The organism is Rhodococcus sp. BH5 (assembly GCF_027583855.1).
In the GTDB taxonomy this organism is placed as follows: Bacteria; Actinomycetota; Actinomycetes; order Mycobacteriales; family Mycobacteriaceae; genus Rhodococcus_F; species Rhodococcus_F qingshengii.
Window position 1 is genome coordinate 1 of the sequence record NZ_JAJHVW010000020.1, and the last position, 53628, is coordinate 53628.

A 53628-nucleotide genomic window follows, 5' to 3' on the forward strand; every position below is an offset into this window, starting at 1 on the left:
GCCCGCATCGCCCTGCACCTCGCCCTCGAACTGCAACGCCGCGGCGGCGGCATCGGCGCAGCCGCACTCTGCGGCGGCGGCGGACAAGGCGACGCACTCATCGTCCGCGTCCCCAAGGCCTGAGTGTCTAAATACACCTGAACGAGCGCTCTCGCTCGGCGACGCCCCGTGGTTTTGCTCACACAACTACGGGGCGTCGTAGTTGTTCGGGCACAATGGCCTCATGGCGAACATCTTTGACGTATCCACTCCCGCGAAACGCTTCCGTCTGGTGGCGTGGTGGGAAGCTGTGACCTGGGCGGCCTTGCTGGTTGCCATGTTCTTCAAGTGGGTCCTCGGACACGAAGAAGCGATTCGCATCCCCGGAATGGTCCACGGAACCGCCGGCTTCCTGGTGTTCATCGTTGTTGCACTCCTGACCGCGTGGTCGCTCAAGTGGGACGTCAAGACCACGATCCTTGCGCTGATCTCGAGCGTTCCGCCCTTCGGCACCGTCATCTTCGAACGCTGGGCAGTGCGAAACGGCAAGCTCGGTGAGCTGTCCACGGAGTTCGAGGCGTCCAAGGGCAACGCGGCGCTCGTCTGAGTGCTGCATCCCTCTACGTAGCTTCTCGCAACTCGTGACAAACTGGGAGCCGTGACTCGACCAGGTTCCAGGCCCCCCGCGCGTTCGTCCGCAGTTGCTGCCGCCATGAGCGGCGCAGTCGACTTGTCCGCCTTCAAAGAGCGGGCCACGGCCCCACCACCGCCGCGTAACACCAGCGGCGACGGGGCCGTTTCTGCTGTCTCCGGGGCAGTGATCGAGGTGACCGAGGAGAACTTCGAAAGCGAAGTCCTGCTGAAGTCGAGCCAGGTGCCGGTGATCGTCAACATCGGTGGCCGCGCATACGAGCCCTCGGTCGTATTCACCGAAGTTCTCGAATCATTTGCGGCGCGAGCCGGAGGCAAGTGGATTCTTGCCAACGTCGACGTCGACGTGAGCCCTCGTATCGCGCAGGCATTCGGCGTCCAGTCGGTTCCGACGGTTGTTGCTGTCGCGGCTGGTCAGCCGTTGGCCGATTTTCAGGGCGCTCAGCCAGAGGCGCAGCTCAGCCAGTGGTTCGACGCAGTCCTCCAAGCTGTCGAGGGCAAGTTGAGTGGGCCGGTCTCCGACGCGGACGAACCGGTGGAGGAGGTCGAGGATCCTCGCTTCGTGGCCGCTGAAACCGCGCTGGACGAGGGCGATCTCGACGCCGCCATCGCTGCGTACCAGGTGATTCTCGACGCCGAACCCAACAATGCGGAGGCCAAGAGCGCTGTCCGCCAGGTGAAGTTCATGGCTCGGGTTCAGGGCGTCGATCCCGAGTCGATTGCGGCCGCGGATGCTGATCCGTCCGATCTCGAACTGCAGTTCGCTGCGGCCGACCTGGAAATGTTCGCCCAGCAGCCCGAGGCGTCGTTCGCCCGATTGATCTCGGTGGTCTCGCGAACTGCCGGCGACGACAAGGCTGCCGCTCGGACGCGCCTGCTCGAACTGTTCGAACTGTTCGACCCGGCAGAACCGATCGTCATCGCGGCCCGTCGTAAGTTGGCTTCCGCTCTCTACTGACGTGTGGACCGGCAGTCGCTACTCCGTGTAGCGGCTGTCGCACACTTCCCGGCCACCGAGAACGCCGGTCCGGAACGCGTCGACACGTGCGAACCCGCTCGGAACCGTCTCACCGTTGACGTCACTGGCAGCCAGGCCGTCGGTCAGCAGCCCCGATACGGCTTCGTCGAGGTCGCCGGGGGAGAGTGTGACCTGTGCTCCGGACGCCGCGGCGTTGGTGGGACTGAGCGCTGCGGTGATGACGCCGGACAGGCAGGCGGCGCGCAGGGCAGTCTGCGGAGTGTCGAGCGATTGGCCGTTCTCCTTCTGCATCGCGAGGGTGTACCTCGACGCGAGCAGGACATAGGCGTTGTAGTCACCGGTGATGTTGGTCTGGATCAACTCGCGTCGCCCGACGCGACCCGGCGTGCCGCGCTCGGCAAGGTCGTCGACGCTGATTCCGATGGTGTTCGTCGACGGGCAGTACGATACGGGTTCGGTCGCAACGGCATCGCTGCACCCGGTGTCTGCGCCGGTGAACACGACCTTCGGTGGCTGCGGTAGATCGAAGATCGCTTGGAAGGTCTTCACGAACTCGTCGAGAGTTGCCTCGGTGACGGGCAGTTCTCCGGAATCGTTGCCCTCGGCGAACTGCTGCGGGAGGTCTGCACGTCGTGACTCGATTTCGTCGGCGTCCATCTTCGCGCACGCACCGGCGCCGTCGGTGAAGCCGATCTGAGTGGCGGTGACGCGCTCGAACGCCGAACCATGGTGGCTCTCAGGATCATTAGGGTCTTCGTCGCGGATGGCGACCGCCGACGCCAACACCTTGTTGAGTCCGTCGGAGGTGTTCATCGTGAAGTGCGCGGCCTTGTCCTCGGCGACGTGCCGCAAGAAGGCGCCACCGAAACAGTCGGCTTGCTGTTCGCGCACCAGGGCTGCGTCTCGTTTACCGCCGACGATCCCGGCCTTGCGTTGAACGGCATGGCCGTACTCGTGCGCAAAGATGAACGCGACGGCCACGTCACCGAACTTCTCCCGCACCTCGGGCAGCAGCAATTCACGATCCCAACCGATGGTGTGATCGATGCTGCAGTACCCGGCGTTGATGAGTTCTTCGGTGGTCTCCTCACAGAAGTCCGGGCCGTTCGATTCGGTGGGGTCCCACGAGATCAGCTCGTCGACCGGTTCGAAGGGCTTGTCGAACAGAGCCGGGTACTCGGCGGCCCAGTAGGTTTCGATGTCTGTGATGGCGTTGGCTGCCAGCGCGTCGATGTCCCCGCCGTCGGTGCCGGTGATTGCTCGGTCGGCGTTGGGGGCTCCCGGACGCAACCCACTTGGTCCTGCCGTTGCGTCGAGTCCGGCGACGCGGAAGGGATCGTGATAAATCGAGACGGCGTGGCCACTCGTTCCCTGGGCACAACCGGCGAGCAGTGCTGCCACTGCCAACAGTGACGACGTGACAATGACTACTCGCCGGCCGACCATCAACGCTCCAGACTTATCCAAATCGCTCCAGCAGCTGGCAGCGCCACCTGTGCGGAGGCTGGCCGACCGTGCCACGAATGCGACGTTGCTGTGACCGCTCCGAGGTTCCCGACTCCGGAGCCGCCGTACACCTCGGCATCGGTGTTGAGAATTTCCACCCATCGGCCGGGCTCTGGTAGCCCGACGCGGTAGCTCGAGTGCTCACTGCCCGAGAAGTTGAACAGGCAGGCGACAATCGAACCGTCAGTACCGTAACGCAGAAAACTGAGGACGTTGTTCTCGGTGTCGTTGGCGTCGATCCAGGAGTATCCACCGGGCGAGGTGTCGAGGGTCCACATGGCCGGATGACGTCGGTACGCGGAGTTGAGATCGCCGACCAGTCGCTGGACGCCGCGATGGAGAGTGCCGGTGTACTGATCGTCGAGTTGCCACCAGTCGAGGCCGCGTTCTTCCGACCATTCCGCACTCTGACCGAATTCCTGTCCCATGAACAGCAGTTGCTTGCCTGGATGCGCCCACATGTATGCAAGCAGTGAGCGCAGGCCGGACGCCTTGGCGAAGTCGTTCCCGGGCATCCGGGTCCACAGAGTTCCTTTGCCGTGCACCACTTCGTCATGGCTGATCGGTAGCAGGTAGTTCTCACTCCACGCGTACATCAGTGAGAACGTGATCTCGTGATGGTGGTAGGTCCGGTGTACCGGGTCGTGACCGAGGAACCCGAGGGTGTCGTGCATCCACCCCATGTTCCACTTCATGTTGAATCCGAGGCCGCCGACATTGGTCGCCCGAGTGACTCCGGGCCACGCCGTCGACTCCTCGGCGACGGTGACGACTCCTCGATGGTTCTTGTGGACGGTGGCGTTCATCTCCTGCAGGAACGCAACGGCTTCGAGATTCTCGCGGCCGCCGTGAATGTTGGGAGTCCATCCACCTTCCGGGCGTGAGTAATCCAGGTACAGCATCGATGCGACGGCGTCGACGCGCAGTCCGTCGATGTGGAACTCCTCGAGCCAGAAGAGCGCGTTGGCGACGAGGAAGTTTCGGACCTCGCGGCGACCGAAGTCGAATACGTATGTGCCCCAGTCCAACTGCTCGCCGCGACGCGGATCGGCGTGCTCGTACAGGGGAGTTCCGTCGAAACGAGCCAGGGCCCACTCGTCTTTGGGGAAGTGTGCAGGCACCCAGTCGACGATGACACCTATCCCTGCGGCGTGCAGGTGGTCGACGAACCAGCGGAAGTCGTCCGGGGTGCCGAAGCGGGAGGTCGGTGCGTAGTACGAGGTGACCTGGTATCCCCACGATCCACCGAACGGATGCTCGGAGACGGGCAGCAGTTCGACGTGGGTGAATCCGGTTTCGGTGACGTAGACGGCGAGTTGCTCGGCCATCTGCCGGTAGTCGAGCCCGGGACGCCACGATCCGAGGTGCACCTCGTACACGCTCATCGGGGACTGCGAAGGATCGACACCGGCGCGGGTTTCGAGCCAGGCCGCGTCGTTCCACTCATGCGAACTGGTGGTCACTCGCGATGCAGTCGCCGGCGGGACCTCGGTACCGAATGCCATGGGATCGGCCTTGTCGCGAACGGAGCCGTCGTGGCCGTGGACCCGGAACTTGTACAGCGAACCGACTGCGATGTCGGGCAGGAAGAGTTCCCAGACCCCAGTGGATCCGAGGACTCGCATGGGGGCGAATTGCCCACTCCACCCGTCGAAGTCGCCGACGACGGTCACGCCGCGGGCGGCCGGAGCCCAGACGGCGAACGAGGTGCCGTCGACGGGTCCGTCCGGTGTCTCGTAAGAACGCGGATGTGCACCGAGGATGTCCCACAGTCGTTCGTGCCGACCTTCGCCGAACAGGTGTAGGTCGAGTTCACCGAGAGTAGGTAGGAACCGGTAAGGGTCGGCTGCGAGAACCGTGTGTCCACCCGGGTACGTCACGGAATAGCGATAGTCGATCAGGTCGGGGTAGGGGACCAGAGCCGCGAAGATTCCGTTCGAAACATGTTCGAGAGGAAAGTTTTTGCCGCCGATGACGGCACTGACGGACTCGGCGTTGGGACGCAACGCACGCAGAACGGTGCCGTCGGCGTGGGGATGGGCGCCGAGGACACTGTGCGGATCGTGATGTTCACCGCGCGCCAACAGCTCCAGATCGTGATTGTCCGGTGCGATACCCGAAGGGAACTTCTCGGTTGACATCACTTGCCTCCACCTGCGCGGTGCGCATTGCGTGCTTGGTAGGCCAGAGAGATCCGGGCCGGATACGGAACGGGTGGGAGCGCGAGGATGTGCGCCACCGAACGCCAGGGCTCGAGGCGGACGAAATTGGCTTGGCCCCAATTGAACTGCTCACCGGTTACCTCGTCGAGCACGGTCATGTGGTCGTGCCATTCGCGTCCGAGCGCCGGCATGTCCAACCAGACGGTGCCCTCTTCTGCAGCGAACGGGTTGAGGTTGATCACCGTCAGGACGGCGTCACCGGTCGAGGCGTCGAACTTCGAGTAGGCGATCAACGCGTCGTTGTCGATGTGGTGAAAGTGCAGGTTCCGCAACTGCTGCAGGGCCGGGTGTGCACGCCGGATGCGATTGAGTGCGGTGATCCACGGCTCGAGAGATTCGCCTCGCGCTGCTGCTTCGGCGAAACGGCGCGGCCGAAGTTCGTACTTCTCGGAGTCGAGGTATTCCTCGCTGCCGGGGCGAACGGCTTGGTGTTCGTAGAGTTCGTAACCGGAGTAGACGCCCCACGTCGGCGCCAGGGTGGCGGCGAGAGCTGCTCGTAGAGCGAACATTCCGGGCCCACCGTGCTGGAGGGACTCGTGCAGGATGTCCGGCGTGTTCACGAAGAGGTTCGGTCGGGCTTCGTCGGCCTTCGCCGCCAGCTCGTTACCGAATTCGGTGAGTTCCCACTTCGCAACTCGCCAGGTGAAGTACGTGTACGACTGCGTGAACCCGCGCCGGGCAAGGCCGTACATGCGCGCCGGACGAGTGAATGCCTCGGCGAGGAACAGGACGTCGGGGTCGGTCTTCTTGACCTCAGAGATGAGCGTCTCCCAGAAGTTCGGCGGCTTGGTGTGTGGGTTGTCGACCCGGAAGATCTTGACTCCGGCACTGATCCAGTGTCGGACGACTCGCAGGATTTCCTTGTCCAGACCGCGAGGATCGGTGTCGAAGTTGATCGGGTAGATGTCCTGATACTTCTTGGGCGGGTTCTCGGCGTAGGCGATGGTGCCGTCGGGAAGGACGTTGAACCACTCCGGATGCTTCTTGGCCCATGGATGATCCGGGGCGCACTGCAGCGCGAGATCCAGTGCCACTTCGAGATCGAGCTTGCGGGCCGCCGCGACGAAGGCCTTGAAGTCCTTGAGCGTGCCGAGTTGCGGGTGAACAGCGTCGTGCCCGCCGTCGACCGAGCCGATGGCCCACGGCGAGCCGACGTCACCGGGTTCGGGAGTGAGAGTGTTGTTGCGTCCCTTGCGGTTGATCTCGCCGATGGGATGGATCGGCGGAAGGTAGACGACGTCGAAACCCATTGCGGCGATGCGGGGTAGGTCTTCGGTCGAGGTTCGGAAAGTACCGTGTTGCGGCACCCCGTTCTCGTCCCAACCGCCCGTCGAGCGGGGGAAGAACTCGTACCACGATCCGAACAGTGCACGGTTGCGATCGACGACGACGGGGTGGGACTCGCCCTTGGTGACCAGTTCACGGAGCGGAGTGGCGCGGAGCAGTTCGGCGACGTCGGAGGCGAAGGCCGGCGCGACGCGAGCAGTCAGTGCCTGATCGCTGCGCAGCGACGCCGTGACGGCCTCGAGCCTGGACCTGTTGCCCCGCGGTACCTCGTGCGCGGCCTGTTCGAACAGGCGCGCACCGATTTCCAGGTCGTTGGCCAACTCGGCCGCCCCCTGCCCGACGGCGAGCTTCGCTTCCACGGCGTGCTTCCAGGTGGCGATGGGATCGCTCCACGCCTCGATCCGGAACGACCACATGCCTTCGGCGGACGGCGTGAACACCGCGTCGACGGTGTCCGGTTCGGTCCCGGGATCCATCGGAATGCGCAGCGGCTTGGTACCGCGCGGACCACGCACGACAAGAGTGGCGGAAATGGCGTCGTGGCCTTCTCGCCACACGGTGGCGTGCACTGGGAAGACTTCACCGACCACGGCCTTTGCCGGATAGTTACCCGAGATCTCGGGTACCACGTCGTCGATACCGAGGCGTCCTGACACGGGAAGCTCCATTTCTGGTGATGGATCGCGGTAAAACTTTCTTTCGCCGGGTTCAACCGTAGTGGGTGCGGCGCTGGAGTGCTGATAACGACGAATTCGGGTCTGTCGGTGGTCAGGTCGGCTCGGGCGTTCGGTTCCACCGGACAGAGTGCGAGGAACTCGACTAGGGTTCGCGGGGTGAAAGCCTTGCGTCGGTTCACTGTCCGAGCCCACCTTCCGGAGCGCCTCGCCGCGCTCGGCCCCCTGTCCACCAACCTTCGGTGGTCGTGGCATCCCGAGACACAGGATCTGTTCTCGCGACTCGACCCCGAACTCTGGCAAGCAGTCCAGTTCGATCCGGTCCGCATGCTCGGGGAAGTCGACCCCACCCGTCTCGACGAACTCAGCAGTGACGAGGCATTTCTCGGTGACCTCGACACTGCAGCAGCCGATCTCGATGCTTATCTGAGCACCCCGCGCTGGTACCAATCCCAGCAGGCCAAGGGCACATCGTTAGCCGGCGGAATTGCGTACTTCTCCATGGAGTTCGGAGTCAGCGAAGTTCTGCCCAACTACTCCGGTGGATTGGGCATCCTGGCGGGCGATCACCTCAAGGCCGCGTCCGACCTCGGGCTGCCGCTCATCGGCGTCGGACTGCTCTACCGATCCGGCTACTTTCGCCAGTCGCTGACCGCCGACGGTTGGCAGGCCGAGCACTACCCGCCGCACGACCCTCAAGGGTTGCCTCTTCGTTTGCTGACGGACGCAGGCCCGGCTTCCGAAGACGGATCGCCGGTCGTCATTCACGTCGCAATGCCCGGTGGCCGGGTGCTGCGTGCGCGAGTGTGGATCGCTCAGGTCGGACGAGTGCCGTTGCTGCTGCTCGATTCCGACATCGCCGAGAACGACGCGGATCTGCGCGGCGTCACGGACCGTCTCTACGGCGGGGACCAGGATCACCGCATCAAGCAGGAGATCCTCGCGGGTATCGGCGGCGTCCGCGCGGTGCGCGCCTACACCGCGGCGTACGGATTGCCCGATCCCGAGGTGTTCCACATGAACGAGGGGCATGCCGGATTCCTCGGCATCGAACGGATTCGGGAACTTGTCACCACCAGCGGTCTGGACTTCGATTCGGCTCTGGCCGCGGTCCGTGCCGGAACGGTCTTCACGACGCACACTCCGGTTCCCGCGGGAATCGACCGCTTCCCGGCGGATCTGGTCCGTCACTACTTCGGCGGAGCGAACGGCGAGAACGAATCGAGTTTGCTTCCCGGCCTGACCGTCGACCGCATCGTCGGGATGGGGCGTGAAGCCGATCCGTCGATCTTCAACATGGCGCACATGGGTCTTCGCCTGGGCCAGCGAGCCAACGGCGTCTCGAAGTTGCACGGCATCGTCAGCCGCGACATGTTCAATGGTCTCTGGCCGGGCTTCGACGCCGACGAGGTGCCGATCGGTTCGGTCACCAACGGTGTTCACGCGCCGACGTGGGCGGCGCCGGAGTGGATGGACGTGGCCAGGCGGATCGTCGGTCAGGAGCAACTCGAAGAAGCACGCGGGTGGGAGCGCCTGCACGAGTTGTCGGCCACCGAACTGTGGGAAACACGTAATGCGTTGCGCGGCAAGTTGGTCGACGAAGTTCGTCGTCGCGTCCGAGCGTCCTGGCTCGAACGCGGCGCGACCGAGGCCGAACTCGGCTGGACCACTGGAGTATTCGATCCCAACGTCTTGACAGTCGGATTCGCGAGGCGCGTTCCGACGTACAAGCGGTTGACGCTGATGCTGCGTGATCCCGAGCGTCTGCGTGCGATGTTGCTCGACGAGAAACGTCCGGTGCAGTTGGTGGTGGCCGGCAAGTCGCACCCCGCCGACGACGGCGGTAAGGCACTCATCCAGCAGGTCGTGCGGTTCGCCGACGAAGCGGATGTGCGTCACCGCATCGTCTTCCTGCCTGATTACGACATGTCGATGGCCCGCTACTTGTACTGGGGCTGCGACGTGTGGCTCAACAACCCGCTTCGCCCCCTCGAGGCGTGCGGTACTTCCGGCATGAAATCCGCGCTCAACGGCGGCCTCAACCTCTCCATTCGCGACGGATGGTGGGACGAGATGTACGACGGCGAGAACGGGTGGGCCATTCCGACGGCCGACGGTGTTCTCGACGACGTGCGGCGTGACGATCTGGAAGCCAGCGCCCTCTACGAACTTCTCGAGCATGCGGTACTGCCGACGTTCTACGACCGTGATGCAGCCGATCTGCCGACGCGCTGGGTCGAGAGGGTTCGCCACACCCTCGAGAATCTGGGCCCGAAGGTGTTGGCATCACGCATGGTTCGTGACTACGCCGTCGACTACTACGCCCCTTCGGCGGAATCAGCTCGAGCGGTAGTGGCGGATGATTTTGCCGGCGCGCGTGAGGTGGCCGAGTTCCGTCGCCGTATCGAGTCGCAGTGGCCGTCGGTCGCCGTCGAGCAGGTGGACGGTTCCGGCTTGCCGGACACCCCGGAGATCGGTGCGACCATCTCTTTGAAGGCCAAGGTCCGCCTCGGCGGCTTGTCGGTCTCGGATGTGGAGGTTCAGGCAGTCCTGGGACGCGTCAGCCCAGGCGAGGAACTCACCGACGTGGTGACGTTCCCGATGACGCACTTCGGCGCCGAGGACGGAACCGAGATCTTCGAAGCCGAGGTTGCGCTTCCGGTCTCCGGCTCCGTGGGTTACACCGTGCGGGTGTTGCCGCATCACCGGTTGTTGGTCGATGCGTCCGAACTCGGGTTGGTGACCACTCCGAGCGTCTGACGTATTGCATTCTGCCCCGGTCCGTTCGGTCGGTACCGGGGCAGAATTGTGCCCGCGTGAGAACCGGCTCAGGGACGTGAGTCGCGGATGCGGGTGAGTGCCTTGCGGACGACTTCGGGGTTGGTCGTCTCCCAGAACGGAGGCAGTGATGCGCGAAGGTAACCCGCGTATCTCGCCGTGGCCAGACGCGGATCGAGCACGGCCACCACACCTTTGTCGTCGGTGCTACGAAGCAGGCGACCCACGCCCTGTGCCAGGAGCAGCGCCGCGTGATTGGCCGAGACGCTGAGAAAGCCGTTACCGCCATGGGATTCGATAGCCTGCTGGCGAGCCATCAACAGTGGATCGTCCGGGCGCGGGAACGGAATCCGGTCCAATATGACGAGGCTCAGTGACGGACCCGGAACATCGACGCCCTGCCACAGGGACAACGTGCCGAACAGTGACGTGGGTTCGTCCTTGGCGAAGGCCTTGACGAGGGTGCCGGTGGCGTCGTCGCCCTGGCACAGGATGGGGGTGTCGAGGCGTTCACGCATCGCCTCCGAGGCGGCTTTGGCGGCGCGCATCGACGAGAACAGGCCGAGGGTGCGTCCGCCCGCAGCCTCGACGAGTTCGGCGATCTCGTCGAGATAGACCGGGGAGAGGCCGTCGCGGCCGGGCGTGGGCAGGTGGCGGGCAATGTAGATGATGCCGGTCTTTGCATGGTCGAAGGGCGACCCGACGTCGAGTGAGTTCCAGCGGAAAGCCGAAGCGTCAGAAGGTGCTTCGGTGCCGATGGCGGTACCCGAGTCGGGGCGCGCGGACGATTCCGCAGGAAGACCCCAGTTGACGGCGAGACCGTCGAACGATCCGCCGACGGTCAGTGTCGCGGAAGTGAGAACGACGGTGGATTCGGCGAACAGTCGCGAGCGCAGCAATCCGCCGACCGAGAGCGGAGCCATCCGGACGGAGCGCCGCACCGATCCGCGGAACTCGTCCGAGGACAGCCAGACGACGTCCTTGCGCTTGGCCGGGTCGGGTTCGTCGAAAGCGGTGAGAATACGCACGGCACTGTCGTGGACGTCGTCGACGGACGAGAGTGCGGCGTTGCGGGCCGCAGCGGCTTCGGGATCTGCGGCAGCCATACCCGGTTTGGCCGGACCGATAGCGGTGCGCAGCGACCAGGCCGCGTCGCGGATCGCAGCCAGTGCGGGTGCCGCCCCGTCCGGGAGGCCTTCCCAGCGACCTGGGCGCAATTCCTCGAGGAGTCCAGCCCACCCCTCGCCGGCAGCTTCGAGGCGATCGGCATCCTGCTCTTCGGCGATCTTGCCGCAACGCCGGGCCGCGGCACTGATCGACGCGGCAGTGAGATCGGCCGTGGCGACGCCGGTGACGCGGTCGACCAACTCGTGGGCCTCGTCGATCACCACGACGTCGTGGTCAGGCAGGATCTGGATGCCGGTGATGGCGTCGATCGCGAGCAGTGCGTGGTTGGTGACCACTACGTCGGCCTTCGACGCCTCGACTCGGGCGCGCTCGGCGAAGCAGTCCTCACCGACCGGGCACTGGTTCTTACCGATGCATTCGCGGGAGGTGACACTGACCTGCCGCCACGCCTGATCGGATACGCCCGGCACCAATTCGTCCCGATCACCGGTTTCGGTGTCGGAGGACCATTCGGTGAGGCGGACGACCTCCCGGCCGAGACGCGAGACCGTGAACGGATCGAACAACTCGTCCTCGGGTGGCTGCTCGGACGCGCCGGTATGGATCTTGTTCATGCACAGATAGTTGTTGCGGCCCTTGAGGATTGCGAACTCTGCGCGTCGGCCGAGTGGCTTCTTCAGGGCATCGGCGAGTCGAGGCAGATCTCGGTCGACGAGCTGACGCTGCAGCGCGATGGTGGCGGTGGACACGACCACGGTGCGTCCCGATTCGACCGCGTGGCGCAGGCTCGGAACGAGGTAGGCGAGCGACTTACCGGTACCGGTGCCGGCCTGGACGGCCAGATGCTCGCCGGTGTCGATCGAGTGCGCCACGGCGGACGCCATCGTCAGCTGACTGGTTCGTTCGGCACCGCCGAGCGACCGCACCGCTGTCTGGAGCAGTTCGGGAACGTTCGGGAGTTGATCGGCCACCCACGAAGGTTAATGGATCCCTACGTCAGAAACGTCCACGGATGATTCCCGGGGTGGTTCCCCGGCATTCGAGTCTTCTTGCGACGAGGCCTCGTCTCGCCCGATCAGCTGCACTCCCGCCTCCCGCATCTGCACCAATGCCGACTCGATCGTGGCGGTCGACACACCAGCGGTGAAGGGGAGAAGGACAGTCGTGGCGAACCCCGCGCGCGCGGCATCGACGGCCGTGGCCTTGACACAGTGATCCGTGGCAATTCCGATCACGTCGACGTCGGTGATCTCGTGGGCGCGGAGCCAGTCCTCGAGCGTCGTGCCGTCCTCGGCTGCTCCTTCGAAACCGGAGTAGGCCGCGCTGTAGGCGCCCTTGGAGAAGATCGCCGACCCGGCGACGGAAGCGTCGAACGCCGGATGGAACTCGGCGCCGGCTGTCCCGACGACGCAGTGAACCGGCCAGCTGTCGATGAAGTCGGGATTCTCGGAGAAGTGCGCCCCAGGGTCGATGTGGAAATCGCGAGTCGCGACTACGGCGTCGTACTCGTGGGAGTTGACGAAATCGTTGACGGCTCCCGCAACCGCAGCACCGCCGTCGACTGCAAGAGCTCCACCTTCACAGAAATCGTTCTGAACGTCGACAATTATCAGTGCTTTTGCACTCACTGGTGCTCACCTCCGGTGAATCGAACGGGCACAGCCGAGTCTCCGCGCGAGAGCTTGAGGCCTTCCCACGGCAGGCTCACGAGCCCTGCCTTCAGAACTGCTCTGCTCTCTTCGAGCGTCGGCGCGCTGTCGACGACCTTGCCTTCGCGAACCAGCGGGATCAGCAGTTCGGTCGCGCCGTCCGCCTCGGAGACAGGTGACGGTGATCCGGCGGGGTAGATGACTTCTTCGACGATCGTTCCGGTCGGACGCACTACGCGCAGTGCCTTCTTTGCGCCGCCGCGAGATGCCTTGTTGGTGCTTCTCTTCTCGACCGCGATTCCGTCGACCTCGACAAGTTTGTAGACCATGCCGGCGGTGGGGGCGCCTGATCCGGTGACCAGGGAAGTGCCGACGCCGTACGAGTCGACGGGTTCGGCGCGCAGAGCCGCGATCGCGTACTCGTCCAGGTCGCCGGAGACGACGATGCGTGTTTTGGTAGCACCGAGATCGTCGAGTTGTTGGCGTACCTGACGAGCAAGAACGCCGAGATCACCGGAGTCGATGCGAACTCCACCCAGTTCGGGACCGGCAACGGCGACAGCCGTTTTCACGCCCTCGGTGATGTCGTAGGTGTCGACCAACAAGGTGGTGGATACGCCCAGAGCGGCGACCTGACCGCGGAATGCCGCGGCTTCGTCCGGACCGTCATCGGTGGTGTGCAGGAGCGTGAAGGCGTGCGCGCTGGTACCTGCGCTGGGTACGTCGTGACGCCGCGCGGCTTCGAGGTTGGAGGTGGCGTCGAAGCCGGCGAGATACGCGGCACGTGAAGCGGCGACGGCGGCCTGTTCGTGTGTACGACGCGAGCCCATCTCGATCATCCGTCGACCGCCCGCTGCGCTCACCATGCGGGCTGCGGCCGAAGCGATCGCGCTGTCGTGGTTGAGGATCGAGAGAATCAAGGTTTCGAGGATGACGCACTCGGCGAAAGTTCCGCGGACCGAAAGGATCGGTGATCCGGGGAAGTAGAAATCGCCCTCGCGGTAGCCGTCGATGTCACCGGAGAATCGATAGTTGCGCAGCCACTCGACGGTCGTGTCGTCGAGAAATTTTGCAACGATCGCCAGTTCCGGTTCACCGAACCGGAACTGCTCGAGTGCGTCGAGAAGGCGCTCGGTACCGGCGACGACGCCGTAGCGACGACCGTCTGGCAGCCGCCGTGCAAATACCTCGAAACTGCAGTTGCGGAAGGCAGATCCGTCGGCGAGAGCCGCCGAGAGCATGGTCAGTTCGTACTGATCGGTGAGCAGTGCGGTGCTGGCACCGGCGTCGCGGATGTCGGAAATTTGCGTAGGCACGCACACAACTCTATGCGCGAGACGACGTGGGTGGGTGTTGTCGCCTCTCGTCGCGCCGTACCCTGGATACATGGTTTTCGGCGGCGCGACCGTGTCCGGCACTTACTCGGCGAACGTAACGATGAGAGGCGCTACGGCTTCTTCTCCTCAAGCCACGCCCGAGCAGTCGGAGGCTGTTGCGACCATCGAAGCCGCAGATCGGCCCTGGGTGACCATCGTCTGGGACGACCCGGTCAATCTCATGCACTACGTGACTTACGTGTTCCAGAAGTTGTTCGGCTACAGCAAAGCCAAGGCCACCGACCTGATGATGCAGGTCCATTCGGAGGGCAAGGCCGTGGTCTCGAGCGGTTCGCGCGACAAGATGGAGGCCGATGTTCGTCGCCTCCACGCTGCCGGTCTCTGGGCCACGATGCAACGCGACGACACCTGAGAAGAGCACTTTTTCGACCGATTTGTTCGCCTAACTCGTAGACGGGAGTCCGACGCGTGCGGACGTGGAGTAGGAAGAGTTCACTCGGCGGAGTGAAGTTCAAGTCCGAGATGGACGGCCACGAGGCGGCGGTTCTGCGCTCGCTCGTGGAGTCGGTGACCGGGCTTCTCGACGAGCGCGCGTCTTCGGCGCCGCAAGACGAGCTCGCCGCCCTGACGGGCCTTCGTACCGGAAATTCGGAGACACCCGACAATCCGGTATTGGCGCGTTTGCTGCCCGACTTCCAGCGCACCGATCCGGACAAGGTCGCTCCGGACAGTGACGATCTCGACGACGCCGGCGCCAATGTCAACGGCGCGCTGCGCAGTTTGCACGAACCCGAGATCATCGACGCCAAGCGTGAGTCCGCTCGCATGTTGTTGGCTTCGCTTCCGGAGGCCGGCGGCAAGGTCGTTCTCACGCAGGAACAGGCCGACGCCTGGCTGTCCTCGCTCAACGACGTCCGTCTCGCGCTCGGAACCAATCTCGGCATCGACGCCGACACACCGGAGAGCCTCGAACCCGACGACCCGCGAGCCCCGCATCTCGACGTCTATCACTGGTTGACGTGGATGCAGGACTCCCTCGTCCAGGCGCTCATGCCATGACCACAACGCGGACCGGGCCCACTGATTCACTGACAGATGTCGCCGGCCTCGCCGTCGGTCATCACCACAAGCTCGACGAGGGAGCCACTCTCGGAAGCGGCGCAGCCACCGGCTGCACGGTCGTGCTCGCGTCGGCCGGTGTGGTCGCCGGAGTCGACGTCCGGGGCGGCGGTCCGGGTACCCGCGAGACAGACCTGCTCGACCCGAGCCATTCGGTTCAGCAGGTCAATGCCGTGCTGTTGACCGGTGGTAGTGCCTACGGACTTGCCGCGGCCGACGGAGTGATGCGCTGGCTCGAGGAACACGATCACGGGATCGCGATGGGCGCTCCCGGCCAGGTGGTACCGATCGTGCCCGGCGCCGTGATCTTCGATCTGCCGGTGGGGGACTGGACCGTTCGTCCGACCGGCGATTTCGGATTCCTCGCTGCCGACACTGCTTCGCGCGAATTCGCCACCGGCACGGTCGGCGCGGGGGTAGGTGCCAGAGCCGGGGCGCTCAAGGGTGGGGTGGGAACGGCCAGCGTCGTGATCGTCGACGGCCCCGCCGAGGGGGCGACGGTCTCCGCCTTGATCGTGGCGAATCCGGTGGGTTCGGTCTTCGACCCCAGAACAGGCCTGCCGTGGGGCGTCGGCTCGGACGGCGCGGAGTCGTTCGGCCTCAGGCTCCCCGACGCGTCCGAACTCGCGGCGGCCAACGCCGTTGCAGCCAAGGGAACCGTCCTCAACACCACGATCGGTGTGGTCGCCACTGACGCCGCCTTGACGAAAGCCGGGTGCCGACGCGTCGCCGTCGCAGGTCATGACGGCCTGGCCCGAGCGATTCGGCCCGCACATTCGCCGCTCGACGGCGACACGATCTTTGCGCTCGCCACCGGTGATCACACTCCGAATTCGGAGATCACGGTTCCGGACGCTTTCCCGAACGATCTGCCGATACTCGACGCGGTGTGCGCGGCTTCGGCCCAGGTGGTCGAACGTGCGATCGTCACAGCGATTCTCGACGCCACGTCGGTAGCCGGAATCCCGAGCTACCGCGAACTCTTCCCGTCCGCATTTCTCTAGGCAGCACTCCTGGAATCGGCGGTAATCTCGAATTGAGCCTGGTCGCGAGTGACCGGATCAGAAGACCGGATCGACGGTGGAGGACGCACACGATGACGATGGATTTCAACAGTCCGGACTTCGGCACCCGGACGCCGGCACCGAAATCCGGTCCGCCCTCGGTGTGGAAGCAGTCGGCCGTGTTGGTGGGCGGCTTCGCGATCCTGCTCTACGTGATCGAGATCGTGGATGTCATCTCCGGTCAGAATGTCCAGAACGCCGGCGTCACCCCGCGCACGCTCGACGGCCTGTGGGGAATCCTGTTCGCCCCGGTGCTGCACGACGACTGGGGTCATCTGATCGCCAACACCATTCCGGTGCTGATCCTCGGATACCTCGTGCTGGTGTCGGGAATTGCGCGGGGACTCGCGGCGACCGGCATCATCTGGGTGATCGGCGGCGTCGGGACCTGGTTGTTCGCCGGCTCGAACTCGAATCACGTCGGTGCGTCCGTGCTGATCTTCGGCTGGGTCACCTACCTGCTGGTGCGCGGGTTCTTCACGCGGAGCTTCACACAGATCCTGATCGGCGTTGCCGTCTTCGTCGTGTACGGCGGAGTGCTGTGGGGCGTTCTGCCGAGCGATCCACGGGTTTCCTGGCAAGGGCATCTGTTCGGAGCGATCGGCGGCGTGGTTGCCGCCTGGGCGTTGACGTCGGGGGAGAGGGCCAAGCGCGCCGGGTCGGCGCCGGCCGTTCGACCACCGAGTTTCTGAACGGACGTGGGTCACACCCTCACTGCGGTGTGACTTCGACGCGCCAAAACCACCAAGAGCTTTTTCCCAGACGGGTAGACGTGGCAGCATGACCGGTATGCGCATGACCGTCCTGGGGTGTTCCGGCAGCGTCACGGGTCCGGATTCACCGGCTTCGGGATACCTGCTCACGGCACCGGGAACTCCGCCGCTCGTGATCGATTTCGGCCCGGGAGTTCTTGGGGCGTTGCAGCGATACGCCGATCCGGGCGAGGTGACGATCCTGCTTTCGCACCTTCATGCGGACCACTGTCTCGACATGCCCGGCCTGCTCGTCTGGCGTCGCTATCACCCCAACCCGCCGGTCGGCCGTGCTCTGGTTTACGGCCCCACCGACACCGCGTGCCGCATCGGAGTGTCCTCCGCCGAGTGCGCCGGCGAGATGGACGACATCTCCGACACCATCGACGTCCGGCTCTGGGCCGAGAACGAGCCGGTGACGTTCGGTGAACTGAGCGTCGTCGCCCGCCGTATGAATCATCCACCCGAGGCTTACGGTTTCCGGATCACCGGCGCCGACGGCCGCGTCCTCGTCTATACAGGCGACACCGGAATGTGCGACAACGTCGTCGAACTCGCGCGTGGTGCAGACGTGTTGCTCTCCGAAGCGTCGTGGACCGACAGCCCCGATCGACCTGAGGGAGTCCATCTCTCCGGCAAGGAAGCCGGCCGTGTGGCTGCGCTCGCCGGCGTCAAGGAACTTCTCCTCACCCACATTCCGCCGTGGACATCGCGTGAAGACGTGATCGCCGAAGCGAAATCCGAATTCTCCGGACCGGTCCATGCCGTCTCCGCCGGAAGTGTCTACGACATCTGATTCCCCTCACATTCGGTGCAGCGCTCACCGGGCGACCGCTAGGCTCACGAAGGTGACTACACGAGAAGACGGTAGGGCGGACGACGAGCTCCGCACGGTCAAGATCACCCGCGGGTTCACCAGTCACCCGGCCGGATCCGTTCTGGTCGAGTTCGGGAACACTCGCGTCATGTGCACCGCCAGCGTCGAAGAGGGTGTACCCCGCTGGCGCAAGGGCTCCGGCTTGGGTTGGCTGACAGCCGAATACGCGATGCTTCCCGCCGCCACGCACACGCGCAGTGGCCGCGAATCGGTCAAGGGCAAGGTCGGCGGCCGCACGCAGGAGATCAGTCGACTCATCGGCCGATCACTTCGAGCGTGCATCGATCTCGCGGCAATCGGTGAGAACACCATCGCCCTCGACTGTGATGTCCTCCAAGCCGACGGCGGCACCCGCACCGCGGCAGTGACGGGGGCATACGTGGCCCTGGTCGACGCCGTGACGTACCTGCGCGCCGCCGACCTGCTCTCCGACCCGCAGCCCATCTCGTGTGGCATAGCGGCCGTCAGCGTCGGCGTCGTGGACGGACGAGTGCGCCTCGATCTTCCGTACGAAGAGGATTCGCGCGCCGAGGTCGACATGAATGTCGTGGCCACCGATACCGGCACGCTGGTGGAAATCCAGGGAACCGGTGAGGGCGCCACGTTCCCACGCTCGACGCTGGACAAGCTGCTCGACTCCGCTCTGGCTGGTTGTGAGCAACTTTTCGAGATCCAGCGTCAAGCGTTGGCCGAGCCTTATCCCGGGGTGCTACCCGAACCGAAGAATCCGGAACCCAAGAAGAAGTTCGGTGCCTGAGCTGTGAGCGTACGAGTATTGGTTGCCAGCCGAAATGCCAAGAAGCTGAAGGAACTTCACCGGGTGCTCGACGCCGCTGGAGTGAACGGAATCGAACTGGTCGGGCTCGACGAGGTCCCGCCGTTCCCCGAAGCCCCCGAGACCGGAGCGACGTTCGAGGAGAATGCGCTCGCCAAAGCGCGTGACGGAGCAGCTGCAACCGGAATGCCTTGCATCGCAGACGATTCCGGTGTCGAGATCGACGCACTCAACGGTATGCCGGGTGTGCTGTCCGCGCGGTGGTCGGGTACTCACGGAAACGACGGCGCCAACACGGCTCTAGTCCTGGCTCAGCTGGGAGACGTGCCGGACGAGCGTCGAGGCGCGGCGTTCGTCTCCGCCTGTGCACTGGTGATCCCCGGCGGCGACGAGACCGTCGTGCGCGGCGAATGGCGCGGGGTGATCGGCCGCGAACCAGCCGGCGACGGCGGCTTCGGATACGACCCCATCTTCCGTCCGGACGGCGACACCCGCTCGGCCGCAGAACTCACCCCGGCCGAGAAGGATGCGGCGTCACATCGAGGGCGCGCGCTCGTACAGCTCGTTCCGGCTCTGGCTGCGCTGGCCGACTGAACCGAATCCGAAAAGTGGAGCCCTGAACGCGTCTGCGTTCAGGGCTCCACTTTTTGAAACTCTCAGAGCTGGTAAGCCTGCTTCACCTGGGCAGTTCGCTTGTGCTCGAACACGAACGACAGGAACGGGATCGTGCCGGCGAGCGCGGTGGCAACCGTCGTACCGGGCTTCCACCGGGCCTTGATCGCCAAGTCGATCGTGAACACGAGGTAGAGCATGTAGAACAGGCCGTGGATCTGGCCGATGTAGAACAACCACGACGGTGCGTCCGCCGAATTGTCGAGAATCAGGTACTTGTAGACCATCTCACCGGTCAGGAACAGCAGCCAGAGGCCGGTGATCCAGGCGAGAACGCGGTATCGGACCAGCGCCGACGCAACCTTCTTCTGCTTTTCTGCGTTGACTGCGGGGGTAGCGATGCTCGCTTCCGAACCGGTACTCACGTCGTGCTCCTATCGGACTCGCGAGCGGCGAGCTGCGCAAGGTAGTCGTTGTATTCCAGCATTTGGCGGGCTTCAGGGTCGTCGACGTCGAGGTTCACATCGTCGAACTCGGCCCGCGGGCGTTGCGGCAAGAGGTCGGCGGGAATCTCACGCGGCTCCGCGGCGGCTTCCTCGGCTTCGGCCTCTTCGGGGTCCACGTCTTCGAGCTGAACGAACTTGCGATACGCGTACACGACAAACGCCGCGAACAGCGGCCACTGGAACGCGTACCCGAGATTCTGTCCCGAGCCTCCGACGGCTTCGAAGCGCTCCCACTGCCACCAGCCGAGCGCGAGGCAGCCGGCAGCTGACACGATGACCAGCAGAATCAGCGCAGGTCGGCGTTTAGTAGCGTTCTTGGACACACTAAGACGGTACCTGAGAGCTATAGTGCCTCGCCCTGCGATCTCCGACACGGTGTCGTAGAAGCCGTGCCACGGCGTGTCGTAGGAGCCGTGCCACGGCGTGTCGTAGAGGCCGTGCCACGGCGTGTCGTAGAAGCCGCTCCACAGCACCTGTGCGCTATGCCCATCCTCACCCGCAACGCCAGGGCACTGAACACATTCTCCCGGCTGTGCTGCATCGATAACCTCGGCGCGTATCCGAAAGCAGGGGAGTGTTTCATGCACATCAGAGTGATTCGCCCGGTCATCGACACCACACTGACTCCGGCGGTGACAGCCGAGGTGGAGCACTGGGCGGCGCCCGGCACGACGGTCGACGTCGTTTCGCTGCCTACCGGTACGGCGAGCATCGAGTCCGAGTACGACGAGGCACTTGCCGGCCCCGGGATAGTGCAGAGGGTCGAGGAAGCGGCAGCCGACGGCGTGGACGGTGTGTTCATCACATGCTTCGCCGATCCCGGAGTGCATGCCGCCCGAGAGGTCATCGACGCTCCGGTGGTCGGCGGCTTCGAGCCGTCATTTCTGACAGCGATGAGTCTGGGCGATCGCGTCGGTGTCGTGACCATCCTGCCGAATGTCGTGCCGATGCTCCGATCGCTCACTCGGCGGTATGGACTCGATAGTCGGCTGGGCAGTATTCGAGTCGTGGACATGCCGGTGCTGGGCCTCACCGATCGGGAGGAACTGATCGATCGACTGGCCGCACAGGCGTCTACGGCAGTGGAGAACGGTGACGCCGACTCCGTCGTTCTCGGTTGCACCGGCATGCTCGGTGTGACCGCCGCAGTCCGAGACAGGCTGCATGGCAAAGGGATTCATGTTCCGGTTGTGGACCCGACGGCAGCGGCGATCACATGGTTGGAGAGCTCGGTCCGTCTGGGGCTGACACCGAGTCGGACGACGTACATGACTCCACCGGTCAAGGATCGAAAGCGCTGACCTTGCTCACGAGAACCGAAAAAGCCCCGCCGGATCAGATCCGGCGGGGCTCTTCGTTGTGCGCGAGGGGGGACTTGAACCCCCACGTCCTGAGACACTGGAACCTAAATCCAGCGCGTCTGCCAATTCCGCCACTCGCGCGCGGAATTCAAAGGATACGCGAGTGGAATCGCTCGCGGGCACACCACCCTGGTCGGGATGCGCCCGCCCGCTCTCAGGCCGTTTCGGCGAGTGGATCCGCTGCGGGCGGCATGGTGGATTTCTTCGACCGGCGAGGTTGCTCGGCCGTGCGTTGATACCGCCACGCAGCGTGGGTGAGTGTCCGAACATCGACATCGAGATGTTCGGCAACCGCAACGAGCAACTCGGCTGCGTCGGTGCTCGACAACAATTTCTCGCTACTGCTTGCTTCGGTGGCGAACCGTGCAAGCAGGTCGATCGAAGTTACCGTCAACCTCCCGGACAGGAACATCAGTGTCTCGAAGGTCCTGGGGCCGAGGCCTGGAACGGAGACGACTGCCGAACGGAGGCCTTCGGTGTCCTCGACGTCGGCACCGCACCGGCAACCGGCGTCGGCGAGCGCTTTGGCCGCACGAGCCGCGCCTTCGGCTTTGGTGAAGTAGTTGCCCGGCACGCGCTGGCGATTGCCGAGAATCGTTGCGAGCTCGTCGCCACGGTCGGTGAAGGCGGCGAGAGCGGGCAAGCTGTCGAGGCGATCGTCGGCGGCTACCGAGCGGTGTGTGCGCCAACGGTCGACGACGGCGCGGACTCCGGTCTTCGGTGTTCCATAGGCGGCGCGCGACGAGAAGATCGCATCGAGAAGGGCGGCTTCGGACTCGCGCGGCCATCCCTGATTCCAATGCGGCCACGCCTCGCGCGGAAGCTCGGCGCCGATGAATTCGGCCGCTCTGACTACGTCTGTGTCTTTCATGATTTCTCCCCCCGAGAAGTTGTCCGGTGTGGACGCGCTGAACGTAGCGAGGGGGTCCGACAGATTGTGGCCCGGAACGCACGGGATCGACCGTCCGTCAAGGAGGTCACGAATTGGTAACAATAAATATGAGGGGTTCCTCAGGTTTCTGAAAATCCCGGTAACAGTCCCAGGCAGGGCGTTCGCGACCTACTCGCGAGTCACTTTCTCGAAGTCTCGTGAGGAAGATCACGGCCCCGAAAGTCCAGATTTCCAGGGTGCCGACAAACGTGAGGAAATCCTCATGATTCTGTGTAAACCTTGTCTTGCACGAACGCCCTGACTCCGTCGATTCTCTCGACGAATTCGCGAGCACTTCAGCCGGGCAGCACACCGCAAATCCCACCTCGCCGCAGAGGTGACCAGGAGAGGACGTACGCGTGACGATCGATGACACGACACCTACAGGAAACGGACGCGACTCGAAGGGTGGACGCCGTTTCGGCGTCGATGGGGGACAGTCCCGCACGACCAGCAAAGGTGCCCTCGTCGATTCGCTGAACAACGGCGTTTCCTACGCAATCGCTTTCGGTGGACAGGGCGCTCCCTGGCTCACCTCGCTCGAGGAGCTCAGCCGTGACAACGGCCTGGAGCCCGTTCTGACCGATCTGGTCAACGACGCAGCAGCACGCCTCGCGCCCGTCGCGCAGGATCTCCTCGTGGTTCGCCCGGTCGGATTCGATCCGATCGCGTGGATGCTCGAAGCCGAGATCGTCGACGAAGAAGAAGGTGAGAAGTCGGCCGGGCCTTCCGCTGCCGCGCTCACCGCAGCTCCGGTGTCACTCCCCGGCGTCTTCCTCACGCAGCTTGCGGCGTTGCGTGCACTCTCCGCTCAGGGTCTGGATGTAGCCGGTAACCCGCCGGCTGCCGTCATCGGCCACTCGCAGGGCCTTCTGGCCACGGCTGCCGTAGCCGCGCAGGGCAACGACGACGGTGAACTCCTCGCCGTCGCACAGCTCGTCGGTGCTGCTGCCAGCTTGGTCGGCCGTCGCCGCGGCGTCATCGCCGGCGCCTCCGCGAAGCCGATGGTTGCGGTCTCGGGCGTCGATCCCGAGCGTCTCGCCGCCATCGTCGCCGAGCTTGCCGAGGGTGTGGCGCCTGAGCGCGCGGCTGTCCTCGCCATCCGCAACGGCCGTCGCCGCGTCGTTCTCGCCGGGCCGCCCGCTCAGCTGGCACGCGTGCAAGAGCGTTGCGAGCAGATCGAAGCCGAGGAAGCCCGCGAGCGTGAGGGTAAGAAGCGTGGCGGTTCCGTCTTCGCGCCGTCCTTCGATCCGCTCGACACCGAAATCGGCTTCCATCACCCCGCATTGACCGAGGCCGTCGAACTCGTCGGCAGCTGGGCGACCCGTTGCGGTCTCGACGCGGACCGTGCGCGCGAACTTGCGCAGGGTGTCCTCGTCGATCCGGTTGACTGGGTCGAGGCTGTCGACGGCGCAATCTCCGCCGGCGCCAAGTGGATTCTCGATCTCGGACCCAGCGATCAGCTGACCCGTATGACGTCCTCTTCGCTGCGTGGACAGGGCATCGGCATCATTGCCGCAGCCACCCGCGGCGGACACCGCAATCTGCTCACCCCCGGTGCAGCACCTGAGGTCTCACGTTCGTGGTCCGAGTTCGCTCCGAAGCCCGTTGCGCTTCCCGGCGGCCGTATCGGCGTCGAGACCGCGTTCACGAAGCTGACCGGTCGTTCACCCATCCTGCTCGCAGGTATGACGCCGACGACGGTCGACGCCAAGATCGTTGCCGCGGCAGCCAATGCCGGTCACTGGGCCGAGCTTGCCGGTGGCGGGCAGGTCACCGAAGAAATCTTCGAAGACCGTGTCGCAGAGCTGAAGATGCTGCTCGAGCCGGGCCGCGCGGTCCAGTTCAACTCCCTGTTCCTCGACCCGTACCTGTGGAAGCTGCAACTCGGTGGCAAGCGCCTCGTGCAGCGTGCCCGTACCGCCGGTGCTCCCATCGACGGCGTCATCGTCACCGCCGGTATCCCGGAACTCGAAGAGGCTGTTGCTCTCATCGACGAGTTGTCCGAGATCGGCATCACCAACATTGCATTCAAGCCCGGCACCGTGGCGCAGATCCGCTCCGTGATCCGCATCGCCAACGAGGTTCCGAATTTCCCGGTCATCGTCCACATCGAAGGCGGCCGCGCCGGCGGACACCACTCGTGGGAAGACCTCGACGACCTGCTCCTCGACACGTACGCCGAGCTGCGTACACGTCCGAACCTGGTCATCTGCGTCGGTGGCGGCATCGGAACACCCGAGCGCGCAGCCGATTACCTGACCGGTCGCTGGTCCGCCGCAGCCGGTTTCCCGGCCATGCCCGTCGACGGCATCCTTGTCGGCACCGCAGCCATGGCGACTCTCGAGGCCACCACCTCTCCCGAGGTCAAGCAGCTCCTCGTCGACACACCCGGTACGCCGGACTGGGTCGGTGCAGGTACCGCTGAAGGCGGAATGGCCTCCGGCCGTAGCCAGCTCGGTGCCGACATCCACGAGATCGACAACGCGGCTTCGCGTACCGGGCGCCTCCTCGACGAGGTTGCCGGCGATTCCGAGGCAGTGGCCGAGCGCCGCGACGAGATCATCGCCGCCCTCGACGTCACCGCCAAGCCGTACTTCGGCGACGTCGAGACCATGACGTACGCACAGTGGCTGCGCCGCTACCTCGAGCTGACCGTCGGCATCGACGCGGCGAAGGAATTCGACTGCGGCGCCGATCTTCAGGACGCCATCGTCGAGGCGACGTCTAGCCCGTGGCTCGACATCACCTGGCGTGCTCGCTTCGGCGAGATGCTCCAGCGCACCGAGGCGCGTCTGCACCCGGTCGACCGCGGCCCGATCCCCACGCTGTTCGCTGACGCCGAGACCCTCGAGCGCCCCGAGGCTGCAATCTGCGCACTGCAGGCGTCGTACCCGGACTACTCGACCACCGTTCTGCATCCCGCAGACGTCTCGTTCTTCATCTCGTTGTGCAAGACGCCGGGCAAGCCGGTCAACTTCGTTCCCGTCGTCGACGGTGACGTGCGTCGTTGGTGGCGCAGCGACTCCCTGTGGCAGGCACACGACCCCCGCTACACCGCCGATCAGGTTTGCGTCATCCCCGGCACCGTTGCCGTCGCCGGCATCACCCGTGTCGACGAGCCGGTCGGTGACCTGCTCGATCGCTTCGAGAAGGTGACCTACGACGAATTGGTTGCTGCCGGAACCACTCCGGTTGCACTCGCGAGCCGTCGCCACCAGGATTCCGCACCCGGACTTCTCGACGCCGTTCTCTCGGCTCCTGACCTCCAGTGGGCCGGCCGCCTGACCCAGAACCCCGTCCGTCGTCTCGGCGACCTCGACGAGTGGAGTGCAGAGTCTGCCGACAAGGCAGTTCACGGCACCACCGGTTCCAGTCTGACCGTCGTCGATTCCTCGCACGTGCTGCTTTCGGTTCCGTTGGTGGCAGGCAAGTCCGTCGACATCACGATCACGATCCCCGAGTCCGTCGTCGACGGCGGCGCTCCGGTTGTCACCGAAGCCGATGCCGAAGGTGCGATGTCCGCGCTCCTGGCAGTTGCTGCCGGACAGGAACTTCCGACAGTCAAGAACGGCAAGGCTCGCCTCAACGTCGCGTGGGTTCCCGATCGCATCGCCGATCACGCCGGTGTCACCGGTTCCGGTCTGCCCGCCACGCTCAGTGTCAGCGGCAAAGCTGTTCCGGACGTCGTCGTCGGAGCATGCTGGCCTGCAGTGTTCGCAGTCCTCGGCGCAGCCAAGCTCGACAGTCTTTCCGTTATCGAAGGCATGCTCGACCTGGTCCACCTCGACCACACCGTCGACTTCGTCGGTGAACTTCCCTCCGAGACAAGCATTCTCGTGGTCAATGCCGAGGTCGCCTCGGTTCTCGACACCGACCTCGGTCGTGTCGTCGAGGTCAAGGTCGAGGTCGGTGCCATGCTCGGCGAGGGCCTCGACGCCCCCGCAGTCGTCACCATGACCGAGCGTTTCGCGATCCGCGGACGCACCGGTGCAGGCGAACTCGCCGACCCGGCTCGCGCCGGTGGATCGATCAGCGATGCGGCTGTCGACACCTCGCGTCGTCGTCGCCGTGACGCGAAGATCCTCGCTCCGGTCAGCATGGGCGCGTTCGCTCAGGTTTCCGGTGACCACAACCCGATTCACACCTCCGACAACGCCGCTCTGCTGGCCGGCCTCGGAACCCCGATCGTGCACGGCATGTGGCTCTCCGCCGCAGCGCAGCAGGTAGTCACCGCAGTCGACCCGGCCGAGACCCGCGTCCCGCCGCGCCGCCTGACCGTCTGGACCGCCCGCTTCCTCGGGATGGTTCGCCCCGGCGCCGAGATCGACGTCCGCGTCGACCGTGTCGGCATCGACCAGGGCGCAGAAATCGTCGAGGTCGGCTGCCGCATCGACGGCGAACTGGTCATGGTCGCCACCGGCCGCACTGCCGCACCGAAGACCGTCTACGCCTTCCCCGGCCAGGGCATTCAGCGCCCGGGCATGGGCCTCGACGCTCGCGCACGCTCCAAGGCCGCCCGCGACGTCTGGGAGCGCGCGGACAAGCACACTCGTAAGGCACTCGGATTCTCGATTCTCGCTGTCGTGCGCGACAACCCGGTGACCGTCAAGGCCCGTGGTGTCGAGCACAGGCATCCCGACGGTGTCCTGCACCTGACTCAGTTCACCCAGGTGGCCATGGCCGTTCTCGGTGTTGCCCAGGTTGCCGAGCTGCGCGAATCCGGAACCTTCATCGAGGATTCCCTTCTGGCCGGTCACTCGGTCGGTGAGTACAACGCACTCGCCGCTGTCGCCGAGGTTTTCCCGCTCGAAGCACTTCTCGAGGTCGTCTTCCAGCGTGGCTCCGCCATGCACCAGCTCGTTCCCCGTGACGAAGCCGGACGCTCCGACTACCGCATGGCCGCTATTCGCCCGTCGCAGATCGGTGTTTCCGACGACGACGTGCAGGGCTTCGTCGCCGGTGTCGCCGAGACCTCCGGTGAGTTCCTCGAAATCGTCAACCTGAACCTGCGCGGCAGCCAGTACGCCATCGCCGGTTCGGTAGCCGGTCTCGACGCACTCGAGGTCGAAATCGACCGTCGCCGAGCAGAATTCGGTGGCAAGCGGGCATACATCCAGGTTCCCGGCATCGACGTGCCGTTCCACTCCACCGTCCTTCGCGGTGGCGTGGCGGACTTCCGCGTGTGCCTGCAGGACTTGCTCCCGCACGACATCGACCCGGACATCCTGATCGGCCGCTACATCCCGAACCTGGTTCCGAAGCCGTTCTCGCTGCGTCGTGACTTCGTTCAGGAAATCGCCGACTTGGTGCCGTCCGAGCCGCTGCAGGAAGTCCTCGCAGACTTCGACAGCTACGCAACGCGCACTCACGAGTTGTCCCGCATCATCCTGATCGAGCTGCTGGCTTGGCAGTTCGCCAGCCCGGTCCGTTGGATCGAGACGCAGGACCTGCTCTTCGGTGACGAGTCCGAAGGAGGGCTCGGGGTCGAACGCTTCGTCGAGATCGGTCTCGGCGCTGCCCCGACCGTCGCGAACCTCGCGTCGCAGACCCTCAAGCTGCCGGGCCGCTTCGGCTACCCGGTCGAGGTTCTCAACGTCGAGCGCGAAGCTGCGATCGTCTACGGCACCGACGTCGACCCCGCTGTCGATGACGACGACGAGATCGAAGCGCCTGCCGCGCAGGCTGCTCCGGTCGCCGCGGCCGCTGCTCCGGTTGCCGCTGCCGCGCCGGCTGCACCTTCGGGTGGACCGCGTCCGGACGACCTCACCTTCAAGGCGCCCGACGCCACGAAGGTCCTGATCAGCCTGTGGACCAAGCTCCGTCCCGATCAGGTCGGCCCCGCGGACACGATCGAGGCACTGTGCGACGGCGTTTCCTCGCGTCGCAACCAGCTTCTGGTCGACCTCGGCTCCGAGCTCTCCCTCGGTGCCATCGACGGGGCCGCAGACGCCGACATGGGCTCCCTGGGGGCAACCGTCGACAAGCTCGCCCGTACGTACAAGCCGTTCGGACCGGTGCTCTCCGATTCGATCAACGATCACCTACGCAAGGTCTTCGGCCCCTCGGGCAAGCGTCCCGGCTACATCGCCGACCGCGTCAAGAAGGTCTGGGAGCTGGGCGACGGCTGGGCACATCACGTCACCGCAGCAGTGGCTCTCGGTACCCGTGAGGGCGCCAGCATCCGCGGCGGCGACCTCGGTGGCCTGAGCTCCGGCGCACTGGCCGACGCTGCAGCAGTGGACGCAGTCATCGACAGCGCAGTTGCCTCGGTCGGGTCTGCTCGCGGAGTCAGCGTCTCGTTGCCGGCTACCGGCGGCGGAAGCGGCGGAACCGTCGACGCAGCCGCTCTGGGTGAGTTCACCGAGAACATCACCGGTCGCAACGGCGTTCTGGCCTCGGCCGCACGCCTGGTACTCGAGCAGCTCGGACTGAACGAAGAAACGGCAGTCGCGACGGTCGAGGACACCGAACTGGTCGACCTGGTCTCGGCTGAACTCGGCTCCGACTGGCCGCGTCTGGTTGCTCCGGCATTCGACGCGCAGAAGGCCGTGCTGCTCGACGACCGCTGGGCAAGTGCGCGTGAGGATCTCGCTCGCATTTGGCTCGGTGACACCGCGTTGTCGGTCGAGAACTTCATCGGTGCCGGCTCCACCGTCGCCGCACAGGCGAAGTGGTGGGCCACCCGTGCAACCGACGAAGGCCGCACCCCACTCGCCGAGGTCTACACCCGCATCGCTGATGCGGCTGCTGCGGCAGAATCCGACGCACCCGAGTGGGCAGGCGAGGTCGCAGTAGTGACGGGCGCCAGCAAGGGTTCCATCGCGGCAGCGGTCACGGGCAAGCTCCTTGCCGGTGGCGCAACGGTATTCGTGACCACCTCGCGACTCGACGGTCAGCGTCTGGGCTTCTACCGCGACCTGTACCGCGAGAATGCTCGCGCCGGTGCCGCCCTCTGGGTGGTTCCCGCGAACATGGCGTCGTACACCGACGTCGACGCACTGATCGACTGGATCGGCAACGAGGCCACCGAGAACGCAGGCGGCGCAAAGAAGCTCATCAAGCCGGCCATGACGCCGACGATGCTCTTCCCCTTCGCAGCTCCCCGTGTCGGCGGCGAACTCTCCGACGCCGGCGCTCGCGCCGAAATGGAAATGCGCGTGCTGCTCTGGTCGGTGGAGCGCCTCATCGGCGGTCTGTCGAAGATCGGTTACGACAGCGATGTCGACACGCACCTGCACGTAGTGCTGCCCGGTTCGCCGAACCGCGGAACGTTCGGCGGCGACGGTGCATACGGTGAGGCCAAGGCTTCGCTGATCGCCGTGGTCAATCGCTGGAAGGCCGAGCGCAACTGGGCCGAGCGGGTCACGTTGGCACATGCGGTCATCGGTTGGGTTCGCGGAACCGGACTCATGGGTCACAACGATCCCATCGTCGACGCAGTCGAAGCTGCGGGCGTCCGCACCTGGTCCACCCAGGAGATGGCGACCGAACTGCTGAAGACGGCAACCCGCGAGTCGCGGCGCGCTGCTGCCGAAGCTCCGCTCGAGGTCGACCTGACCGGTGGGCTCGCCGAGGCGAACCTCGACCTCGCCGCACTGGCCAAGGAAGCTGCCGAGGTGGCCGAGATCGCCGAGGCTGTCGACGAAGCAGTGGACGAGTCCAGCATCCTGGCGCTGCCCGCGCCGGCTCGCATCGACGACTCGGTCAAGGCTCCGAGCTGGCCCGAACTGGACGTCACCCCCGCGGACCTCGTGGTCATCGTGGGTGCCGGAGAGCTCGGACCCTACGGTTCCTCGCGTACCCGCTTCGAGATGGAGGTCGACGAGCAGCTGTCTGCCGCAGGCGTTCTCGAATTGGCGTGGAACACCGGACTCATCGTCTGGGAGAACGACCCCAAGCCGGGCTGGTACGACGTCGAATCCGGTGACCTGGTACCCGAGGCGGAAATCGCCGACAAGTACCACGACGCAGTCGTCGAGCGTTGCGGCATCCGTCGCTACGTCGACGAGGGCGCGATGATCGACAACACCGCTCCGCTGCTCACCTCCGTGTTCCTGGACAGGGATCTGAGCTTCGTGGTCGGCAGTGAGGCAGAGGCTCAGGCCTTCGTCGAATCCGATCCGGAGAACACGACGGCGACGGTTTCCGCCGAGTCCGGAGACTGGACGGTCACCCGCCGCGCAGGCACCGAGATCCGCGTTCCGCGCAAGATGAAGCTGACTCGTAGTGTGGGCGGTCAGATTCCGACCAACTTCGACGTCACCAAGTGGGGCATCCCCGCCGACATGGCAGATTCGGTCGACCGCGTCGGACTCTGGAACATCGTCGCAACGGTGGACGCCTTCCTGACGGGCGGCTTCACTCCGAGCGAACTGCTCCGCTGGGTACACCCGAGCCTGGTCGCCAACACGCAGGGCACCGGCATGGGCGGCATGACCTCCATGAGGAGCCTGTACATCGACACGCTGCTCGGCGAGAACCGTCCGAACGACATCCTGCAGGAAGCGCTGCCGAACGTCATTGCAGCGCACGTCGTTCAGTCGTACGTCGGCGGTTACGGCGCGATGGTTCACCCCGTCGCCGCCTGCGCCACGGCAGCGGTATCCGTCGAAGAAGGCGTCGACAAGATCCGACTCGGCAAGGCGCAGTTGGTTGTTGCCGGCGGGTTCGACGATCTGAGCACGGAAGGCATCATCGGCTTCGGCGACATGTCGGCCACTGCCAAGACCGAGGACATGCATGCCAAGGGCATCGAGGATCGCCGCTTCTCGCGGGCCAACGATCGTCGCCGCGGCGGATTCGTCGAGTCGGCCGGCGGCGGAACGATTCTCCTCGCTCGCGGTGACCTGGCACTCGAGATGGGTCTTCCCGTCCTCGGTGTGGTCGCCTGGGCCGGATCGTTCGCCGACGGTGTCCACACCTCGATCCCGGCACCGGGACTCGGAGCACTGGGCGCCGGACGTGGGGGAGCGGATTCACAGCTTGCACTCTCGCTCAACGCTCTCGGCGTGAGCGCCGACGATATCGCCGTGATCTCCAAGCACGACACCTCCACTGCCGCCAACGATCCCAACGAGGCAGAGCTGCACGAGCGCCTCGCCGGGGCATTGGGACGCAGTGAAGGCGCGCCGATGTTCGTGGTCTCGCAGAAGAGCCTGACCGGTCACGCCAAGGGTGGTGCCGCAGCCTTCCAGCTGATCGGGCTCTGCCAGGTACTGAGCCAGGGCATCGTCCCGCCGAACCGCAGCCTCGACTGCGTCGACGACAAGATGGCCGAATTCGAGCACCTCGTGTGGGCACGTCAGCCGCTCAAGTTCGGTGAGCATCTTCCGCTGCGCGCGGGCCTGCTGACCAGCCTCGGCTTCGGTCACGTCTCCGGACTGATCGCAGTCGTGCACCCGCAGGCATTCGTCGAGTCGGTTCCGGCCGACAAGCGTGACGCCTATGTTGCTGCGGCCCAGCAGCGGACGATCGACGGTCAGCGTCGCCTCGCGAAGGCGATGTGCGGTGGCGACAGCCTCTACGAGCGCCCGGCGGATCGTCGCCTCGGTGCCGACGGAACGCCGGCCAAGGCGTCGCGTCAGCTCGAAGCGGACATGCTGCTGAGCGAGGACGCACGACTCGGCGCAGACCAGGTGTACCGCTCGAATCTGCCCGGCTGCAAGTAGTAGTCACGGTATGGGAGTTCTGGGTATCGGTTTCGACCTCGTGACGGTGTCGGAGTTCGCCGAGCAATTGAACAGGCCGGGAACGGCAATGCTCGACAACTTCACACCGGGCGAGCGTCGAGACGCCGTTACCCGGAGCTCCGAACCGGCACGACATTTCGCCGCCCGGTGGGCTGCGAAGGAAGCAGTGATCAAGGCATGGTCAACTGCTCTCTTCGCCGGCCCACCGGTGCTGGGGGAAATGATCCACAATCAGATCGAGGTCGTCTCGGACGCCTGGGGGCGCCCCGGCATCCGGCTTCGCGGTGACGTGGCCAAACACCTGACCGGAGTGAAGATTCATATTTCGCTCACGCACGACGGGGACATGGCGGGCGCTTTCGCGGTCATCGAATCCGACCCGGAGTAGCACTGCCGGACACGAAAGAGCCGGTCTCCCAAGGGGAGACCGGCTCTTTGTCGTTCGACTAGTCCTTCGTGCGGGATTCCTTCTCGGCGACGAGGAGATACGCGATCATCAACCTTTTCAGTTCGGCGACGGCGTCGGCATGCGACTGACCGTCCTGAACCGAGAAATTGAGCATCGAATACACCACGTGGACAAGAACTTCCGCCATCATCAGGCGACGATCTCGCCGCGTACGAGGCGTCAACGGGCCGAGCATTTTCGCTACGGTCTCGGCGAACTGCTTTTCGTGAATGACTCCGGTTGCCCGCGTGGACGGCGTCGACTGCATCGCCAGCCAGACCTCGCGGCGCGACGGATCAGACGTCCACAGCCCGGCCATGTGATCGACGAAACTGTTCAGGAACCGCAACCAGTCGAGCGAGGGTACTTCGCCGCCGAACTGAGCAAGCTCGTGCTGGACCCCGACGAGGTCCTGGCGGTTCAATTCGCACACGATGACGTACTTGTTCGCGAAGAACTGGTAAAGCGTCCCAATCGGGACGTCAGCACGTGCCGCGACTTCTTCACAGGTGAACGATTCGAAACCGACATCGGTGAGGAGTTCCCGTGACGCAGCCAGGAGTGCGTCGAATTTACGCTGGCTGCGCTCTTGCGTCGGACGCTTGCGCGGCAGCAGTTCCTGCGGTTCTTCGAGGCTCTGGGGATTCTCCAGTGCTGGGTCGACTCGTCGCCGCGCGCGGTGACGAGTCGTGGGCTGCACGTCTTCCAGGCTATCGGTGTTTTCTGTCGAATTTGGGACTTGTGCATTATCCGGTGTCATCGGCCACCTACTTCGGCGGTCGTGATCGGTCGAAACGCACCGCGCAGGTGCGCGCACACGAGTCCCGATGCTGTTGCCACACCTCGATACTAGGTGACCAACTGTCCAGTAGCCGAAGAGGTTGCTGCGCGGTGTGGCGCAACGGCGATCCTGGCGCCTGCCTACGTCCGATTCGGGCAGACTGAGATTCTTCGGGCACACCGAGATTCGATGCCGAGGAGAGGGAGACGATGACGGAAGAACTGCGAACCGCGGTAGGTGAACTCATGCCGCGTGCCCGTGAGGATCTGAGTGCACTTGTGGCGATGAAGTCCGTTGCCGATGCACGGCAGTACCCGCCGGAAGAATGCGCGGCCGCTGCGCATTGGGTCCTGGAGGCATTCCGGGCTCAGGGTTTCGCCGATATCGAGGCGATCGAGACCTCCGACGGTTCGGCCGCGGTTGTCGGGCGTCGACCAGGCCCGGGCGGTGCTCCGACCGTTCTGCTGTACTGCCACTACGACGTTCAGCCGCCCGGAAACGAAGAGCTCTGGGGCTCCCCGCCTTTCACGCTCACCGAGCGCGACGGACGGTGGTTCGGACGGGGCGCTTCCGACTGCAAGGGCAACGTCGTCATGCATCTGACAGCTCTGCGAGCGCTCGCCGCAGCCGGTGTGGATCCGAGCGTCCACCTGACGCTCGTCGCCGAAGGATCCGAGGAGATGGGCACTGGCGGTCTCGAGGATCTGGTGCGAGAGCGGCCCGAACTTTTTGCAGCCGACATGATCCTGATCGCCGATACCGGCAACACCGAAGTCGGGGAGCCGACGATCACGACGTCATTGCGCGGGATCGCGAACGTTGTGGTCCACGTGTCGACGCTCGAGGGTGAGATTCACTCCGGTGTCTTCGGTGGACCGGCGCCCGATGCGATCACCGCGCTGGTGCACATACTCTCGACGCTGCACGACAGCGCCGGAAACACCACTGTCGAAGGCTTGACCAACGACCAGGAATGGGCGGGTGTCAGTTATGACGGCGATCAGTTCCGCTCCGACGCCGGGGTGCTCGAAGGGGTGCAGCTGACTGGTTCCGGTTCGGTCGCCGAGCAGGTGTGGGCTCGTCCGGCGCTGACCATCCTGGGTATCGACTGCCCGCCGGTCGTGGGTTCGGCGGCGGCGATCACGCCCCGCGCGTCGGCGCGCCTGAATCTTCGTGTCCCGCCTGGCACGGATCCGGCGCAGGCACAGAAGTTGTTGACGGACCACCTCCGCGCGGCGGCGCCGTGGGGCGTCCACATCGAGGTCGTTCCGGAATCGACGGGATCGCCGTTCTCGTCCTCGACGGAGGGTGCAGGTTTCGCGCAGCTGAAGTCCGCGCTCACCGATGCCTACGGCCGCGAAGTCGGATTTGCCGGCCAAGGGGGATCGATACCGCTGTGCAGTGCACTGGCCGAGCAGTTCCCCGACGCGGAGATCGCGTTGATCGGCGTCGAGGAACCGCAATGCCGCATTCATGCGCCCGACGAAAGCGTCGACCCGTCGGAGATCGAGAATCTCGCTTTCGCGGAGGCTCTGTTCTTGAGCCGGTACGGGAGTTAGACCGACAGATCGCGTCGTAGCTTGGCGACGTGGCCGGTGGCCCGGACGTTGTACTGGGCCACCTCGATCTTGCCTTCCTCGTCGACGAGGAACGTCGAGCGGATGACGCCCTGGACGGTCTTGCCGTACATCTTCTTCTCACCGAACGCGCCCCAGGCTTCGAGCGTCGCCTTCTCGGGATCGGAGAGCAGCGGGAAGGTCAACTCTTCGGTATCGCGGAACTTCGCGAGTTTTGCGGGCTTGTCCGGCGAGATTCCGATGACTTCGAGGCCGGCGCCGTTCAGCTCGGCGAGGCTGTCACGGAAGTCGCAGGCCTGCTTGGTGCACCCCGGGGTGCTGGCCGCCGGGTAGAAGTACACGATGACCTTGCGGCCGCGGTAATCGTGAAGGGAAACCTCGTTGCCATCGGCGTCTGGGAGCGTGAAATCCGGCGCGACGTCGCCGGCGGACAATCTACTGTTCTCGGTCACGGGAATCGAGGTTAGTCGAGAAATTGCGCGGCAGGTGGGCGCGAGGGCATTCTGCTCCTCTACGGTAGAGCGAAGTGTCGGCGCGCTGCGTCCGCACAGCAGACCCGCACACAGAGCAGCAGAACACAGACAAGTTGGAGGACACGTGCCCAGGGACACCGAGAGCATCGAACGCGAGATCGAGAAGGCGCGTAACCAGCTCGCGAGCACACTCGACGAACTGACGGTCCGCACCAACCCGAAGCGGCTGGTCGAGAACACCAAGAAGACGGTGCTCGCCAAGCTCAACGAGCCGGCAGTGAAGTACGCGCTGATCGCAGTCGGTTCAGTGGTGGGAATACTCGTGGTCCGGAAGATCATTCGCTGACCCGAGTTGTCGAAGACAGAACATGAAGAAGGCCCCCACCTGGTGAGGTGGGGGCCTTCTTGCAAGTGCGCCCACAGGGACTCGAACCCCGGACCCAGTGATTAAGAGTCACTTGCTCTACCAACTGAGCTATAGGCGCTCGCTCTTGCGAGACAGAACATTAGCCGACAGGCTCAGGAGTTTGCAAAACGCGTGTTCATCGTGGTGACGATGGTTACATCGCTTCCGGAATTCACGAGTGTGGAGGGTGCGAATCCGGCCAGCGGACGGTGCTTTCCAACTGCTGTGCGACGGCGAGAATCGTCGGTTCACCACCGCTGCGCCCGACCAGTTGGACGCTCAGGGGGAGTCCGCGTTCGGAGAACCCGGCGGGCACAGCGGCCGCCGGGTTGCCGCAGACATTCCAGATCGAACAGTAGGCGGCGATCGGCAACGCCTTGCGGACTGCTGACAGAAGGCCGGTTCCTTCGAGTTGTCCGATCGGGCGTGGCAGCGCGGGCGTGGTCGGCATCAGGACCAGGTCGAAGGTGTCGAAGACCTGGTTGACCGTCGCTGCGATTCGCTCACCTTTGCGGTAAGCGAATTTCCCGACGCGCGCGGGAGCGGCTATCCGGCCGATCGACGCGAGTGCTCGTGTGCGCTTCTCGAGTAACGCTGGATGATCGACGCGCAGTGCTTCGTCGCGGACGCCGCCGAGCACCTGGGGGAGAAATGCTGCAGTTGCGTCCGGGTACTCGGGATCGTGCTCTTCGACGTGATGTCCCAACGCGCTCAACATCTCTGCGATCGAATGCACCGCGGCAACGACCTCCGGGGACGGGCGGACGCCCCGGACCGGACTCCGGGTGGACACTGCAATGCGAAGCGGCCCGGGCGCCGACGCGGCTGACTCGGCAAAGCTGGCGCGGAGCGTTTCGGCTGTGTAGTCGTCGATCCCGGTGGTACCGGTTATCACGTCGTACACGAGCGCGCTGTCCTCGACGGAACGAGTGAGAGGGCCTAGCGTGCCGAGTCCGCGCCAGAGGTTGCGGTTCGGCGCGGTGCTCACCCGACCGCGCTGCGATTTGAGTCCGAACAACCCGCAGAACGCCGAAGGCAGTCGGATGGAACCGCCGCCGTCGCCGCCGATTGCCGCTGCGACCATGCCCGACGCGACGGCCGACGCAGATCCTCCGCTCGATCCGCCCGTGGATACGCCGGTGTCCCAAGGGTTTCTGGTGTAGCCGTTTGCAGCAGTCTCCGTGAAGGGCCAGATGCCGAACTCGGGCATCGTCGTCTTGCCGACGATCACCGCGCCGGCTTCGCGCAACCGCCGGACGACCTCTGAATCGGCCGATGCGATGCGAGTTGCTGCCGCACCGCCGTACGTCGTCGGCGTTCCGGCGACGTCGTTCTCGTCTTTGATCGCGATCGGGACTCCGTGCAGTGGGCCCAGGCTGTGGCCGTCGGCCTGGCGCTGATCGAGACGTGTCGCTTCGTCGAGCGCTTCGTCTGCGAGAACCCGCACAAAAGCATTGAGCGTCGAATCGAGGCGTTCGATACGGCGAAGTGTGTTCTCGGTGAGCTCGCGGGCCGATAATTCTCCGGACCGGATCAGAGCGGCCTGACCCGCAACCCCGGCAAATGCCAGCTCGCTGCCCGGTGTGGTTTCGCGCTCGGTCATCAATCCTCCAGGCCGTGGTTCCGATAACTGTGAAGTCTATTCACCACAACCTGTCCACCACGACACAAAGAAAAATCCCCACCTTCCGAAGAAGGTGGGGACCTTTGCAAGTGCGCCCACAGGGACTCGAACCCCGGACCCAGTGATTAAGAGTCACTTGCTCTACCAACTGAGCTATAGGCGCTCGCTCTTGCGAGACAGAACATTAGCCGAATCGCCGGTTCGGGAGCAAATCGCCAGGTGGAGGCGTCACCGCTGTAGTCCGATCGGAGGAAATCCGCTGAAAGCGGTAACAAAACGGACGGTTCGGAGCGATTGATACTTGAACGTTACTGACGGCGTGGGCTTTCATGACCGTTGGTAACGAGCGCGCCTGGCATCATTGGTGCAGCGCAGTCATACCGCAAGTCCCACTTGCCTTCCGGTAAGTGGGATTCGCATGTGACGCGGAAGTTAGTCGGAGAAATTGTGAAGCGGAGTCGAACGATGAGTCGTCAAAGGTGGGGTCTGTCCGTGCGCGGGGGGAACGGTCGAGCGTCGAAGGGCGCGGCGATGATCGCGGCGTCTCTCGGTGCTCTCGTTCTGATGACCGCGTGTACGTCGGGCGGCAAGGACGTCAGCACTGAAGGGTCGGCGCCGATCGATTCCAATCCGCTCACCGAACTCATCAAGCCGAAGCTCACCTCGACCGCTGCCGACGGCGCTGTCGGCTTTTCGCCGGGCGACCCGGTCAAGATCAACGTCGCTGACGGCGCTCTGTCCGACGTGACGATGGTCAATCAGGACGGCAAGGCAGTTGCCGGCGCGATTGCTGCCGACGGTGCGTCGTGGACGACCACCGAACCGCTCGGCTACAACCGCAAGTACAAAATCGAGGCCCGCGCATTCGGATTGGGTGGCGCCAGTACGACGGTCACGTCCTTCACCACCAGCGCGCCCGGCAACGTCACCAAGCCGTATGTCTTGCCCAACGAGGGTGACGTGGTCGGCATCGGTCAGCCCATCGCGGTGCAGTTCGACGAGAACATCCCCGATCGCAAGGCTGCCGAAGCTGCGATCACCGTCACCACGACTCCGGCCGTCGAAGGTGCGTTCTACTGGGTCAACAATCGTGAGGTCCGTTGGCGTCCGGAGAACTACTGGGCACCGGGCACCAAGGTCGACGTGAGCGTCAACGTGTACGGGCGCAATCTCGGCAAGGGAGTCTTCGGGCAGGAAGACGCGAAGAGTTCCTTCACCATCGGTGATGCCGTCATCGCCACGGCGGACGACAACACCAAGCAGGTCACTTTCCAGGTCAACGGTGAGACTGTCATGACCATGCCCACCTCTATGGGCAAGGACAGCACTCCTACCGACAACGGCGTCTACATCATCGGTGACCGCTTCGCGAACATGATCATGGACTCGTCTACGTACGGCGTCCCGGTCACCTCGGCGCAGGGTTACAAGACCCCCGTCGACTGGGCGACCCGAATGTCCTACAGCGGTATCTTCTTCCACTCGGCGCCGTGGTCGGTCGGGCAGCAGGGCTACTCCAACACCAGTCACGGCTGCCTCAACCTGAGCCCGTCCAACGCCAAGTGGGTCTACGACAACACCAAGCGTGGGGACATCGTCGTCGTCAAGAACACCGTCGGCGGCACTCTCTCCGGCACCGACGGCCTCGGTGACTGGAACATCCCCTGGAGCGTCTGGAAGACCGGCAACGCGGACGTCTGAGTTCGTCCCTGAAGCCTTGAACGGCAGAATGCCCCCGACCGTCCGGTTGGGGGCATTTCTGCATCTGCACACCTTTTGTGAGCGAAAGTGCCTCTCGGTCTATCTGAGGCGACGGGAGGTACGTTCGCTCGGTGTCAGCGTCGACCGAACGCGTCCACTCCGGTCATCTCAGCGGACAGTGCCCACAATCTGCGTGCGTCGGCGGGATCGGTAGCCCAAGGCTTCACGCCGCCGACGCTCATGTCATCAGTCTGCGCGACGTCCGCGATGTTGCAGTCCTGGAGATACGCGCCGGAGTGATCGGCGAGTATCGGTGCCGTCGCTGCCCACACCGTTGTAGCGGCGCCCTGGGAGGGAGTCTTGAACCCCGGCACGGCGTCGCCATTCGACGTCGTCCATCCGAGATCGTGTTTCTCCGATGCCGAGAAGTGACGTTGAAGGGGAGTGAGGATGCTCCCGGGATGGACGGAGAACGCACTGATACCGCGTGAAGCACCGGAGTTCGCCAGCTGTACAGCGAATAGAGCATTTGCAGTCTTGGCTTGACCGTACGCAAGCCAGCGGTCGTAACCGTTGCGGAAATGTATGTCATTCCAACGCACTCCCGACAGAAAATGTCCCGCCGACGAGACAGCGACTACGCGAGAACCGTTTGCGGGCATGGCTGGCACAAGCAGGTTCACCAGTACAAAGTGCCCGAGGTGATTGATCGCGAATTGTGATTCCCATCCGGAGCCGACACGGAGTTCCGGGCAGGCCATGACCCCCGCATTGCAGATGATGATGTCCGGAGTGATCCGGGATTCGAGAATTTCTCGCGCACACGATCTGACACTGCTCGGGTCCGACAGGTCGCACGCTCGCACTTCGATACCCGGAAGGTCGGCCACCGCCCTCCGTGCCTGTTCTGGTCGGCGGGCAAGAACTACAACTCGCGCGCCGACCGAAGAAAGTGACTGCGAAATCTCATATCCGAGTCCGGAGTACCCGCCGGTGACCAAAGCCGTAGTGCCTGTTAAATCTTGTCCGGCAAGTACGTCGTCGGCAGTGGAGACTCGGGAGTATCCGGTGCTGATTTTGCGCTGGATGGAATTCATGACTGCGACCGTAAAATCTGGAGTGCACTCCAGGTCAAGGAAAGGTCGCCAGGTAATGCGCGAACTGTCAATCGGTGACGTCGCTGTCCAGACCGGAATCAGTATCGATTCCCTTCGATACTTCGAACGTGAGGAATTGCTCGTTCACGAGGTGGCGCGCTCGGCAGGTGGGCGTCGGGTGTACTCCGAAAGCGATGTCTCTTGGTTGAAGCTGTGCAATCGATTCCGAGACTCGGGTATGCCGATCGCAACGATCCGCGAATTCGCCGCACTCGTCAGGTCAGGGCCGGGAAACGAGAAGGAACGGCTTTCACTTTTACAGTCGCATGAGGAGTTGATTCGATCCAGGATCGCTGCGATGCAGGAAAACCTGAACGTCATCCACGACAAGGTTTCGGCGTACGAGCGACATGTTCGCGAGGGGACCGTCGTAGGTGTCTGGGAGCCGCAACCGTCGCCCGAGTGATCGACGGCTGGGCCATTTGCGGCGAATTCCAGCTACCCCGATGCGAGCGAAAGTGGCTTTCGGTCTTTCTGAGGCGACCAGAGGTACGTTCGCTCAGCTCGGGCACGGGTTGCTCGGGAGCGCGCGATTTGTCGCGGTCGCCACCCCACCCACTTCGGGTGAACGTATCGCTGCCCCCGTCAGAGAAGGGGAGCGATACGTTCACCCGGCTGTGGAAGGGGAGATTGGGGCTGGCGCACAAACCAAAAGAACCCCCGAAAATGTCTTTCGACATCTTCGGGGGTTCCGCTTGGGTGAGCGACGGGACTCGAACCCGCGACAGCCAGGATCACAACCTGGTGCTCTACCAACTGAACTACGCCCACCATTGCCTCGGCCACCGGTTTGACCCGGCTGCTTTGACGAAAGAGATACTAGCGCGAAAGTCGGTCAGGAAGCCAATCGGCAGGTCAGGCGGGACCCAAGCCCTCTACGACGGCTGCAATCTCCGCGCTCGACGGTCCGGGCGCCGCGACGAATGCAGTGCCGCGGTAGTACTTGAGTTCGCGGATGGATTCCTTGATGTCGGCGAGTGCCCGGTGGGCGAGACCTTTTTCGGGCTGGCCGAAGTAGATTCGCGGGTACCAGCGGCGGGAGAGTTCTTTGATGGAGCTGACGTCGATCATCCGGTAGTGCAGGTATGTGTCCAGCGCCGTCATGTCCCGCGAGATGAATCCGCGGTCGGTGGCGATTGAATTACCCGCCAAGGGAGCCGTACCGGCGACGGGAACGTGCTTGCGGATGTACGCGAGCACCTCTTTCTCCGCCTCGGCGAGGGTGACCGTCGACTTACGAACCTCTTCGGTCAGTCCCGACTTTGCGTGCATCTTCTTCACGACGTCGGGCATTGCAGCCAACGCGTCGTCGTCGGCGTGGATGACGATGTCCACACCTTCGCCCAAGATGTTCAAGTCGCTGTCGGTCACCAGAGCCGCAATCTCGATGAGTTTGTCCGACTCGAGTCGCAGCCCGGTCATTTCACAATCGATCCATACCAATTTGTCCTGCACCAGGAACACAGTAGTGCGCGCGGGCGCGGGATAAGGTCTGCGGTGGAAACTCGACGTGTGTGAGACGGCGTTCGGGTGATGACAAGAACTTCGCCGCATTGCAACGAGGAGGGCTTTTCGATGACCGTGGATCCGAAGGACGGAGCCGCGCCGCTGACGCCGGCGGAGAAGGCGAAAGCTGCCAAGGCTGCCGCTGCCGAAGCCGCTCGGATTGCAGCTGAAGCCGCTGCAGCAGCTGAGGAAGCAGAGAAGGAAGCGGCTGCCGCCGAGGCCGAAGCATCGGCCAGAGCCACCCCCGCTGCTCAGGTGCCCTCGGGTGCTGCCGCTGAAATCGCGGCGGGCTATTCATCCGAGGGGCGGGCACTCGAGCTCGGCTCGGTGGTGATCGACGGTGTGGCAGATCCCACCGCACGGGTGCGGATTCCGTTGGCGACGATCAACCGTCACGGTCTGATCGCCGGTGCGACGGGTACCGGCAAGACCAAGACGTTGCAGGGCATCGCCGAGCAGCTGTCCGCCGCGGGTGTGCCGGTTGTGATGGCCGACGTCAAGGGCGATCTCTCGGGTCTGTCGAAGGCGGGGGATCCGAGCGAGAAGATGAAGGCTCGCGCAGTCGAGACGGGCGACGATTCGTGGACTCCCGCTGGGATGCCAGTCGAGTTCTTGTCGTTGGGAACGGACGGAATCGGTATCCCGGTGCGCGCGACCATCACCAGTTTCGGGCCGATCCTGCTCAGTAAAGTGTTGGGCCTCAACGAGACCCAGGAGTCGACTATAGGGCTGATCTTCCACTGGGCCGACACTCAGGGCCTGGCCCTGCTGGACCTCAAGGATCTGCGTTCGGTCATCGCGCACCTGACGAGCGCTGAGGGCAAGGCCGATCTGAAGGGTATCGGCGGAGTTTCCTCGGCGACGGCGGGAGTGATTCTGCGCGCGTTGGTCAACCTCGAAGCAGATGGTGGTGACACCTTCTTCGGTGAACCGGAACTCGAAACCGAGGATCTGCTGCGTGTCGTCGGCGGTGCCGGTGTGATCACGCTGTTCGAACTCGGTGCCCAGGCGGCGCGCCCGGCAATGTTCTCCACCTTCCTGATGTGGGTGCTCGCGGACCTGTTCCAGACGCTGCCCGAAGAGGGAGATCTGGACAAGCCGAAGCTCGTGTTCATCTTCGACGAGGCGCACCTTCTGTTCGCGGACGCGTCGAAGGCCTTCCTTCAGCAGGTGGAACAGACGGTCAAGCTCATTCGTTCCAAGGGCGTCGGTGTGTTCTTCTGCACGCAACTTCCGACCGACATTCCGAATTCGGTGCTGTCACAGTTGGGTGCGCGGGTTCAGCACGCCCTGCGTGCCTTCACGCCCGACGATCAGAAAGCCCTCAACAAGACCGTCCGCACGTACCCGAAAACCGAGCACTACGACCTGGAAAAGGCACTGACTTCACTCGGCATCGGTGAAGCCATCGTGACCGTACTCTCGGAAAAGGGTGCGCCGACGCCGGTGGCCTGGACCAAGATTCGTCCTCCGAGGTCGCTGATGGACACCATCGGCAACGACGCGATCAAGGCGGCCGCGTCGTCGAGTCCGCTGAATCAGAAGTACGGCCAGACCATCGACCGCGAGTCGGCGTACGAGAAGCTGACGGCCAAGGTGGCCGGTGCTCCGACGGCGGATCAGTCCCTGGATCTTCCGTCGCTGCCCGATCTGCCGCCACCGCCGCCGGCCGAGCCGGAGGGCCCCAACATCGCCGAGCAGATCTTGGGCAACTCGGCTGTCAAGAGTTTCCTGCGCTCGGCGGCTTCGGCTGCGGGACGCGAGATTTCGCGAAACATCTTCGGCACCGGTAGTCGCCGCAGGCGCTGAGGCTCAGGCGCCCGCGAGGTCAGATGCCGACCTCGCGGGCCAGCAGGTCGTTGATCGATTCGCGCCTGATCAACGGCCGCGCAATCCCGCCCAGCACGGCGACGACCGGCGGCCGGCCGACGCTGTTGTAGGTGGAGGCCATGCTGTGGTGGTATGCGCCCGTACACGGCACTGCCAACAGGTCACCTTCATGTAGGTCGGCGGGAAGCCTTGCTCCGACGGCAATTTCGTCGCCCGATTCGCAGTGTCGCCCGGCGACGGTTACTTCCTGGAGCGGTGCGCGCGAATGTCGGTTCACCAGTTCGACGTCGTAGTGGCTGTCGTACAACGACACCCGAGGGTTGTCGCTCATCCCGCCGTCGACGGAGACGAAGGTTCGTCCCCCGCTGATCGACTTGATGTTCTGTACGCGATAGAGCGTGACTCCGGCCCGCGCAGCGATCGCTCGGCCAGGCTCGAGCACGATTTCGGGGCGAGGGAAGCGGTTTCGGGTGCACGCGTCGTCGAGAGTTTCGTCGATGACGTGAGCGAGGCGGGTCAGATCCAATTGGGCATCTCCCGGCACGTAGGCGATCCCATGGCCACCGCCGAGATCGAGTTCGGTGAGGATGATTCGATGCGTGCGTCGTATGTCGTCCATCTGTGCGATCATCGTCTCGATCGCGGGGCGGAAGAGTTCGGGATCGGTGATCTGGGAGCCGAGATGGCAATGCAGGCCGATGAGCTGCAGGTGCGTCGCGTTGGCGACGACGGATACCGTATGTTCCAGTTCTTCGGAAAACGCTGGTAGGCCGAACTTTTGGTCCACGATGCCCGTGGACACTGCCTTGTGTCCGTGTATGTCGATGCCGGGTGTGACTCTGACCAACACCTTCTGTCGGTGGGTGCACACCGACGCGAGCCGTACCGCTTCGCTGGGGGAGTCGAGGACGATCCGGCCGACACCCGCGTTGACCGCCGCCCTCAGTTCGGAAACCGATTTGGCATTGCCGTGCAGGATGATTCGGTTGGGGTCCACGCCCGCGGCAAGCGCGACGGCGAGTTCACCGGCGGAACAGACATCCACCCCGAGTCCCTCGTCGGAGACCCAGGTAGCCATCGCTCGAATCATCAGTGCCTTGCCGGCGTACACGATCTCCGAGTCGGGGAAGATCTCTCGATACGTGCGGCAGCGGTGCCGCACGTCCGCCTCGTCGACGACGTACGTCGGTGTGCCGTACTGGTCCGCGATCTCTTCGAGGGAGACGTCGCCGATGCAGACACGCCCGCTGTGGTCGTGGCGAGTACTGATGGGCCACAACGCAGGATCCATACGCGGTGTCATTGCGCCGCGTAGGGAGGGGAAGATTTCGAGTAGCGTCACGTCGATCTCCTGAAGGTGACCCGCCGTGTTGCGGGCTACCTTCAGATCTACTCCCGAAGATCACCGGTGGGGCGGATCTTGACGCTTACTTGACGCGCCGCCGAACGAGGTTGACGCGGCCCTGACGTCCTCGACTTACTGTGCTCGCCGGCGCTTCCATCCGAACCAACCGAGCACCGCGAGCAATGCCACCGCGGCGCCTCCGCCGATGACCGTCGATCGGTCGGCGGACACACCAACGGACGGAGTTCCGCCGGCACTCGGGGCGTAACCGGCGCCGTACACGGACTCGACCGCCGCTTGGATGTCGAACCCGGTTTCGGTAGCCGGCCCGCAGCGGTGCCCCTCGTGCTCGGCGTCGACGTCGTACGGCGCAGAAACGAACATCAGCTGCTCGGTGCCGAGCACGTAGCTTGTGCCACAACCGTTCCCGTTCGCGAGTGTCCCCACCGACGTCACCGATGCCAGATCGCCTTTGTAGACCCGGCTGACGTCGAACAGGTAGGTGTCCTCGAATCCGTCCGAAGTTTTCTCCGTCGGAGTTCCGAGGAAAACGGTGCTGGAGACGCTCACGGCTTCTTCCGGGGTAGCCGATGATGCGCACGAACATGCATTCGCTGCCGTGGGCAGCAGTAAGGGCAACCCTCCGGTCAAAAGAAGGATTGCCCCGACTGCCAGTGTTCTTCGCATCGCCATTAACCGACTATATGGTCTGCTATGGCCTGCTCTGAGAAGTTTGAGTGAATCAGCCGCCGAGCTTCTTGTAGAACGTGCCCACGATGGGCGCAACGACGGCACGCGGGCTGTAACCGCCCGCGACGGACATCGCCTTGCTCAAGATGCCCGGTACGACGCGCATCTTGTTCTCGGCCAGGCCGTCGAGCGAGACCTTGGCGGTGTACTCGCTCGAGATCCAGAAGAAGTCCGGGACGAGCTTGTCGACGATCGACGCTTCGGCCGGGTCCGGGGTTTCGGTGCGTACGGGGCCTGGGGCGAGCAGGGTGACGTTCACTCCGGTGCCCTTGAGTTCACCTCGCAACGATTCCGCAAAGGTGTTCACGAACGCCTTGGTGGCGGCGTACGTCGCGTTGTTGGGGATCGGCATGTTGCCGGCCGCGGACCCGACCATCAGGATGGCTCCGGACTTGCGCGCGAGCATGCCGGGCAGCACGGCCAGCGTGAGATCGTGCACTGCAACGGCGTTGAGCTCGACCTGGTCGCGCTCGTAGGCCGGGTCCAGCTCGGCGATCGGCCCGAAGGTGGCGATACCGGCGTTGTTGCACAGGATGCTGATGTCGCGGCCACCGAGTTCCTCGACCAGAACGGCACGCGCCGCGCTGTCGGAGAGGTCCGATGCACGGACCTCCACCTCGACGCCGTGCGCGGCGCGAAGCTTCTCGGCGAGGGCCTCCATGACCTCGCCACGACGGGCAACGAGGATCAGGGAGTGTCCGCGTGATGCCAGATCAGCGGCCAGTGCCTCTCCGATGCCGGAGGAGGCGCCGGTCACTACGGCGCGGGCTGTGGTTGTGGGTGTCGGCAGGCTCACGATCAGTCAGCGTAGCCGGTCAGATCTTCGCGGCCAGTCGTGTGCCCTGTTCGATGGCACGCTTGGCGTCGAGTTCGCCAGCGACATCCGCGCCGCCGATGATGTGGGTCACCACACCCGCGACGGTCAATTCGTCCACGAGATCGCGAACCGACTCCTGCCCGGCGCAGATGACGATGGTGTCGACCTCGAGAAGTCGGGGCTTCTCGTGCTTCTCACCGAAGGTGATATGCAGGCCGGCGTCGTCGATGCGCTCGTAGTTGACGCCCGAGAGCTCGTGGACGCCCTTGTTCTTGAGGGCCGCCCGGTGGACCCAGCCGGTGGTCTTCGCGAGGCCGGCGCCGATGCGTCCTGGCTTGCGTTGGAGGAGGTAGACCTCCCGCTCGGAGAGTTCTGGTACCGGAGTGGTGAGAGCGCCCGGGGCCATTTCGGGTTCGGTGACGCCCCATTCCTGCTTCCACTCCTTGAGATGAAGAGTGGGGGAAGTGGGGTGCGTGAGGAATTCGCTCACGTCGACGCCGATGCCGCCGGCACCGATGACGGCGACGGACTTGCCGACGGGCTTGCCCTCTCGGACGACCTCGACGTAGGTCAGCACCTTCGGGTTCTCGATGCCGGGGATCTTGGGAACCCGCGGCGTCACGCCGGTGGCAACCACGACTTCGTCGAAGGATCCGATGAGATCTGCTGGTGCGACGCGGGTTTCGAGCTTGACTGTCACTCCGGCCACGTCCAGCATGCGGGTGTAGTAGCGAATGGTTTCGGCGAACTCTTCCTTACCCGGAATGAGCTGTGCGATCCCGAACTGTCCGCCGATCTTGTCCGAGGCCTCGAACAACGTGACCGAATGACCACGCTGAGCAAGATTGAGTGCTGCGGAAAGTCCGGCAGGACCGGCGCCGACGACGGCGAGATTCTTGGTCCGCCGAGTGGGGGAGAGGATCAGCGTGGTCTCACGGCCCGCGCGCGGATTGAGCAGGCAGGAGACCTGCTTGTGAACGAAGGCGTGGTCGAGGCAGGCTTGGTTGCAGGCGATGCACGTGTTGATCTCGTCGGACGCTCCGCGCTCGGCCTTGTTCACCCAGTCGGGATCGGCGAGCATCGGCCTGGCCATCGAAATCAACTGCGCGTCACCGCGGTTGAGGATCTCTTCGGCAGTCTCGGGCATGTTGATCCGATTCGAGGCGGCTACCGGAATGTCGACGTGCTTCTCGAGCTTGCTCGTGATGTCCACGAAGGCTGCTCGGGGAACCGAGGTGACGATGGTGGGCACCCGTGACTCGTGCCATCCGATGTCGGTGTTGATGATCGTGGCGCCGGCAGCTTCGACTTCCTTTGCCAACGAGACGATTTCATCCCAGGTCTGACCGCCCTCGACCAGGTCTGCCATCGACAACCGGAACACGATGATGAAGTTCGGGCCGACGGCCTTGCGTGTGCGTCGCACGATTTCGACTGCCATGCGTCGACGGTTCTCGGAACTGCCGCCCCACTGGTCGGTGCGCTTGTTCGTGCGCTCGCAGAGGAACTGGTTGATGAAGTAGCCCTCACCGCCCATGATTTCGACGCCGTCGTAACCCGCGGACTTGGCCAGACGCGCGCAGCGAACGTAGTTCCGGATCTGCCAACGCACCCCACGGCCGGTCAGCTTGCGCGGACGGAACGGATTGATGGGCGCCTTGATCGACGACGCGGATACACTGAACGGCTGGTAGCTGTAGCGGCCGGCGTGCAGGATCTGCATGGCGATCTTTCCACCCGCGTCGTGAACCGCCTTGGTGATCCGGCGGTGACGGCGCGCTTCGATGCGGTTGGTCAGCTTGGCACCGAAGGGCAAGAGCCAACCGGTGCGGTTGGGCGCGTAGCCGCCGGTGATGATCAAGCCGACACCGCCACGAGCACGTTCGGCGAAGTACTCGGCCAAGCGGTCGGTGTCCTTCGCGCGATCTTCGAGGCCGGTGTGGATCGATCCCATGACGACGCGGTTCTTCAGCGTCGTGAATCCGAGGTCGAGCGGTTCGAGCAGGCGGGGAAACTGTGTATCCGTCATGACTGAAGATGTCCTTCCGTGGCGTACTCGCCGGTGTCTTCGGTGGCGGGCTCGCCAGTGTCTTCGGTGGCGTACTCGCCAGTGTCTTCGGTGGCGGGCTCGCCAGTGTCTTCGGTGGCGTACTCGCCAGTGGGCAGTGCGTCCAGAACTTCCTGGCACCAGTCGGTGAATCCTTCCTCGACGCGAATGCCGCCGCGAAGTACGAGGTACTGGTGCAGCGAAGAGCCGGAAAGCGCTGCTGGATTGGGGAAGTCACGCTTTTCGATGAGTCGGTAGACGTCGAGGCGGGCGGCGTGGCCGTCGCGGTGGCGAGCGACTTCGCGTCGTAGAGCGGGGAGATCGGCGTGCGCAGCGGCCCTGATCTTGATGGCCAACTCGTTGCGCAGGTGGTTCGGTTCGGACGGCTCTGCGATCCATCGGGTCAGTTCGGCGCGGCCGGCATCGCTGACGCGGTACATCTTCTTGTCCGGTCGGCCGTCCTGCGCGATGGCCTCCACCTCCACCCAGCCTGCCTCGTCCATTCGCTTGAGGACTCGGTAGATCTGCTGGTGCGTCGCGCTGTGGAAGAAGCCGATCGACTTGTCGAACCGGCGTGTGAGGTCGTATCCCGACGCATCCTGTTCGGAAAGGGAGACGAGCAACGCATGTTCGAGTGCCATGGAAAAAGTATCTATGCACTCAGGTGCCTATGCAACTAAGTGCGTACTAACTCGGGTGCATAGAGCGTCTTGTATGTTGACTTCGGAGAGAGGCGCCGAGTCGCCCGCGCGCAGTTAGGCTTCGCCGTATGAGCGCCGAGTCCACGAGCACGCAGGCAGAGCCACCCGCAGGCATCGGCGGTGCGGCCACGAAGAGTCAAGTGTTCGCATGGGGGCTGTGGGATTGGGGATCGGCCGCATTCAACGCAGTGATCCTCACGTTCGTCTTCTCGGTCTATCTCACCGACGCGGTCGGTGACGACCTTCCCGGCACGATTTCGGCAACTACGTGGCTCAGCTGGGCACTCGGAATCGCCGGCTTCTTCATCGCGATTCTCGCTCCGATCACCGGACAACGTTTCGATGCGTCGGGTAAACGTAAACTCTCGCTCGCGATACTGACCGGCATCACCGTGCTCTCGATGGCGGGCCTCTACTTCGTCGAGGACAACTACCGCTATCTGTGGCTCGGATTGGTTCTGCTCGCAATCGGTTCGGTGATCTTCGAGCTTGCCGGCGTTCCCTACAACGCCATGATGCGGCAGGTGTCGACACCGGAGAATCTGGGTAGAGTCTCCGGCTTCGGCTGGGCCATGGGATATTTCGGCGGAATCGTGCTGCTGTTGCTGTGCTACTTCGGGTTCATCGTCGGCGACGGTGACACTCGGGGATTCCTGGGATTGACCACCGACGGCGGCATGAACATCCGGATGGTGGCACTGCTGGCTGCAGTGTGGTTCGCGGTCTTCGCAATTCCGGTGTTCTTCAAGGTTCCAGAGTTGCCCAGCCCCGCGGTCGATCCGGGAGCGTCCAAGGCCGGGTTCCTCGACTCCTATCGGGTGTTGTGGCGCGATCTGCGCGAACTCTGGAACGTCGACAGGCGCACGATCTGGTACCTGATCGCGAGCGCGCTCTTTCGTGACGGTCTCGCGGGCGTGTTCACCTTCGGAGCCGTGCTGGCTGTCAACGTCTACGGGATCAGTGCGGCCGACGTGCTGTTGTTCGGTGTTGCGGCCAACGTGATTTCCGCAATCGGTGCATTGGTGGCCGGACGTTTCGACGATCGGATCGGACCGAAACAGGTCATCACCGTCTCGCTGGCGTCGATGATCGTGGTCGGCGCAATATTGATCGCGGTGTCAGGGCCGGTGATGTTCTGGATCTTCGGTCTCGCGCTCTGCCTCTTCGTCGGGCCCGCTCAGTCTTCGGCACGAACCTTCTTGGCGCGCATCACCCCGCCTGGGCGTGAAGGTCAGATGTTCGGCCTGTATGCGACCACAGGCCGAGCAGTGTCGTTTTTGGCGCCGACACTGTTCGGCCTGTTTGCTTGGCTCTTCGGTGCAGACCGTGCCGGCATCATCGGACTGCTGGTGGTTCTCGGCGTCGGTCTTGCCGCATTGTCGATGGTGAAAGCGCCGGAAGGGGACAGTGCGCTTCCCGTCAATCCTTGAAGTAGACCAACTGGTGTGTCGTAGCGAGCAATGCGCCGTCACTGCCCCAAATTTCGGCCGACTGATCGAAGTACCCGTTGCCGAACCGTTGGGTCCGCGCGGTTCCCAGCACGGAATTGTCTGCCTGTTCGGTCAGCGTCTGAGCGTCGGCGTGGAAGTAGATGGTCATCGAGACCGTCCCAGCCGGAGCCATCTTGCCTCGGCGCAAGAAAACTCGTGGGAAGAAGACATCGCACAGTGCGGTCAGCGACGTGAAGTCGAGAGCGCGTGCCGGTTGATCGCGCACCCAGAGCGTCGTTGTCGAGTCGGGATGCTCGCCCGACTCCAGGTCGGGGATCGCACCCTCGACAAAGCGCATCTCGTAGTTCTGTGCCCAGGCGATGAACTCGGGGAACGGCAGCAGCGTAACGTCTTCGGCCGACGGAACTTCCGGCATCGTGATCTCGGTAGACGACCAGGTTTCACGCCTGGTACCGAACACTGCCGTCGCGGTAGTGGCGACGGTTCCGTCCTGAGAAAGTTCGATGGACCAGTGTTGCGTCGAGCGGTTGGTGCGCACCGGCCGGGCGGAGATCTCGAAGGCGCCCTCGGTGATCGGACCGGCAAAGTTGACGGTCAACGACAGCGGATCGCCGAGGCGTTCGGGGTGCTTCAGTACAGATTCGAGCAACGTGGCAGCGGTGACGCCGCCGAACGGCCCGACCATGTTGTTGTACGCCGGATTGGTCTCGCCGGTCGACAAGCCGGCGGTGAGTGGCGTCAATCCGACAGCAGCGTCGAAAGGATGGGGTGGTGCAACGGTCTCGGTCATCGCAGAACTCCTGGTGATGGAATCAATTCGGCTCTATGTATGACAACATACATAGAGCCGAATTCGTCGCGGCGATCAGGATCCTGCACGTGCGAGGATCGCCTCGGCCAACTCTTCGGCTCGCTCTTCCGGAATCCAGTGACTTCCGCCGTCGAGCACGACGAACTCGTAGGGGGCGTCCACGAATTCACCACAGCGTTCTGCGCCTGCGCGGCCGAGCGCTGTGTCGCCGGTGCTCCAGACATACGTGGTCGGCACGGTGGTGCGATCGATGTCGCCGAAGTCGCGGGTCATCGCGCGGTACCAGTTCAAGGCGCCGGTCAGCGCGCCCTCCCCGCTCAGGACACGAATGTGCTCGTCGGCGAATTCAGGATCGATCTGGCCGTCGAACATGGCGCGCAGCCGGCGAAAGTTGTCCTCCGACAACACTTCCTCGGCTTTGCCCTCCTGTCGGAGAAGTCCGATGTACGACGAGCGTTGTTTTTGGTCCTCGTCCTCGCGGAGTGCCCAACCGAAGGCGGTGGGGTGGGGGACCGAGATCGCCGTCAGGCTGCGGATCCGGTTCGGATGGCGACCGGCGACCTGCCAGGCGACCGCCGAACCCCAGTCGTGACCGACAAGATGCGCGTCGGACAGGCCGAGCGCGTCGAGCAATCCGACGACGTCGGCTACCAGGTGCTCGATCTTGTAGGCATCCACCCCTTCGGGGCGTGCGCCGGCGGAGTAACCGCGCTGATTCGGTGCGATTACGCGGTAGCCCGCTGCGGTGAGCAGTGGTGTGACCTTGCCCCAGGATGCGGCGCTCTCCGGGAAGCCATGCAGCGCTACCAGCGGAATGCCGTCGTCCGGGCCCGAGATCAGTACGTCGAAGGTGAGGTCGCCAACGGGGATTTCGTATGTACTCGTGGAAGACATGACTCTCACCGTACGTCGAAAAGGTGAACCCGAGGTCAGTTTCGAGGTGGATTCCAGGTGGCCATTCCGAGCATGATGACTCGCAGTTGCTTCTCGGCTCGTGTGATGACGGCGGCTTCGTCGCGATACCCGGCGGTCCCGGCGTCCAGCAGTTCGACGACAGCACTGAACATCGTCGAGACGATCAGGTCGGCAGCCATTTCCAGATCGTCCGACGACCAGCTTTCCAGTCCGGCAATTCTGGAGAGGTCGATGGTCAGTTCGCTGACGAACAACCGCATTTCAGTGGCTATCGCACGTCGTACCTCACTGACGCCGCTGTAGCGTTCGCGGCAGAGGAACCGAAACTGTCGCTCGTGTGTATGCACTTGTCGCACAAGGATGCCCAGGGACGTAGCGGCGTCCTTGGTGCTGGGATTGCGCCTTGCGTCGCGCAGCATCTGGCGCAACATACGCATGCTCTCTTCGACGAGGACGACACCGACGTCCTCCAGTGAAGCGAAGTGGCGGTAGAACGCCGTCGGAACGATCCCGGCTTCCCTGGCTACCTCTCGCAGGCTGATTCCGGCGAAGCCGCGATCGGCCGAGAGGTCCATGGCAGTGTCCAGGAGCGCTTGGCGTGTGCGTTCCTTCTTGGCGGCACGACTTTCCGGTTCCCTGTTGTCGGGTTCCCTGCGCTCGGGGTTCACCGGTCCGGCCTTCGTCACGACGTCGAGTGTAGGTACAGGCATTCCGGCTCCTTTCGGCAACTCGTGTAACTCGGATCACATTCTTGTTGACATGTACTTGTGTGCACCTGTCACACTATCTTCGGTGAACATTTGTACACTGAATTCACGCAGTCGGGGGAAGCTAGCCCAGCAATCGAGATACCCGGCAATCGAAGTACGAGGAGGGTCATGACAATCGCATCTGCTCCTGAGAACACGACACCGAAGTCCACACCTCGGCGCGGACTGTCCTTGGTGGGACTGATCGAAGCCATGGCTGCTCCACATCAGATCGACCGATACCTCGAGTTGGTCAACCCGATGGCGACCGTTCGTGACATTCGCGCGCAGGTTGTCGCTGTCGACCATCCGACGGCTGACTCCGTCACTCTCACGCTGCGCCCGACGCGCCAGTGGCGCGGTTTTCAGGCGGGCCAGTTCGTGCAGTTGGGCGTGGTGATCGACGGTGTTCGTCACACTCGCTGCTACTCGCCGGCCGGGGGCGCGTCTACGCGCAGCGGGCTGATCGAGCTCACCGTCAAAGCGCATCCGGGTGGCTTGGTGTCGCAGTATCTGTACGCCAACGCAGCGCCCGGGCTCGTTGTCAGCCTCTCGCAGGCAGACGGGGTGTTCTCCCTTCCCGTCGACCGCCCGCGTCGGGTGTTGTTGATCAGTGGCGGCAGTGGAATCACCCCGGTCATGTCGATGCTTCGGACGCTG

41 protein-coding genes, 4 tRNA genes and 2 pseudogenes are annotated in these 53628 nt (G+C 64.1%); 21 read left to right on the forward strand and 26 right to left on the reverse strand.

What is annotated here, in order from left to right:
- The 3 genes and pseudogenes from RhoBH5_RS29430 to RhoBH5_RS29440 form a co-directional block, all read left to right on the forward strand.
- A pseudogene (locus tag RhoBH5_RS29430) lies at positions 1–123 on the forward strand (acetyl-CoA C-acyltransferase); the annotation flags it as partial.
- Between the two features lie 100 nt (positions 124–223).
- Positions 224–586 (forward strand): DUF3817 domain-containing protein, encoded by a 363-nt coding sequence (locus RhoBH5_RS29435; protein WP_003945330.1) that lies wholly within the window; start codon positions 224–226, stop codon positions 584–586.
- 105 nt (positions 587–691) lie between these two features.
- Positions 692–1588 (forward strand): tetratricopeptide repeat protein, encoded by an 897-nt coding sequence (locus RhoBH5_RS29440; RefSeq protein ID WP_193604728.1) that lies wholly within the window; start codon positions 692–694, stop codon positions 1586–1588.
- Between the two features lie 18 nt (positions 1589–1606).
- Here the strand turns inward: RhoBH5_RS29440 and RhoBH5_RS29445 are convergent, their stop codons facing one another.
- Genes RhoBH5_RS29445 through RhoBH5_RS29455 form a run of 3 tightly spaced genes read right to left on the reverse strand, consistent with a single transcriptional unit; the run spans position 1607 to position 7280 of the window.
- The gene (locus tag RhoBH5_RS29445) at positions 1607–3055 is read right to left on the reverse strand and encodes a neutral zinc metallopeptidase (RefSeq protein WP_042446171.1); all 1449 of its coding nucleotides are present in this window, start codon (positions 3053–3055) and stop codon (positions 1607–1609) included.
- Positions 3055–5256 carry a 1,4-alpha-glucan branching protein GlgB gene (glgB, locus tag RhoBH5_RS29450; protein ID WP_003945366.1) on the reverse strand — a complete coding sequence of 734 codons (2202 nt, stop codon included), beginning with the start codon at positions 5254–5256 and terminating at the stop codon, positions 3055–3057. Before glgB ends, RhoBH5_RS29445 begins: the two co-directional genes overlap by 1 nt.
- Positions 5256–7280, reverse strand: a complete 2025-nt coding sequence (locus RhoBH5_RS29455) for an alpha-1,4-glucan--maltose-1-phosphate maltosyltransferase (RefSeq protein WP_161120699.1) — start codon at positions 7278–7280, stop codon at positions 5256–5258. Before RhoBH5_RS29455 ends, glgB begins: the two co-directional genes overlap by 1 nt.
- Positions 7281–7457: 177 nt before the next feature.
- Here RhoBH5_RS29455 and glgP point away from each other — a divergent pair, with 177 nt between their 5' ends.
- Positions 7458–10058 (forward strand): alpha-glucan family phosphorylase, encoded by a 2601-nt coding sequence (gene glgP / locus RhoBH5_RS29460; protein WP_042446167.1) that lies wholly within the window; start codon positions 7458–7460, stop codon positions 10056–10058.
- Positions 10059–10126: 68 nt separating this feature from the next.
- On the opposite strand, the gene RhoBH5_RS29465 is transcribed toward glgP, so the two are convergent.
- The 3 genes from RhoBH5_RS29465 to RhoBH5_RS29475 are packed head-to-tail and all read right to left on the reverse strand — an operon-like array spanning position 10127 to position 14169.
- A complete protein-coding gene (locus RhoBH5_RS29465) occupies positions 10127–12175 on the reverse strand; it encodes an ATP-dependent DNA helicase (protein ID WP_270009183.1) in 2049 nt (682 codons plus the stop codon).
- A gap of 9 nt (positions 12176–12184) precedes the next feature.
- Positions 12185–12832 (reverse strand): nicotinamidase, encoded by a 648-nt coding sequence (locus tag RhoBH5_RS29470; protein WP_042446164.1) that lies wholly within the window; start codon positions 12830–12832, stop codon positions 12185–12187.
- On the reverse strand, positions 12829–14169 hold the full coding sequence (locus RhoBH5_RS29475) for a nicotinate phosphoribosyltransferase (protein ID WP_165638877.1): 1341 nt from the start codon (positions 14167–14169) through the stop codon (positions 12829–12831). Before RhoBH5_RS29475 ends, RhoBH5_RS29470 begins: the two co-directional genes overlap by 4 nt.
- Before the next feature lie 121 nt (positions 14170–14290).
- Between RhoBH5_RS29475 and clpS the strand changes: the two genes are divergently transcribed.
- The 7 genes from clpS to rdgB all read left to right on the forward strand — a co-directional run bounded on the left by clpS (position 14291) and on the right by rdgB (position 19371).
- Entirely contained in the window at positions 14291–14602 is a 312-nt protein-coding gene (gene clpS / locus RhoBH5_RS29480; protein ID WP_029255695.1) for an ATP-dependent Clp protease adapter ClpS, read from the forward strand.
- A gap of 56 nt (positions 14603–14658) precedes the next feature.
- Positions 14659–15249 (forward strand): oxidative stress transcriptional regulator AosR, encoded by a 591-nt coding sequence (aosR, locus tag RhoBH5_RS29485; RefSeq protein WP_003945318.1) that lies wholly within the window; start codon positions 14659–14661, stop codon positions 15247–15249.
- Positions 15246–16313: a P1 family peptidase gene (locus RhoBH5_RS29490; RefSeq protein ID WP_075833702.1), complete on the forward strand. Its 1068-nt coding sequence runs from the start codon at positions 15246–15248 to the stop codon at positions 16311–16313. The genes aosR and RhoBH5_RS29490 overlap by 4 nt, the downstream gene beginning before the upstream one ends.
- A gap of 92 nt (positions 16314–16405) precedes the next feature.
- Positions 16406–17065 carry a rhomboid family intramembrane serine protease gene (locus tag RhoBH5_RS29495; protein WP_007733273.1) on the forward strand — a complete coding sequence of 220 codons (660 nt, stop codon included), beginning with the start codon at positions 16406–16408 and terminating at the stop codon, positions 17063–17065.
- A gap of 97 nt (positions 17066–17162) precedes the next feature.
- Positions 17163–17921, forward strand: coding sequence for a cyclic nucleotide-degrading phosphodiesterase (locus tag RhoBH5_RS29500; RefSeq protein ID WP_007733274.1), 759 nt, complete (start codon positions 17163–17165; stop codon positions 17919–17921).
- A gap of 52 nt (positions 17922–17973) precedes the next feature.
- Entirely contained in the window at positions 17974–18759 is a 786-nt protein-coding gene (rph, locus tag RhoBH5_RS29505) for a ribonuclease PH (protein ID WP_003945332.1), read from the forward strand.
- A gap of 3 nt (positions 18760–18762) precedes the next feature.
- Entirely contained in the window at positions 18763–19371 is a 609-nt protein-coding gene (gene rdgB, locus RhoBH5_RS29510; RefSeq protein WP_064444087.1) for an RdgB/HAM1 family non-canonical purine NTP pyrophosphatase, read from the forward strand.
- A 62-nt stretch (positions 19372–19433) separates the two neighbouring features.
- Here the strand turns inward: rdgB and RhoBH5_RS29515 are convergent, their stop codons facing one another.
- Together RhoBH5_RS29515 and RhoBH5_RS29520 are read right to left on the reverse strand one after the other, a co-directional pair.
- The gene (locus RhoBH5_RS29515) at positions 19434–19814 is read right to left on the reverse strand and encodes a DUF3817 domain-containing protein (RefSeq protein ID WP_003945334.1); all 381 of its coding nucleotides are present in this window, start codon (positions 19812–19814) and stop codon (positions 19434–19436) included.
- Entirely contained in the window at positions 19811–20218 is a 408-nt protein-coding gene (locus tag RhoBH5_RS29520) for a hypothetical protein (RefSeq protein WP_020970031.1), read from the reverse strand. The genes RhoBH5_RS29515 and RhoBH5_RS29520 overlap by 4 nt, the downstream gene beginning before the upstream one ends.
- A 258-nt stretch (positions 20219–20476) precedes the next feature.
- On the opposite strand from RhoBH5_RS29520, the gene RhoBH5_RS29525 reads away from it, so the two are divergent.
- A complete protein-coding gene (locus tag RhoBH5_RS29525) occupies positions 20477–21196 on the forward strand; it encodes an aspartate/glutamate racemase family protein (protein WP_099698634.1) in 720 nt (239 codons plus the stop codon).
- A 59-nt stretch (positions 21197–21255) separates the two neighbouring features.
- On the opposite strand, the gene RhoBH5_RS29530 is transcribed toward RhoBH5_RS29525, so the two are convergent.
- Positions 21256–21337 (reverse strand) — tRNA-Leu (locus RhoBH5_RS29530).
- Between the two features lie 73 nt (positions 21338–21410).
- Positions 21411–22127 (reverse strand): hypothetical protein, encoded by a 717-nt coding sequence (locus RhoBH5_RS29535; protein ID WP_064689267.1) that lies wholly within the window; start codon positions 22125–22127, stop codon positions 21411–21413.
- A gap of 419 nt (positions 22128–22546) precedes the next feature.
- Here RhoBH5_RS29535 and RhoBH5_RS29540 point away from each other — a divergent pair, with 419 nt between their 5' ends.
- Both RhoBH5_RS29540 and acpS read left to right on the forward strand, forming a co-directional pair.
- Positions 22547–31858, forward strand: a complete 9312-nt coding sequence (locus RhoBH5_RS29540; RefSeq protein ID WP_270009184.1) for a type I polyketide synthase — start codon at positions 22547–22549, stop codon at positions 31856–31858.
- A gap of 10 nt (positions 31859–31868) precedes the next feature.
- Positions 31869–32267, forward strand: a complete 399-nt coding sequence (acpS, locus tag RhoBH5_RS29545) for a holo-ACP synthase AcpS (protein WP_193595181.1) — start codon at positions 31869–31871, stop codon at positions 32265–32267.
- A gap of 58 nt (positions 32268–32325) precedes the next feature.
- Here the strand turns inward: acpS and RhoBH5_RS29550 are convergent, their stop codons facing one another.
- A complete protein-coding gene (locus RhoBH5_RS29550) occupies positions 32326–33027 on the reverse strand; it encodes a TetR family transcriptional regulator (RefSeq protein ID WP_003945379.1) in 702 nt (233 codons plus the stop codon).
- 290 nt (positions 33028–33317) lie between these two features.
- Here RhoBH5_RS29550 and RhoBH5_RS29555 point away from each other — a divergent pair, with 290 nt between their 5' ends.
- Complete coding sequence (locus RhoBH5_RS29555) at positions 33318–34667, forward strand: dipeptidase (RefSeq protein ID WP_208690479.1); 1350 nt, start codon at positions 33318–33320, stop codon at positions 34665–34667.
- Here the strand turns inward: RhoBH5_RS29555 and bcp are convergent.
- Complete coding sequence (gene bcp, locus RhoBH5_RS29560) at positions 34664–35137, reverse strand: thioredoxin-dependent thiol peroxidase (RefSeq protein ID WP_007733290.1); 474 nt, start codon at positions 35135–35137, stop codon at positions 34664–34666. The two genes, RhoBH5_RS29555 and bcp, sit on opposite strands and share 4 nt — an antisense overlap.
- Before the next feature lie 145 nt (positions 35138–35282).
- Between bcp and RhoBH5_RS29565 the strand changes: the two genes are divergently transcribed.
- Positions 35283–35504, forward strand: coding sequence for a DUF3618 domain-containing protein (locus RhoBH5_RS29565; RefSeq protein WP_007733292.1), 222 nt, complete (start codon positions 35283–35285; stop codon positions 35502–35504).
- A 66-nt stretch (positions 35505–35570) separates the two neighbouring features.
- Here RhoBH5_RS29565 and RhoBH5_RS29570 read toward each other — a convergent pair.
- The 3 genes from RhoBH5_RS29570 to RhoBH5_RS29580 all read right to left on the reverse strand — a co-directional run bounded on the left by RhoBH5_RS29570 (position 35571) and on the right by RhoBH5_RS29580 (position 37351).
- Positions 35571–35643 (reverse strand) — tRNA-Lys (locus tag RhoBH5_RS29570).
- 93 nt (positions 35644–35736) lie between these two features.
- Entirely contained in the window at positions 35737–37167 is a 1431-nt protein-coding gene (locus tag RhoBH5_RS29575) for an amidase (protein WP_054827000.1), read from the reverse strand.
- Positions 37168–37278: 111 nt separating this feature from the next.
- Positions 37279–37351: transfer RNA gene (locus RhoBH5_RS29580), tRNA-Lys, on the reverse strand.
- Between the two features lie 368 nt (positions 37352–37719).
- On the opposite strand from RhoBH5_RS29580, the gene RhoBH5_RS29585 reads away from it, so the two are divergent.
- On the forward strand, positions 37720–38889 hold the full coding sequence (locus tag RhoBH5_RS29585) for a L,D-transpeptidase (RefSeq protein ID WP_125052658.1): 1170 nt from the start codon (positions 37720–37722) through the stop codon (positions 38887–38889).
- A 134-nt stretch (positions 38890–39023) separates the two neighbouring features.
- Here RhoBH5_RS29585 and RhoBH5_RS29590 read toward each other — a convergent pair whose 3' ends face one another.
- Positions 39024–39986 (reverse strand): oxidoreductase, encoded by a 963-nt coding sequence (locus RhoBH5_RS29590; protein ID WP_208690480.1) that lies wholly within the window; start codon positions 39984–39986, stop codon positions 39024–39026.
- A gap of 55 nt (positions 39987–40041) precedes the next feature.
- Here RhoBH5_RS29590 and RhoBH5_RS29595 point away from each other — a divergent pair, with 55 nt between their 5' ends.
- Entirely contained in the window at positions 40042–40452 is a 411-nt protein-coding gene (locus RhoBH5_RS29595) for a MerR family transcriptional regulator (RefSeq protein ID WP_099698696.1), read from the forward strand.
- Between the two features lie 292 nt (positions 40453–40744).
- Here the strand turns inward: RhoBH5_RS29595 and RhoBH5_RS29600 are convergent.
- Positions 40745–40817 (reverse strand) — tRNA-His (locus tag RhoBH5_RS29600).
- 84 nt (positions 40818–40901) lie between these two features.
- Entirely contained in the window at positions 40902–41501 is a 600-nt protein-coding gene (gene orn, locus RhoBH5_RS29605) for an oligoribonuclease (RefSeq protein WP_024487359.1), read from the reverse strand.
- 120 nt (positions 41502–41621) lie between these two features.
- Here orn and RhoBH5_RS29610 point away from each other — a divergent pair, with 120 nt between their 5' ends.
- Positions 41622–43361 (forward strand): helicase HerA-like domain-containing protein, encoded by a 1740-nt coding sequence (locus tag RhoBH5_RS29610; protein ID WP_208690481.1) that lies wholly within the window; start codon positions 41622–41624, stop codon positions 43359–43361.
- A 19-nt stretch (positions 43362–43380) separates the two neighbouring features.
- On the opposite strand, the gene lysA is transcribed toward RhoBH5_RS29610, so the two are convergent.
- The 5 genes and pseudogenes from lysA to RhoBH5_RS29635 form a co-directional block, all read right to left on the reverse strand.
- Complete coding sequence (gene lysA / locus RhoBH5_RS29615) at positions 43381–44724, reverse strand: diaminopimelate decarboxylase (protein ID WP_047270266.1); 1344 nt, start codon at positions 44722–44724, stop codon at positions 43381–43383.
- 135 nt (positions 44725–44859) lie between these two features.
- Entirely contained in the window at positions 44860–45297 is a 438-nt protein-coding gene (locus RhoBH5_RS29620) for a hypothetical protein (protein ID WP_007733324.1), read from the reverse strand.
- Positions 45298–45469: 172 nt separating this feature from the next.
- Positions 45470–46273 (reverse strand): mycolate reductase, encoded by an 804-nt coding sequence (gene cmrA / locus RhoBH5_RS29625; RefSeq protein ID WP_007733327.1) that lies wholly within the window; start codon positions 46271–46273, stop codon positions 45470–45472.
- A gap of 19 nt (positions 46274–46292) precedes the next feature.
- Positions 46293–48323 (reverse strand): NADPH-dependent 2,4-dienoyl-CoA reductase, encoded by a 2031-nt coding sequence (locus RhoBH5_RS29630; protein WP_270009185.1) that lies wholly within the window; start codon positions 48321–48323, stop codon positions 46293–46295.
- Between the two features lie 134 nt (positions 48324–48457).
- Positions 48458–48982 (reverse strand): annotated as a pseudogene (locus RhoBH5_RS29635) (PadR family transcriptional regulator); the annotation flags it as partial.
- A 128-nt stretch (positions 48983–49110) separates the two neighbouring features.
- Here RhoBH5_RS29635 and RhoBH5_RS29640 point away from each other — a divergent pair.
- Positions 49111–50472, forward strand: a complete 1362-nt coding sequence (locus RhoBH5_RS29640; protein WP_007733331.1) for an MFS transporter — start codon at positions 49111–49113, stop codon at positions 50470–50472.
- On the opposite strand, the gene RhoBH5_RS29645 is transcribed toward RhoBH5_RS29640, so the two are convergent.
- From RhoBH5_RS29645 to RhoBH5_RS29655, 3 genes are all read right to left on the reverse strand, one after another.
- The gene (locus tag RhoBH5_RS29645) at positions 50462–51283 is read right to left on the reverse strand and encodes an acyl-CoA thioesterase (protein WP_007733332.1); all 822 of its coding nucleotides are present in this window, start codon (positions 51281–51283) and stop codon (positions 50462–50464) included. The genes RhoBH5_RS29640 and RhoBH5_RS29645 overlap by 11 nt on opposite strands.
- A 75-nt stretch (positions 51284–51358) precedes the next feature.
- The gene (locus RhoBH5_RS29650) at positions 51359–52198 is read right to left on the reverse strand and encodes an alpha/beta fold hydrolase (protein WP_003945355.1); all 840 of its coding nucleotides are present in this window, start codon (positions 52196–52198) and stop codon (positions 51359–51361) included.
- A gap of 35 nt (positions 52199–52233) precedes the next feature.
- Positions 52234–52929 (reverse strand): TetR family transcriptional regulator, encoded by a 696-nt coding sequence (locus RhoBH5_RS29655; protein WP_003945327.1) that lies wholly within the window; start codon positions 52927–52929, stop codon positions 52234–52236.
- Positions 52930–53097: 168 nt separating this feature from the next.
- Between RhoBH5_RS29655 and RhoBH5_RS29660 the strand changes: the two genes are divergently transcribed.
- Positions 53098–53628, forward strand: a 531-nt coding sequence (locus tag RhoBH5_RS29660; RefSeq protein WP_270009187.1) for an FAD-binding oxidoreductase, incomplete at its 3' end; no start/stop codon positions are given.

Bases quoted from the DNA above. Each gene is read 5' to 3' on its own strand.
- RhoBH5_RS29435 (WP_003945330.1), top strand. From the start codon at position 224: ATGGCGAACATCTTTGACGTATCCACTCCCGCGAAACGCTTCCGTCTG.
- RhoBH5_RS29440 (WP_193604728.1), top strand. From the start codon at position 692: ATGAGCGGCGCAGTCGACTTGTCCGCCTTCAAAGAGCGGGCCACGGCC.
- RhoBH5_RS29445 (WP_042446171.1), bottom strand. From the start codon at position 3,055: ATGGTCGGCCGGCGAGTAGTCATTGTCACGTCGTCACTGTTGGCAGTG.
- glgB (WP_003945366.1), bottom strand. From the start codon at position 5,256: ATGTCAACCGAGAAGTTCCCTTCGGGTATCGCACCGGACAATCACGAT.
- clpS (WP_029255695.1), top strand. From the start codon at position 14,291: ATGAGAGGCGCTACGGCTTCTTCTCCTCAAGCCACGCCCGAGCAGTCG.
- RhoBH5_RS29490 (WP_075833702.1), top strand. From the start codon at position 15,246: ATGACCACAACGCGGACCGGGCCCACTGATTCACTGACAGATGTCGCC.
- RhoBH5_RS29495 (WP_007733273.1), top strand. From the start codon at position 16,406: ATGACGATGGATTTCAACAGTCCGGACTTCGGCACCCGGACGCCGGCA.
- RhoBH5_RS29500 (WP_007733274.1), top strand. From the start codon at position 17,163: ATGCGCATGACCGTCCTGGGGTGTTCCGGCAGCGTCACGGGTCCGGAT.
- RhoBH5_RS29525 (WP_099698634.1), top strand. From the start codon at position 20,477: ATGCACATCAGAGTGATTCGCCCGGTCATCGACACCACACTGACTCCG.
- RhoBH5_RS29535 (WP_064689267.1), bottom strand. From the start codon at position 22,127: ATGAAAGACACAGACGTAGTCAGAGCGGCCGAATTCATCGGCGCCGAG.
- acpS (WP_193595181.1), top strand. From the start codon at position 31,869: ATGGGAGTTCTGGGTATCGGTTTCGACCTCGTGACGGTGTCGGAGTTC.
- RhoBH5_RS29555 (WP_208690479.1), top strand. From the start codon at position 33,318: ATGACGGAAGAACTGCGAACCGCGGTAGGTGAACTCATGCCGCGTGCC.
- RhoBH5_RS29575 (WP_054827000.1), bottom strand. From the start codon at position 37,167: ATGACCGAGCGCGAAACCACACCGGGCAGCGAGCTGGCATTTGCCGGG.
- RhoBH5_RS29585 (WP_125052658.1), top strand. From the start codon at position 37,720: ATGATCGCGGCGTCTCTCGGTGCTCTCGTTCTGATGACCGCGTGTACG.
- RhoBH5_RS29590 (WP_208690480.1), bottom strand. From the start codon at position 39,986: ATGAATTCCATCCAGCGCAAAATCAGCACCGGATACTCCCGAGTCTCC.
- RhoBH5_RS29595 (WP_099698696.1), top strand. From the start codon at position 40,042: ATGCGCGAACTGTCAATCGGTGACGTCGCTGTCCAGACCGGAATCAGT.
- RhoBH5_RS29610 (WP_208690481.1), top strand. From the start codon at position 41,622: ATGACCGTGGATCCGAAGGACGGAGCCGCGCCGCTGACGCCGGCGGAG.
- RhoBH5_RS29630 (WP_270009185.1), bottom strand. From the start codon at position 48,323: ATGACGGATACACAGTTTCCCCGCCTGCTCGAACCGCTCGACCTCGGA.
- RhoBH5_RS29640 (WP_007733331.1), top strand. From the start codon at position 49,111: ATGAGCGCCGAGTCCACGAGCACGCAGGCAGAGCCACCCGCAGGCATC.
- RhoBH5_RS29645 (WP_007733332.1), bottom strand. From the start codon at position 51,283: ATGACCGAGACCGTTGCACCACCCCATCCTTTCGACGCTGCTGTCGGA.
- RhoBH5_RS29650 (WP_003945355.1), bottom strand. From the start codon at position 52,198: ATGTCTTCCACGAGTACATACGAAATCCCCGTTGGCGACCTCACCTTC.
- RhoBH5_RS29655 (WP_003945327.1), bottom strand. From the start codon at position 52,929: ATGCCTGTACCTACACTCGACGTCGTGACGAAGGCCGGACCGGTGAAC.